Raw genomic sequence first — 45,158 nt, 5'->3', positions numbered from 1 at the left:
GCCCGCCGGCCTCAACCGACCTCACGCCTTCAGCGGCTTGACATCCATAGGAGCATCCGGGCGTACGGCGCGGAGTGCAGCCGCCCGACGGACGGCGCACGCGGCGATGGACATCTTCACCCACCCCGAGGACGGCGTCCAAGGAGACCGCATGTCACGATCAACCACCGACCAGCAGCGGACACGGCCCGGACTCCGCCTTCTCCGGGAACTGTGGGTGCAGGTGATCATCGCCGCGATCCTCGGCATCGCGGTGGGCCTGCTGTTCCCGGGCTTCGGCCGCGCGATGCAGCCGCTCAGCGACTGGTTCATCGCCCTCGTCAAGATGATCGTCGCGCCGGTCATCTTCTGCGTCGTCACCACGGGCATCGCCGCCATGGACAACGTGCGGCGCGTCGGGCGGATCGGCGTCAAGGCGATCGGCTACTTCGTCGTCTTCTCGCTCGTCTCCATGCTGATCGGGCTCGTGGTGGCCAATGTGTTCCGGCTGGGCGCCGGAATGCACATCGACCCGCACAGCCTGGACGCCGGCGCCGTACCGAAGACCTCCTCCGACGCCACCAGCTTCACCGCCTTCGTGTCCTCCATCATCCCGGACACGATGTTCAGCGCCTTCACCAGCGACAACATCGTCGCGACGCTGTTCATCTCGATCGTCTTCGGCTTCGCCCTGAACCTCGGCGGCGCGCGCGTCGAGCCGCTCGCCCGGGGCATCCAGAGCCTGTCCGACGTCGTCTTCCGCATCGTGTCGTGGATCATGAGGACCGCGCCGTTCGGCACGTTCGGCGCCCTCGCCGCCGTCGTCAGCACGTACGGGGTGTCCAGCCTGAAGCAGCTCGGCTACCTCATCCTCGTGTTCGCCGGGACGTGCGTCCTGTACATCGTCGTGGTCCTCGGCGGGATCATGCGGGCCTGCAAGCTGCGCCTCCTCCCGCTGATGCGCTACCTGAAGGACGAGCTGCTGATCGTGCTGAGCACCTGTTCGAGCGAGTCCGTGCTGCCGCAGGTGGTCGCCAAGCTCGAACGCCTCGGCGTCGGCCGTACGGTCGTCGGCATCACGATCCCGGCGGGATTCTCCTTCAACCTGGACGGCTCGGCCGTGTACCTCACGATGGGCTCGCTGTTCGTGGCGGAGGCCGTCGACGTGCACCTGTCCTGGCAGCAGCAACTCGTCATGGTCGGCATCATGATGCTGACCAGCAAGGGAACCGCGGGTGTCGCCGGCGGCGCGTTCGTCGTGCTGGCGAGCAGCATCACCGCCTTCGGGCACGTTCCCCTCGCCGCGCTCGCGCTCATCGTCGGCATCGACCGCATCCTCAATGAGGGCCGCGTGTTCATCAACGTGCTGGGCAACGCGGTGGCGGCCATCGTCGTCGGCAAGTGGGAGAACGACTTCGACGCCGAGCAGGCCACGGCCACGCTCGGCCACCGCGCGGCGCCGGTCGCGGGCGTCCCGTCCCCCGCCGGAGTGTCCGGTTCGCAGCCGGGCGGCCATGCCTGAGACGACCGCACCGGCCTTCAGCCGGGGCGATCGAGTGCCGTGCGTTGCGCCGGGCTCAACCGGTCCGGCCTGGCGGTCAGGGTGTACGTCCGGTCCGCGACGGCTCGCAGGACCAGCGGATCGGCGATGGCCGGCCGCCGCCGGATCGCGTCCAGGGCGGTGGCCACCCGGTCGGGGGCCCAGCCGAGCGCGGTGGCCAGCGCGTCCGCGGTGAGCGGCCGGCCGGCGTGCACGAGGGCGGCGAGCACGGTGAGCCCGTCGTAGACGCTGGGCTCGGCGAGGGCGCTGCCGCTCATCTGCTCACTGAGCCGGCCGAAGAACTGGCCCATCCTGCCGAGCCGGGCACCGGCGGCCGTGCCGGCGCCGAAGATCTCGACGCCTCGCCGCGCCGCCGCCGCGACCTCGCCGTGCGCGCCGGTGTCGGTCTGCCACGCCCGGAGCCAGACGTCCTCGTCGATGAGGTACCGCTCGCGGCGAGTGCCGGGGTCCGGCCGGCGGACGACCAGGTCCAGGGCTTCGAGAGAGCCGATGGACTTCGACACCGATGCGGGGCTGACCTGGAGCCGACGGACGAGATCGGCGGCCGTCAGGCCGCCGGCGTCGGCGGTGAGCAGGCAGACGAACACCCGGGCGGTCATGCCGGGCAGACCCGTCGCGGCCAGCAGCGTCGCCAGCCGGTCGACGAACGCGCGTACCTCCTCGGCCGGCCGCCCGTCGGCCGCCGGCCCGGCGGGCCGGGGCGGCTTGCGCCGGCGTGCGCGCCGGTCGGCGACCTCCTGCGCGCGGGCGGCCTGGTAGTCGCCGGGTGTGCCGTTGCGGGCGACCTCGCGGCTGACCGTGGAAGTCGGCCGGCCGAGCTGCCGGCCGATCTCGGCGTACCCGAGTCCGTCCTCCAGCAACACCGCGATCCGCCGGCGGTCCTCCTGGGTCAGTCTGCCTCCGGGCACCGGCACCCCTCCCTTGCGTTCATCAACAGTACTTGCAACGAATCGGCCGAGACAGTTGCATTCATTCACAGTTCTGTTGCAACGATTGCCATTTCAGCTGGGCATTCCACAGACATTCCGTTGACACCTTATGAAACGCAACGTAGCTTTTTCGCAGTCTGAAATGGAGGAGACCATGATGTACGTGATGGCCGTGTCGACCGTCTCGGATCAGGACGGATTCTGGAATGGCCTGAAGAGGGCACACGCCAAGCTCCCCGAGGGCGCCGCCTGGAAGGTGGCGGTCGCGAGCAAGGACGGGGCCAAGGCGGTGAACATCATCAGCCACGACTCCATCGACGGTGTCCGGGACTTCTTCGAGGCCCATGCCGGCGCCCACGCCACGACCGAGTTCTTCGAAGCGGACGCCCCGAACGCGGTCGGTCTCCCGCGGTGAGGTTCGACGCGCCACGTATTCACGCCCGGGTCGCCGAGCTGTTGGCGGAGTACGGGATCCCGAGCGCCGCGATCGGCGTACTCCACGACGGAGAGCTCGCCGAACTCGCCGTCGGCGTCAAAGACGTACGGACCGGTGAACCGGCGACGACGGACACCGTCTACCAGTGCGGCTCGATGACCAAGACCTGGACGGCGCTGGCCTTCCTGCAGCTCGCCGACGAGGGGAAGGTCGATCTGGACGCGCCGGTGCGGACCCATCTGCCGGGTTTCACGGTGGCCGATGCCGAGGCGAGCGCCACGATCACCCCTCGTCATCTGCTCTACCACACCGGCGGCGTCGAGGAGGCCTACGGCGACCCCGGCGAGGACGAGGACGTCTACGAGCGCATGGTCGCGAACATCGCCGACGCGCCCCAGGTCTTCCCGGTCGGCCACACCCACGGGTACAGCGCCGCGCTGGGTTACGCGATTCTCGCGCGCATCCTGGAGGTGCACGACGGCAAGCGCTGGGACGACCTCATGCGGGACCGGCTCTTCGATCCCATGGGCCTGAGCGACACGAACAGCCGGCACGAGCAGGTGGACCGAACCCGGGCCGCGACCGGGCACCTGATCCGTTCCCGGGAGGAGGGCCCCTTCGTCCCGCCGGTGGACCATCTGCCGCGCGCCTTCGGCCCCGGTGGCAACATCACCTCGACGACCCGCGAGGTGCTGGCGCTGGCGCACGTCCTCCTCAACGCGGGCACGGCGCCGAACGGAAAGCGGGTCATCTCGGCCGAAGGCATCGAGGAGATGATGCGGTCGCGGGTGCCCGTACCGGATCCGTACATGTTCGGGCCGGAATGGGCGCTCGGGCTCATCGTGTGCGACTGGCACGGCGAAACCGTCTACGCGAGCGACGGCAGCACGATCGGCGAGAACGCCCGGCTGAGAGTGCTGCCGAGCTCGAACACCGCCATCGTGATGCTGACCAACGGCGGTCCGCGCGAAAGCTTCTACCGCACGGTCTTCAACGAGATCCTGGCCGACCTCGGCACGGTCACCGTCCCGGACCCGCCGGCACCGGACGCGACGCTGAACCTCGACCCGTCCAGGTACGAGGGCGTGTACGAGCGGCCCGGCGCGCGGTACGAGGTGTCGGCCGAAGGCGGAAAGCCGTACCTGACCCTGGTCATCGACCCCGTGCAGGCGCAGATTCTCCGAAGACCCGACCGCGTCAGGTACGAGCTGCTCCCCGTGAGCGAGACGCACTTCCTGATGCGGCCGGCGGACTCCCTGGAGGACCCCCGGACGGTCGCGATCTACGACTTCGCGGACGGGACCGCCCGGTACCTGCACACGAACTGCCGGGTGCACCCGCGAACCGGACCACTGCGGTAGGCCGTCGGCATCCGGCTCACCGGCCGGTCCGGTGAGCCGGAACGCACTCGGCAGTCCCGTCCCGCTGGTGCCCATCGCCTTCGACCCGCCCGACCACACCCGCGCTGCGGGTCGTCCTGGAGGAGTGGCACCGGCGGATCCCCGAGTACCGGCTGGCCCCCGGCGCCCGGCCGCAGGTGGTCTGGCCGACGGGCGTCATCGGCATCAACAGCGTCCCGGTCGTGTTCCCGGCGGCGTCCTGAGCGTACGGGAAGGCCGCCGAACACCCTCCGGGCGCTACCGATGCACGGAGACCTCCGCCAGGCCGACGCGTCCGGTGCCGGGCAGGGTGATCCGTACGTAGCGGCCCTCGGTGTCCGTGTCGACCAGAGTCGGGCGCCGCGCCCTGCCGGTGACGTGAACGGTGGTGGCGTCGGCGAAGTCGGCGCCGCCGGAGATCTGGACGTCGAAGTCGGCCGTGGTCATGGAGGCGTCGTTCCAGATCTCCACCTGCCCGATGTGGCGGGAGGAGCCCAGGTCGACCTGCCACCAGGCCCCCGGCTCGGAGAGAGTGCGCGCGTCGGTGGTCGTGTCGCCGTCGTTCCCGAGTGCGGCGGCGGCCGTGCCGCTCGTGGAGGACTGGGTGGCGGTGCCGGGCCGGGCGAAGTCGGGGCGCAGCCGTTCGACCGGCTCTTGGCCGGGACGGGCGCCGGCCGCCGCGGCGACCCTGAGGGCCTCGGCGGGGAGGAGGTCGAGCCCGGTGTGGTTGTCCACCATGGTGGAACCCCGGCCGGACAGGGGCGGAGCGCCGGTGTCGGTCCAGTTGCCGCGGACGGTGTTCTCAATGCCGTACCCGGCCCAGTTGGACACCCACTTGTAGCCGACCCGGGTGATGACGTTGTTCTCGACGAGGATGTAGGAGGACTGCTCGTCGAGGTACACGCCGTTGCCGTCGCGTTCGGTGTTGCCGTACGCGGAGCGGTCGACGTAGTTGCCGCTGATCACGGTGGCGGGCTGGGCGCCCTGGGTGTAGATCGCGCTGCCGTCGTGCTGGCCGTACTCCACGAGCATCGCGTCGGTGATCCGGTTATTGGTGATCTTGTTGTCGCGCAGCACGGACTTCTGCGCCTCGGGCTGGTTCCAGCCCCAGCCGACCGAGATGCCGGAGTACGGCAGGTGGTCGAGGGAGTTGTGGTCGACCGTCAGCCCCGCCTCGTAGCCGGCCCAGATGCCCACCGCGTCGGTGTACTCGACGCCGACACGGCTGATCGTGTTGTACGCGACGGTGTTCTGCTCGCCCGCCAGCGCGGCCGGCGGATTCGGGTCGGTGTCGCCCGCGTAGACGGCGCCGGAGGACAGGTCGGTGAAGGTGGAGTGGATGACGGCCGAGTCCTTGGTGCCGGACTCGAAGATCAGCCCGGCGCCTCCGAGCCGGGTGAACACCGCGTGGTCCACCGCGACGTCACGGCCTCCGCGCACGGTGACGGCGGCGGCCGGCTTGGTGTAGTAGCGGCCGGCGTGGTCCACCGGGCCGGTGGCTCCGGTGAGCGTGAGGCCCGCCTGCGTACCCGCGTAGCCCTCGTCGGTGTCCGGCTGGTGGTAGGCGGCGTAGGAGAAGGTCAGCCCGGACAGCCGGACGTCGTGCGCGGCGTCGAGCACGACCAGGTGCTCGGCGCCCGGCGTGACGGCGGTGGCGCGGCGCATGTCCTGGCCGGGGCGCGGCAGGTAGGTGACGGTGCGCGCGTCCGGATCCCAGGCGAACTCCCCCGGCCGGTCGAGGAGTTCGACGGCGTTCTCGAAGTAGGAGACGCCCGTGTAACGGCTGGAGTCCACGGCCGTGGTGTCCCAGGCCGGTCCGGTGCGGCCGGTGCCACTCGAGGAGTTGGTCCAGCAGGGCTGGGCGAACGTCAGCAGATCGCCCGCCACCCCCGCGATCCGGCAGTGGTAGTTGCGCCACCGGACACGAATGACGGCCTCCGCGGCGGCCGGTCTCGCCCAGGAGGCGATGCCGGTGGCGGTGGCGCCGGTCATCCCGTTCTTGGTGGTGTGGCACACCGCGGCGGCGCAGGCCTCGCCGCGGGCCCGCACCGCGCGTACGCCGCTGACGAAGAGCTGACGCGGGGTGACGCCGTCGGGGACCTTGGCGGTCCAGCGGCCGTGGGCGGAGGCGCGCCAGCCGGTGATGGCCCGGGCGCCGGAGAGCACGGGCCGGGCGCCGGGCTCGGCCGTCCACGTCACCGGGTGACCGCCCTCGCCGGAGTCGGCCGCGCCGAGGGTGAGCGGCGTGCCCAGGGTGTAGGTGCCGCCCGCCAGGCGTACCTCGATGTCCCGGCCCATGCCCTCGGCGAGCACCTGGCGGACCTTCCGCTGGACGGTGGCCAGGGAGCAGGGGCGCGCCGGGGCGCAGGCCTCACCGCTGCCGCGGGGCGCGGCGTGGTAGAGCTTCGGGCCGGGCTCGGCGGTCGCGGGCCGCGCGACGGCTCCGGCCGCGAGCAGCATGCCCGCCACCGCGAGGATTCTCCTGCCTGTCTTCATGATGAGGTCCCATCGGGCCGTACGGGCGTCGGTGGTAGGGCCGTTCCTTCCGGAACGGACGGCGGGAGCCGGCCCGGGGTCCGGAGCCGGGGTGCCTGTCAACCACTCCGCGTGCTGAGGGCGAAGACGTGGATGGCGGGCGTCTTCCCCGCCGCCCACGCGGGGCCGGCGGGCAGGGTGATGGAGGCCGGTCGCTTGCCGGCGGCGACCGGGACGGCGAAGGAGAAGACGTTCGCCGTACGGCCGGCCTGCGCGCGTGCGAACCCGTTCACCTTCGTGCCGTGTACGGCGAGGACGACTCCGACCGGGGCGTCCGCGCTCCAGTCGGGCACCGTGATCGTGTAGGGCGTGGTCGTGCCGTCGGTGTAGGTGACCGTACCGGTGCCGGTCAGCCCGCCGGGCGGCGCGTACGTGGCGGTGGCCAGCACGCCGATCCGCGCGGGCCGTCCGCTCACCGGGATGACCTGGCCGTGGGCCACGGCGTTGTCGGGCTCGCCCGCAGCGGTGTCCGGCCAGGTGTAGCGGAAGCCGCCCGCGGTGAGGGTCCGGCCGGCCACGGCACCGGCGGACGCGAGATCCTGCCGGGAGAAACTGCTCATCGCGCCGTCCACGCCGCCGCGCTGCGGGTTCGCGTCGTCGGTCGTGCCGATGTTGTCGAACGCCTGAGCGAAGGTGGTGAACGGCACCGTCCCCACGGCGGTGGCGCGTGCGGTGAACCGCTCGGCGGTTCCCGCCCCCCGCCGGTAGGCGACGTCCGCGCTGACGCGGTAGTCGCCCGCCGCCGCGTGCCCGGTGGGCAGCGTCACGGGAACCGCGACGGTCCGTCCCGGGCCGATGCGGCCGGGTACCGCGCGCGGTCGCCCGTCCAGCCGCCCCTGGTCGGCCTGGCCGTCGGCGGTGACCCGCAGCGACACACGGTCGACCGTACGGTCCGAGTCGTTCGTGAGCGTCACCGTGGCGGTCGTGGGACGGTCCGGGGACAGCCGTGCCGGCGCCCGCACCCGTACCTGGAGCGCGCCCGCCCGCCGGGTGAGGAACTGGATCTCGGCGACGGCGCCCGTGGAGCCGGGCGGACCGGCGTAACGCAGCCACCGGTACCGGGAACCGTCGTCCACCGGCAGGGTCAGCCAGTCCATCGTGGGCGTCCACCGCACCCGCGCCAGATCGCGGCAGCCGGTGTCCGGGCCGGTGACACAGCCCTGGATCCGGCCGCCGACCAGGGCGGACAGATCCGCGGTCCGGTTGCTCCTGGGCAGCAGGCGTACCTCGCTGACCGAGGTGTCGCGTCCGGCCCCGAGGTCGATGCCGGCGGTCTGGCCGGTGAAGGCCGTGGCCGGGTCCCCGTCGAACGCGGCCGCCGCGTCGTCGGCACCGTACGGGGTGCCGTCCACCACGGTCGCGTCAGGGTCGCCGGTCTCGGGAACCCCGGGAGCGCTGCCGACCCGGTCGGCGGTCAGCTCGTAGTCGAGGTGGCCGCCGTCCCGCGGCCCGTTCCAGGCGCTCGAGGCCAGGATCTGCATCGGGCGCCTCAGGTAGTGGGCGAAGTAGGCCGCGGGCATGGCGTACGCGTTGTCGCCCCACTCCGCCATCTGCATCCCCTCGACCTGCGGCGAGGACGGGGGCGCGTACGCGCCGTACAGCGCCGCGTCATCCGGTATGTAGTTGCCGTTGCCGGTTCCCGGCGGGTCCTTGGGGACCACGTACAACCGGGAGTGCTCGTTGCTGACCAGCACCTGGTAGCCCTGCGCGAGGAACGTGGCCTCGTCGCCGAGCCAGGCCTGGATGCGTACGTCCTTGTCGACCGTCACCGAGGCGCCGCCGCCGGTCTGCGGCCACCAGCCCCAGATCTCCATGGTCCGGCCGTGGCGACGCACCAGGTCGTCGAGGTGGTTCTCATAGGCCAGGAAGACGTCCTCGGTCTTCGCATAGCCCCGGCTCTTGGCGTAGGCGGCGAGTTCCGGGCACCGGCTCTGCAGGTCGGCGTCCGGCGTCTCGTCGCCGCCCAGGTGCACGACCGGCGCGTCGAACACGGACAGGAACGCCTCGGTCAGACCGTCCAGCCAGGCCACGTTGGCCTGCTTGGTGATGTCCACGGTGAAGCCGGGGTCGATCCGGCCGGCGTGGATGATCTGGTTCATCGACGCGCAGTCCCACCGCAGGGGCGGGCGGTAGGCGGTGAGCGAGGTGGCGTGTCCCGGGATGTCCATCTCGGGGACGACGGCGACGTGGTACCGGCGGGCGTACGCCTCGATCCTCCGCACGTCCTCCGGGGTGTAGGACCGGGCGGCGGCCAGACCCGCGTAGCCGGGGAGCCGGAGCCGGAACGCCTCGCTGTCGGTGACGTGCCAGTGGAAGGTGTTCAGCTTCATCCAGGCCATCTGCCGGATGGTGTTCAACAGCGTGGCGACGGGCCAGTACTCACGCGCGGTGTCGATCATGAGGCCGCGCTCGGGCTGGGCCGGCCGCTCGCGGGCGGACCCGGCGGGGAGCGTGGCGTGGTCCTCGGCGGTCTTGAGGATCTGTTCGACGCTCTGCTCGCCGTAGAAGACGCCCGCCGCGCCGCCACCGCTGATCGTCACATCGCCGGTGCCGACCGTCAGTTCGTACGCCTCCGCGGAGTCTCCGGCGTGCTCGGTGAGGAAGACGTCGCCGTGGCCCGGGCGGTGGCCGGTGACCACGGGAAGCCGTTCGGCACCGGCCGCGGCCAGGTCGGCGGCGAAGGTCCGGGCGTCGTCCCGCAGGTCGGCGGCGTGCGCGGCGTCGACCACGACACGTGAACCCGGGCGGAGAGAGAACGTGCCCGCGCCGCCGTTCCAGGATCGCAGCGCCGGGACGACCGCCGGGGGCGGGGACGCCGCATCGGCGACCGCCGCGGCCGGGACGCCCGTCAGCCCGGCCAGTGTCACCAGCGCGACCAACAGATCGGACCTCTTACGCCACCATCGGCGTCGGCGGCTCGAAGACGTTGTCACAAGTGCTCCCGCCTGCTGCGCGTTTATGCGCGAATAGTGGCTGTTTCGAGGGAATTTGAGCACGCACCATCGTGACCGTCAACCGTCAGGGCCAAGTTCTTGCGGCCGTACAGAGGATTCCGACGGTGAGCCGGGGGAACGGTGGCCGGTTCTGCGCATTTGTGTTGACTCGGCCGATGTTCCGATCTAATTTGCGCATGATCGTCGAAATACATCCGATGTCTGGGCGGCTAGAGGCTGGTAATGACACGGACGTGCCGACGGATGATCACGCTGTTCACCGCCCTCCTCCTGGTCCTCGGCCTCTCCGCTCCGGAGGTACGCACGGCCTCCGCGGCCGGCGGCGCGCTCGGCCGGATGACCGGCTTCACCGTGGACGGGAACACGGTGACCTTCAGCTCGGGCGAGGCGAAGGTACGAGTGATCTTCTATGCCGATGACGTGTTCCGGATCTGGGCGGCACCGGACGGGCACTTCACCGACCCGAACGACGATCCGGCGAACCCGAACGCCGCCGACATGGTGGTCAAGCACGACTACCCGGGGGTGAACCCGCGCGTGAGCCGGACGGGCTCGGGCGTCCGGCTGACCACCGGCGCGGTGGTCCTCACGGTGGGCAGGGACCCCATGCTGTTCGCGGCCCGGCGTCCCGACGGGACACCGGTGTTCGCCGAGACGGCGCCGCTGTCGTGGTCGGACACCGCGACGACACAGACGCTGTCCACCCGGCCCGGTGAGCAGTTCTTCGGCGGCGGGGAGCAGAACGGCGGCTTCGTGCACACCGGCCGGACGATCCAGGTGGCGAACGACTTCGACTGGGACGAGGGCGGGCACCCGAACTCCCAGCCGTTCTACCTGTCCACCGCCGGGTACGGGGTGTTCCGGAACACCTTCGCCCCCGGGCAGTACGCCTTCACCGACCCGGTGCGCACCACCGAGTCCGAACGCCGCTTCGACGGCTACTACTTCATCGGCACGCCGAAACAGGTGATCGGCGACTACACGGCGCTGGTCGGACGGCCGTTCATGCCTCCGATGTACGGGCTGGAGATGGGCGACTCGGACCGCTACCTGCACAACGCCAACCGTGGGGAGCGGCACACCCTGGATGCGATCGACGTCGCCGACGGGTACGTCTCGGGGGACATCCCGCTGGGCTGGATGCTCGTCAACGACGGCTACGGCTGTGGGTATGAGGACCTGGCCGAGACCGGCGACCGGCTACGGGCGCGGAACAGAAATCTCTAACAGGATTGTCAACGATCTATTCGCCAAAGTGGTACGCCGCTTGGCGTGACGAGGTCGCTGGACGAATTCGCAGCTCACCGGCTCTGTCGCCGAACTCGACGCCGCCGGGAACGGCGTCCTTCTTCACCGCGGTTCGACCGTACGAGCAAGGGCGCGCGGCGGTCACACCAGTGGACGGCCCGTGCGGATGCGCCGGCGTACGTCCCACAGCAGCAGGTCGAAGGGGAACCGCCGGACCGGCGGAGGCTGCACGCGCACCACCGCCCGGACGGCGGCGATGAACCGGTCGAACCGCCGCTGGTCCCGGTCACTCCAGGAAAGACGCATCTCCTCGCGGAAGTCCGGGGGCAGGAACCCGGTCGTGACGAACCGGTTGAACCCCCCGAACGCCATACTGATCGGCCGGGGCAGGAACCGCAGGTCGGCGATTTCCAGCAGATATTCGCGGACCGGCTCGTCGATCGAGACCTGTTCCATCTCCTCGCGCCAGTAGTCCTCGAAGGCCTCCCGGTCGGCGGGCCAGGCCTCCGGCGGCACCTGCAGCGTCGTGCCCAGGGTCGCCGCCGCCTTGTAGAGCCGCTCCCGGTCGGCGGGCGCCGGCGGGCCGACGAACGCCCGGTAGGTGTCCTCGAACCCGCGGTAGAGGCACGCGGCGACCCAGAGTTGCAGGCCGGAGTCGAACGCGTTGTACCGCACCGGGCTGGACGGGCTCGAGCGCACCCGGGCGTGCGACCGGTTCACCGCCTTGCGGTAGGCCGCCTTCTCCTCCGGGCTGCCGAGCAGGGCCACGGCCAGGTAGCTGAAGGTCGTCCGGGACCGCTTGATCGGGTGACGGTGCAACCGCCCGCTCTCCACCTTGCTCTCGATCACGCCGTAGCCGACCCCTGGGCGGGCCAGCTGCATGATCACATTTGCGGCGCCCGCCATGAGGGCGGCGCCGACGATCACCTTCTTGTCCAGCGGATCCGGCTCGGTGGTCGCCATGGCATCTCCGGGGCAACATCTGACAACGCTTGTTATCAGATTCCTCGCCACGGGACGAGCTGTCAAGATGGCCGCATGGCCGCTGCGGAGATGCGCACCTACGGAGGAGTCAGCGGCGCCGACCGCAAGGCGGAGCGGCGGGCGCAGCTGATCGAGGCAGGCCTGGACCTGCTCGGCGGGGCCGAGGGCGACCAGCTCACCGTGCGCCGCGTCTGCCAGCGGGCCGGGCTGACCGCGCGCTACTTCTACGAGAGCTTCGCCGGCCGTGACGAGCTCGTGGCGGCCGTCCACGAGCACGTCGTGCAGACCGTCGCCGCCGCCGCGCTGTCGGCGGTGGAGGCCGCCGGGCCGGAGAGCGACGCGAAGATCCGCGCCGGGCTCGAGCACCTGGTCCGCGCCGTGGCCGGCGATCCGCGGCACGGGCGGGTGCTGTTCTCGGTCACGCTGACCGACCCCCTGCTCGCCCGGCGCCGGCTGGAGTCCTCCACGTTCTTCGCACGGCTGCTCAGCGGGAAGGCGCGGGAGGTCTACGGCATCGCGGACAGCCCGGAACTCGACCTCGCCGCCCAGTTCGTCGTCGGCGGCCTCGCGCAGACGCTGACCGCCTGGCTGTCCGGCACTCTCACGATGACCGAGGAGGAGCTCGTGGCCGAGTGCGCGAAGATCTTCATCGCCATCGCCGACCGCGAGGGCCCCGGCTGATCGGGCGGCCGTCCCTCATCGGCCGGGCGTGTCACCCTCGCCGGCGATGACCTGGGCAGCACGGTGGAGACGATGTGCAGGAGCGTCTCCTCCAGCAGCAGGTGGGCCTGGCGTCGCGTCGCGACGCGGTGCTCACCGGCGCGTGCGCCGCACGGCGGTGGCGTCGAAGTCGAGCACCCGCTCGCACCAGACGCCGGCTCCGAGCAGCCTCGCCTCGGCGTCTCTGGCCGCGACGAGCTGGACGCCCAGCGGAAGGTGCCCGGCCACGCCGGCCGGCAGCGCGAGCGACGGCAGGCCGCACAGGGTCCACGGGATCTGAAGCCGGGAGTCACCCGTGGTCTCGCGCGTGGGCGCGGGCTCGGGCGTCGCCGGGACGAGCAGGACGTCGAGGCCCTCCAGCGGCGCGCCGAGCCGTTCGGTGGCGTCCCGCCGCACCCGGTCGGCCTCCAGGTATGCGTGCGCGGGCGTGCTCAGCCCCCGTTCGATCAGCTCCCGGGCGCGCGGGCCGTAGCGCTCGGCGTGGTCGCGATAACGGCTCAGATGCCGGGTCGCGCATTCGGCGAACGTGAGGACGCGGTGCGCGGCGTGCACGGCGGCGAGGTCGACGCCGGTCGAGACGTCGTTCACCTCGGCGCCCTCGGCGGCGAGCGCGCGGACCACCTCGGCGAGGCTCGTCCTCACGGCGTCCCCGACCTGGTCGGTGAACGGGTCGCGCAGCACACCGACGCGAGGCGCCGCGACCGGCCGTGCCGCCCCGAAGCGGGCCGGAGCGTCGGCCATGGCGGACGCCACCGCGGCGGCGTCCGAGACGCACCGGGCGAGGACGCCGAGCGTGTCGATGCTCGGCGCCACCGCCCGGCTGCCCTCGGCCGGCGCCCACCCGGCCGCCGGTTTCAGCCCGACGATGCCGTTGTAGGCGGCGGGCCGTACCACGTCACCGGCGGTCTGGGTGTCCACGGTGGCGGTGCAGTCGCCGGTGGCGACGGCGACCGCGGATCCCGCGCTCGACCCGCCGGGCGTGCGGGCGGGGTCCCAGGGACTGATGGTGGGGGCCGGGTCGTTAAACGCCCACTCGGTGCACCGCGTCTTGCCCGCGATCACGGCTCCGGCGGCGCGCAGCCGGGCCACCGCCGGAGCGTCCGCGGCGGCCGGAGCGCCGTCGGTGAGCGGTGACCCGCACCGGGTGGGCATTCCGGCCACGTCGATGACGTCCTTGACCCCCAGCGCGAACCCGGCCAGCGGGCCGTCCGTTCCGGCGGCCGGCGGCCGTTCGGGTCGCCACGCCCAGGCGTGCAGATCGTCCACTGCCCTCTCCTCCTTCAGTGGCGGACGGATTCTTCTCGGGGGCGCCGCGCCCCGGCTTCCTTCCCGGGCGGTTCCGCGGCGCGTGCCTCCTCCGTACGGCTCGCTCCGGCGCGCAGCACCAGCACCACACCGGCGCCCGACACCGCCATCCCGGCGAAGACACTCCAACCGGCGCCCTGGCCGAGCAGCGGCATGCCGAGCAGGGCCGTCACCGGCGGAACCAGGTAGAGCAGGCTGGTGGCGGCGCCTCCGCCCCGCGTCCGCAGCAGGACGAACAGGAGCGTGAAGCTGCCGATCGAGTTCACCGTCGCGAGCCAGGCCAGCGAGCCGATGGCGGGCGCGGTCGGTGGAAGGCGCATGCCGCCGTGCAGCAGGGCGAGCGGAATGCCGGTGACCATCGCGCCGAAGAGCTGAATGGTGGTGCCCGTGCGCAGATCCGCCGTGAGGCCGACGGCCTTCTGGTAGAGCGTCCCCGCCGCGAAGGCCGCCAGCGCCAGTCCGACCAGCGCGTACCCGGCCGGCTCGCCACCGCCCGCGAGCTTCTCCGTCAGCGAGATGCCCACGCCGGCAAGGCCGAGCGCCAGCCCGAGCCACTGCGGTCCGGTCAGCCGCTCGCCGAAGAGCGGGACGGCGGCGGCGCCGACCACCAGCGGGCACGCACTGATGATCAACGAGGACAGGCCCGCCGGGACTCCCCTGCCGAGGGCCAGGTAGAGCGTGCCGAACTGAACCGTCTGCAGCAGGATCCCGATCGCCAGCAGGTGCAGCCAGGTGCGGGGCTCGGACGGCCAGGGCGCCCGGGCCGCCAGCGAGATCGCGGCGAGGACGGCGAAGCCGATCGTGAACCGCCATGCCAGCAGGCCCAGCGGCGGCCCGGCGTGGGCGCCGATCGTGCCGACCAGGTAGCCGCTGCTCCAGATCAGCACGAAGGCGACCGGGAGCGCCAGGCCGGCCATGGATCGGATCTTGGCAGTGATCACCGCGCACCCTCCTTGTAACAGGTTGAGGTGTTACAGGGAGAACCTACCCGGGCGGAGCGGCTTATGCGCGGCCGTCGCCGGCACGACCCGTAACGGTTCGAGGCGTATCATCGGACGATGGCGTCCGGAGACGGGAGCGCGCGCATCAGACGGCTGCGCTTCGACACCGGGGCGACGTGGCTCGACCTCGTCGCCACGGTCGGCGACGCCTACGGTGAGACGCCGGTGGAACGCCTGTACGACCTCGCGCGACTCCGCGAGTGGCTCGGCGCCGAGGGCCTCCTCCCGCGGCACGACCCCGGCGAGGACGACCTCCTACGCGCGCACGCGCTGCGCGAGGCGCTGCGGAGCCTGGCGCTCGCCACCGTACGGGGAAACGCGTGGCCGGCCGGTGACGTCGCCCGCGTCAACGAGTTCCTTCGCGCCGACGTGCCCCTCGAACTCCAGGCCGAGCCGGCCGGGCCGCGCGTGCGGCCACCGGCGACCGCACGGGAGTCGCTGGGCCGCGTCGCCCGGCAGGCGGCCGAGCACCTCACGGGCCCCGAGGCCGCGATGCTGGGCACCTGCCCCGACCACGACTGCGGAATGCTGTTCCTGGACCCGACCGGCCGCCGCGTCTGGTGCGCGGCCGAGATCTGCGGCGTCCGTCACCGCGTGCGCGAACACCGCCGCCGCCGCGCCGCCGGGTGACCGTACCCGCCGGCCGGCACCGCGCCGAGGGACGCGACGACAGCCGAGCCCCTCGGTCGCGATCGACCGCCGGCGATGAGATGACGCGGCCCGGCACCGGCGAGGCCGGTGCCGGGCGGTGGGTCAGCGGACCGCTTCCTCCAGCGGTTCGCCGTTGACGGTGACGTCCTTGAGGACGAGCCCTTCGACGTCCTCCACGATGTCCGTGCCGGTCCGCTTGTCGAACGTGCAGTGGGTGAGGGTGATGTCCCGGATCGGGTCGTCGGGGTATCCCCGCATCTCGAACACCTTGTTGGTGGTGCCGACGTGCAGGTTCTCGACGTTGATGCCGCTCACCGACGGGTTGTACGGGTGGCCGGGGCCCTCGTCGTAGTAGAAGTCGATCTGTATCGCGGCGTCCGCGATCTGGGTCACCTCGACGTCGCGCATGTGGACGTCGTGGATGTAGCCGCCGCGTACGGAGTTGGTCTTGAGCCGGAGGCCGTATCCGAGGTTCGGGCTGGTCATCCGCAGGTTCTGGGCGAAGACCCCGCTGATGCCACCGGTCTCCTCACTGCCCATCGTGACGCCGCCGTGGCCGTCGCGCATCTCGCAGTCCTCGACCAGGATGTTCCGGCTGGGCACGTTGACCCGGCGGCCGTCGGCGTTACGCCCGGACTTGATGGCGATGCAGTCGTCGCCGGTGTCGAACGTGCTGCCGGTGATGACCACGTCGGTGCACGACTCGGGGTCGCAGCCGTCGTTGTTGGGCCCGTGGCTGGAGACCGTGACGTTCCGTACGAGCACCCGCTGCGAGAGCACCGGGTGGATCTCCCACATCGGTGAATTGACGATGGTGACACCCTCGATGAGCACGTCGCGGCAGCGGTACGGCTGGACCATGTTCGGGCGGAGGTAGTGGCCGGGCCCGAAGACGCGCTCGCGCACCGGGACGCCGCGGTCGGCCATGTCCTGCAGCGCGTCCCAGTCGTCGCCCTGCGTCGGGATGCCCTCCGTCCAGCCGTAGCGCGTGTTGCCCGTCCAGGGCCACCAGGCGTTGTTGCCGGCCTGCCCGTCGAGCGTGCCCTCGCCCGTGATCGCGATGTTGCGGGCGCCGTACGCGTAGATGAAGGGCGAGTAGTTGTAGCACTCGATGCCCTGCCAGCGGGTGAAGACCGGGGGGTACTTCGCGGGATCCGTGCTGAACAGGATCGTGGCGCCCGCGCTCACGTGGAGGTCGATGAAGCTCTTCAGGTGGATCGGCCCGGTCAGGTACCGGCCGGGAGGCACGATCACGTGCCCGCCGCCGCGGCGGGCGCAGGCGGCGATCGCCGCCTGGAACGCCCGGCTGCAGTCGGTGACGCCGTCGCCCTTCGCGCCGAAGTCGGTGATCCGGAACTCATGGTGCGGGAACTTCGGCGCGCGCACCCGGCGACGGATCGCGTCAGCGGTCTTCCAGGGACTCTGCTGGGCGAAGGCGGGCCCGCCGACCGTCGCGGCCAGCAGCCCACCGCCCAGTATCGCCCCGCCCATCCCAATGAACCGGCGTCGTGGCCAGTTTTCGGTCATCGTGTCCTCCTGAGACGCAGGTTGACGGTCAAGATCATCGGATGGTCACGTTCGATGCCGCGGAAAGCTCGGCCCGAGCGGACGGGCCGTGGCCCGCCATCCGGTCGCCGCCGGACCCGCGCCGGAGCGCGCGGCGTGCGCGGACGGTGTCCGGGACACCGGTGGCAGCGGCGGCCGGCGCTGTCGCCGACCACCGTCGCAGGGTCGTTCTTCGGGGGTTCATGAGCCGGTGCCTCCGCCGGAAAACCTTTTCCTCAGAAAATCACATGGAGGGCCGTAGCCGTCAACCCGCTTCTTCCGATGACCGACCGCATGCGCAAGGCGAGCCCGCCGTGTGGTCCAATGCCGCCATGGACAGGGTGCGAACCGACGCGGGGGCGCGGCCGCCCCGAGCGACCATCATCGATGTCGCGCGGGAGGCCGCCGTATCGCCGGCAACCGTCTCACGAGTCCTGACCGGCACCAAGCCGGTCTCGGCCGACCTCGAACAACGGGTGCGCGCCGCGGTGAACCGGCTCGGGTACCGGCCGAATCCGGCGGCGCAAGGACTGCTGCGTGGCGCCACCCACGCGGTCGGCGTCGTCGTTCCGGACGTCGGCAACCCGTACTTCGCCGAGGTGCTCAAGGGGGTGACGAACGCCGCGGAGGAGTCGGATTTCCGCACCCTGGTCGCGGACACCGGCGAGAAGGGGGGCGCCGAGCACGACGCGGCACTCGAGCTGTCCCGATGGGCGGACGGCGTGGTGCTGTGCTCGCCACGGATGCCCCAGCGGGAGCTGGCGAAACTCGCGCAGGCCGTGCCTCACCTCGTCTGTGTGAACCGCGTGGGCCGCGGCGGCCAGGTGCCCGCGGTCGTGGTGGACTTCGAGGCGGGCATGGCCGCGATCTGCCGGCATCTGCGGGAGCTCGGCCACCGCCGGATCGCCTACCTTCGGGGCCCGGCGCGGGCGTGGTCGGAGCGGGCCAGGCAGCGGGCACTGCGCGCGGCGTCCGGCCCGGACTTCGAGGTGCTCCAGGTGCCGTGCGGCTCCAGCAGCGCCGACGGGCGCCGCGCCGCCGACGCCGCCCTCGCCACCAGGGCGACCGCCGTGATGGCGTTCAGCGACTACGTCGCTCTCGGCGTGCTCGCCCGGTTCGACGAGCTCGGGGTCTCGGTGCCCGGTGACGTCTCGCTCACCGGCTTCGACGACATCGCGCTGAGCGAGCTGTTGCGCCCCCGCCTCACCACGGTGAAGGTGAGCAAGCAGGACCTGGGCCGCCGGGCCTGGGAGCTGTTCGCCGCGAGCGGCGACGTGGGCGGCGGCGAGTCCGGCCGGGTCGTCACGGCGATCCCCGAGCTGATCACCCGCGACTCGACGGCCCCGCCGGCGACCGCCACCACCCCGCTGCCGAAGACCGCGAAGGCCTGACGGACCGGCACGCCTCCGCCGCACGACGGCCCCGGCCGGGGCGTGCGAGCGGACGCGCCGCCGCGCCGAGACGGTGCCGGATGACTGTTGACCGTGCGTTCGTCTCGGGCCTAATTTGAGGAAAACCTTTTCCCACGCACGGCCGGGATGCCGGCGGGCCACCCGGAGAGGACGGCAGATGTTCAGCCGGAGGACGGTACTCAAGCTCGGGGCGCTCGGCGTCGCGGCGACGCCGCTGGCCGCGCAGGGACGGGCGTCGGCCGCCGCCGCCGGCGGCGCGTCGGCGACGAGATCCGAGGTCGCCTACCTGTCGGGCACGGACAAGGACCACGTGGTCGACTGGCGTTTCATGCTGACCAGCGGGCGGAACTCCGGCAGATGGACCACCGTTCCCGTGCCGTCGAACTGGGAACCCCAGGGCTACGGGACCTACGACTACGGGGACTTCGTCGACGACCACCCGGACCAGCCGAACGAGCAGGGCGTGTACGAGCACACGTTCACGCCCCCCGCGGCCTGGCGCGGCAGGAAGGTGTTCATCGTCTTCGAGGGCAGCATGACGGACACCCGCGTGTGGATCAACGGGTCGGCCGTCGGGCCGGTGCACCAGGGCGGCTTCGTCCGCTTCACGTACGACGTCACCGACGTGCTCACCTTCGGTGGCCAGAACCGGCTGAAGGTGACCGTCGACAAGGAGTCCGCCAACGCCTCGATCAACGGCGCGGAGCGCAGGGGCGACTACTGGATCTTCGGCGGCATCTACCGGCCGGTCTACCTGCTGGCGCACCCCGCCGAGTTCATCGACCGGGTGGCCGTCGACGCGCAGGCCGACGGGTCGCTGTCCGTCGACGTCTTCCTGGGCGCCGTCGCCGAGGCCGACGGTCTCCGGGCGCAGGTCAGGTCCATGGACGGGAAGAAGGTCGGTCGCGCCTTCTCGGCGGACCTGCGCGCCGGCGCGGACCAGGCGACGCTCTCCACCCGGGTGGACGGCCCGCGACTGTGGACCGCGGAGACCCCGAACCTCTACCGGCTGGAAGTGACGCTGACCAAGGGCGAGGAGGTGCTGCACCTGGTCACCGAGCGGTTCGGCTTCCGCACCGTCGAAGTGCGCCCGGGCAAGGGCATCTTCCTCAACGGCAAGCGGATCATGCTCAAGGGCATCACCCGGCACGCCGAATGGCCGGACTCCGGCCGCACGACCAGCCCGACGATCAACCGCGACGACATTCTCCTGATGAAGGAGATGAACATCAACGCCGTCCGGCTGTCGCACTACCCGCAGGACCAGAACTTCTACGACTACGCCGACGAGCTCGGCCTGTACGTGCTCAACGAACTGCCCGGCTGGCACAACCCGTACGACACGCCGAGCGCGAAACGGATCGTCGAAGAGATGGTCGTCCGGGACGTCAACCATCCGTGCGTGATCTTCTGGGACAACGGCAACGAGGGCGGCTGGAACACCGCCGTGGACGGCGACTTCGCGACCTACGATCCGCAGCGGCGGACGGTGCTGCACCCGTCGAGCGAATCCTTCAACGGCATCAGGAGCACCCACTACCCGTCGTACGCGGACACGCAGGGCTACCTGGAGAACGAGCCGGGTTCGATCTACCTGCCGACGGAGTTCCTCCACTCCATGTACGACGGAGGCGGCGGCGCCGGGCTGGCGGACTACTGGAACCTCATGACGAGCCGGCCGAACTCCGGCGGAGGATTCATCTGGGCGCTCTTCGACAGCGGCGTCGTCCGTACCGACCAGGGCGGCCGGATCAACGTCGCGGCCGACCGCGCCCCGGACGGCGTCGTCGGGCCCTATCGCGAGAAGGAGGGCAGCTTCTCGGCGATCAGGGAGATCTGGTCACCGATCCTCGCCACCCTGCGCGGCTCCGACACCGGTCACAACCCGGCGGTCTTCGACATCGAGCTCACCAACAGGTACGACTTCACGAACCTCGGCGAGTGCCGGTTCGGCTGGAAACTGATCAGGTTCCGCGGGCCGTACGAGGACTCCACCGGGCACACCGTGGTGGCGAGCGGCACGGCGAAGGGCGTACGTGACGCCGGGCCGGGCGAGAGCGCGACGCTGACGCTCCGTCTCCCCTCCCCGACGGTGAGGCGGTCCGACGCCCTGGCCCTGACCGCGGTCGACCCCGCGGGCCGCGAGGTGTGCTCGTGGGTGTGGCCGACCACCCGGGCCGCGGACCTCAAGGACCGCATCGTGTCGGCGGGCACCGGCACCGTGACGGCGACGGAGACGCCAGACGCGATCACCATGACCGCCTCGGGAACCGAGGTCACGATCAGCAAGCGCACCGGCCTGCTGACCGGGGTCCGGAAGGACGGCTCCGCCCTGTCGCTCACCAACGGGCCCGTGGCGACCGCCGGGAACCCGGCGCTCTCGGGCATCACCCATCGTCAGGACGGCACCGCTCACGTCGTCCAGGCCGACTTCGCCGGCGATCTGTCGTACGTCACCTGGCGCATGCTGGCGAGCGGGTGGCTGCGGATGGAGTACCGGTACCGCGTGACCGATGACCGGGACTTCTCGGGTGTCTCATTCGACTATCCCGAGAACCAGGTGGGCGCCGTCAGATGGCTCGGGAAGGGGCCGTACCGCGTTTGGAAGAACCGGATGCAGGGCCCGGTCACCGACACCTGGTACAAGAAGTACAACGACACTTCGACCGGCGCCGACCTCTGGAGAGCCGATCACTGGAAGTACCCGGAGTTCAAGGGCTACCACGCCGCGACGTGCTGGGCGGTGCTGAACGCCCGCGAGGGCGACATCACGATGGTCGCGGAGGAGGACATGTTCCTCCGCCTGTACACGCCCCTGTTCGGGCCCAATCCCGGCCACGCGACGGCGGTCTTCCCGGGCGGGAACATCTCGTTCCTCGACGGCATCGCCCCCATCGGCGACAAGAACCATGAGCCGCCCCAGACCGGGCCTTCGGGGCAGCCGAACTCGGGGGCGGGAGACTACCGGCGAGCGGTCTGGTTCTCCTTCGAGCGCAAGACGGCGCAACTGGCGGTCGACGACGTCGGCGAGGTCGGCCTCAACAAGTCCGCGCAGATCACCGCCAGGTTCTCGAACGACGCCAAGGGGTCTCCCACCCGCGACGTCCGCCTCACGCTCGACGTGCCGCGCGGGTGGACGGTCAAGGCACGCACGCCGGATCGCTTCGGCCGGGTCGCCCCCGGCAAGACCGTCAAGACCACCTGGACCGTCACGCCGCCGGCCGGCAACTTCGGCAAGTTCTCCCTGAAGGCCGAGGCCGACTACGCCGACCAGGCGGCTCACCGGCGGCTCCAGGTCTGGAGCGAGCCGGCGGACGTTGTCGTGGCCAGCGGCCCCGAGCCGCCGGAGACGGTCGCCTGGTACAAGTTCGACGAGACCGCCGGGCGGACCGCGAGCGATTCGAGCGGCCGGCGTGACCGGGACATGACGGCGACGCTCGTCGGCGATGCCACCTGGGGCGCCGGCCGGATCGGCAACGCCGTACAGCTCGGCGGCACGGACTCCGGCGGTGGCCATATCCGGCTACCGCAGGGGGTCCTGGCCGGGGCGCGCGAGGCCACCGTCGCCTGCTGGGTCAAGCTGACGTCCTCGCCACGGTGGCTGCGGGTCTTCGACTTCGGCTTCGACCGGGTCACCTACATGTTCCTGACCCAGGGCACCAAGCTGCGTCCTCCGGAGCTCACCGACAACATGCTGATGTTCGCCATCACGATGAACGGCTCGGGCGCCGAGCAGCGCCTGCACGCACCGCCGTTGCCGACCGGCGAATGGAAGCACCTGGCGGTCACCCTGTCCGGCGCCAACGGCGGCGGCCGGCTGTACGTGGACGGTGTCCAGGTCGACGCCGACCCCGCCATGGACCTCGTCCCGATGTACCTGGGCGATACCACGCGCAACTACATCGGCCGGTCGCAGGTCGAGGGCGACCCTTACCTGCCCGGCGCCGTGGACGACTTCCGCGTCTACGGGCGTGCGCTGCCCGAAAGCCGGATCCGCGCGCTCTACGAGGGGTCGTAGCGACTTCTCGGATCGCGTATGAGCGCGGCCCTTTTCATGGGCGATGAACACTAAGGTCCAATTATCCGCCTGTGGCGGGCCGTGGCGCGGATGCATACCGACGATATACCGCCGACTCCTATTCTCCTCGCGAAACTCCACGCCGGCGAGATCAGAGGAGAGGCGCATGAAACTTGTCACCATGCTCACGGCGGCGGCGACCGCGGCGGTCGCCACCACCGGCCTGGCGGCCGAGAACGCCGAGGCGAGCGGCATTCAATACAAGGCCTGCCCGTCCGGGTACGTGTGCATCTATGAGTACGACTACACCTTCGTGTCCAAGTATTACACGTACGGTTCCCACAACCTGTCTTATATGTATGGCCTCCACCGCATCAAGAACAGCCAGACGGGCGGCGCCAAGGTAACGCTGTGCTACGGGTACAACGGCACGGACTGCACCGGTCCCACCATTCCCGCCGGAAAGATGTACGAGGAGAACCTGACGCCGATCAACTCGATCTACCTGTATCCCTAGGCTCGAAGCCCGCGCGGACAGGACCGCGCCGTCGGCGCCCCGTCCGCACGGGCTCGGCCCGGACTCGGTCACGTCGTGGTGGTCAACCTCACCGGTCCGATGAGACCGTTGTCCGTACGCTTCCGGCCGGCCGCGCCGGTCCCCGGGGCGACGCGTACCGCGTTGATCAGTGGGGTGGCGACCCGCACCGTGATCGTGTTGTCGCCCGGCCGCAGGTAGCGGCCGATGTCGATCCGGCTGAGGTCGAGATGGTCCTGGGGCGGTAGCGCGTGGCCGTTGACGGAGATCCGGGACGTGTCCACGACGGCACCGAGATCGAGGTGCACGTCCTGCCCCTTGTTCGCGAGCCGTACGTGGGTGGTGTAGGTACCCACTCCCGCCACGTCGGCCAGGTCCACCGGGTACCCCGCCGACTTGGTGATGTGCGTCCAGGCGGGCAGGTTTCCGGCGGAGTCGGCGGTGACCGCGACCGGCCCGATCCGGGTGTGCGCCGTGTCGTCGGGGCGGCCGGACGCACCCGGCGTCCAGCTGTCGACGGTCAGCTCCCAGTTCGTCAGCCCCTGGACGGCGGCCGTTCCGCCGGGCGCACGGGCCGCTGCGGCCGCGCCGCCGAACCGGCTCCCGCGGGCCACCGCGATGACGGTCGCGTCATGCGCGGCGAGCCGCACCGGCAGCGTCACCGCGTGCGAGCGGGTGGCGCGCTCGGCGAGCCGGGTGACCTGCCCGCTCCAGGTGTCGAGGCGGTACGCCGTGCCGTCGCCGGTCAGCCGTACGGTCTGGTCGGCGGCGGTGTCGGAGTCGTTGTAGAGGAAGTAGTAGTCGGCGTCGGCGGTGTGGCGGCGCACGTCCACGATCCGGCCGGACGGGGTGCCGACATGCGCGGCCGCCGCGGTCACGCCGAGAGAGGTCAGCGCCGCGGGGACGTCGTCCTGCGTCGCGGCCCGCGCGACGTGGTGCCGTCCGTCGCCGATGTAGGAGTACAGGGTCGCGATGTCCTTGCGCACCGCTGCCTCGTCGCCGGGGCCGTAGCCGGGGGTGGTGACGGCTGGCGGCCGGTCCGAGCCGACGATGACGATCGGCAGGCCCTTCCGCGCGAGGTCGAGGATCTTGTCCGCGGCGTCGCGCCGGTAGGTCTGCTGGTTGTTGAGCAGCAGCGCCCGGTAACCGGACCTGCCCGGGAACAGCTGCCCGCCGGTGTACTCGGCCGCGGGCTCCTTGAGGAACTCCGGGCTGATGTAGCCGTAGGTGTATCCGGCGGTCGCCATCGCGGACGTGTTCGGGATGACCGTTTCAGGCCGGTCGTTCGCCTGCCCGGACAGGCCGAGGTTCTGGTAGTAGACGCCCACGTCGAACTGCGGCGTGCCCTGCCGCAGCACGAGCGACAGCCGGGCGAGGTGGTCGTTGACCGCCTTCATTTCCGACCACTGCGGCATCCGCGGGCCCCATGCCTCCGCGAAGCTGGTGTTCCCGCCGTAGCTGAACCCCGGCCACCGCGTCTGCTCGCCGGAGCCGGCCGGCGACTCCAGGTACGGGAACCCGTGCCAGACGATCTGGTTGTCGCCCCCGGCCAGACCGTCGTAGAGCTCGGTGGAGAGGTTCTCCGCGACGGTCGTCCCCCACACCTTGCCGGAGATCGCGCAGCACTCGCTGGAGACCACGGGCGCCCCGCCCATGTACGCCCCGGAGGCGATCACCTTGAACTGCTGGTCCGCGTTGTGCCCGGAGAACTCCAGCCCCTCCCCCTCGGGGATGCCGATGTGCTCCGCGGCGTGCGCCGCGTCGATCGGGTCGCCGTACGGCTGCGCTCGCAGCGTCATGCCGTGGCTCTCCGTCCACTGTTGCAGGGCGGGCAGGTACCGGTCGGAGTACAGGTCGCTCCAGGTCTGCGCGTAGTCCCAGCGCGCCTTGTCACCGCTGCCGTCGGAGAAGTCGAAGGCGGCCGGGTACACGCCCTTGCGGTGGATCGCGTAGCCGGCCAGCGCCGGCAGGAACGTCGTCAGGGAGTAGCCCCGCAGCTTCTGGAACCGCTGAGCGAAGTCGGAGGTCCAGGTCTCGTTGTAGCCGAGTTCGAGGGAGTCCTCGAAGAAGGCGCCTCCGGAGGTCCGCGGGCCATCCGGGCCGCCCAGAACCGACCGGTCCCAGAAGTCGCCGGTGGCCTCGGCGCCGGACGCGCTCAGGTGGTCGAGGGCGTAGTCGGGTGACTTGGCGGCCGTCGTCGACTGCAGCCGCCCGTCGGCGGTCTGGTAGAAGTCCATCAGGACCCAGGGGTGACCGTTGCCGGCGGGGAACGTGTAGTGGAACCTGCCGCCGGCGTCGACCAGTTTCGTCACGTCGCGCGCTGACGCGCGGTCGAGCTTCTGCGGGCCGGTACCCCCGGGGACGCAGTCGGCGCTGCACTGGACGGCCACCACCGCCACGAGGGAGGACTTCGCCGTGTCCATGGCCTCCGCGCCCGCGGAATGCGCATGGGGGGCCGGGGTCACCACGGTCGGAGTCGCGCTGATCCCGTCCCGCCGGACCAGTTCCCCGGCCGGATGCGGGTGGGCCGGCGCGGGCTTGACCGTGATGCCGCTGCCGGGAGTCGCCGTCGCGGCACCGCGGGCGTGAGCGCGTTCGAGCGGGGTGTCGAACGTCAGCGTGCCGGGCTTTCCGCTGCCGCTGGACGCGACCTTGGTGAGCTTTCGCGTCTCCTGGCCGGATCCGAAGCCGATCACGACCGTGCCCCCCGGATCGAGGTTCATGTCGTTGGCGACCATCACGCTGGTGGCGCCCGCGGCGGCCGCCGCGTACAGGGTCGACTTCATGCTCTGCGTGCCGAGGCCGGTGACGGTGGCGACGTCCTGGTCCGCGCCGGAGCCGAAGACGATCTTGTCGCCGGTCCGCAGGCCGTCCGGCACGTCCGTGACCGATACGGCGGTCGCACCGGCGGCGGTGTCCGTCGCCACGGTCGTGCAGCCCGCCGAGGTGCCGACCCGTTTGATCGTGACGGTGTCGGCGTCCGCGCCCGAACCGAGCGTGATCCGGTCTCCGGCGGCCAGGCCGGCGATGTTCGAGAGCTGAACGTCCGTCGCACCGGACGGCATCGCCGCACAGGCGAGGGTGTCCACGGTCGGCGGGTTCGTGGTCGTCGGCGGGAGCGCCCCGTCGCGGGTACCGCCGGCCGCGGTGAACTCGGCGCCGTAGATCAGCTGCTGCTGTGCGGAGGGCTGGTTGAAGTTGTGCACCGAAGGCACGACCACCGGCCAGGACGGACCGAGGGCCATGTCCAGGATCACGCCGTCCTTGCGAGCGGCGTCGGCGATCACCTTGAGCTTGTGCTGCCACTTCGGCGAGCCGAAGCCGTTCTCGTCGAGGTAGCTGTCGCTGCCGAAGACCGGATCGGTGGTGGCACCCGGCACCGGGAACGCGGTGACCTCGACGCCACCGCCGCCGGCCCGGGCGATCTGGCCGATCTCCCGGCGTAGCTCGTCGTCACTGGTGTCGGCCCCCGGGAGCCACCACCGGTACTTCGGGCGCACCGCGGTCGGCGGATCGGCGAAGGTACCGGCGGTCAGCGCGGGCGCGGGATCGCCCGCCCGCGCCGACCCGCCTCGGTCCGGCGCGCCCGGGGAGGCCCCGGCGAGCGCCGATGGCGCCGCCAGGCCTCCCAGCAGGGCCGCCGTGACGAACGCGCGGAGGCTCAGGTTCGCTCTCCGTCTCGCTGTCCGTCCACGCATATGTCGTCTCCTATCGCCGCGGCCGTTGGTCTAGGGAAGGTGGGCGCAGTTGGTGTCGAGGTCCCAGAGGATGACCGACAGCGCGAACGGGCTGATCTGGTGTTCGCCGTGGGTGGCGTCCTCCAGCAGCTCCCAGTGGCCACCGGCGCCGTCGCCGCCGCCGATCACGGCGATCCGCTGCCGTACGGCGGCCTCGTAGCTGCGGTGCCCGACGCCGTTGAAGCAGCACTCGTCGAAGCGGTTGAGGATCTGCATCTGCCGGCGGTGCGGCCCGACCGAGCCGAGAGCGTAGATGTCGGGGAAGTCGGCGACGCCGTAGAAGCCGGGCTGCATGTCCTGACGCTGCTCCCAGTCGCCGCGGGTCGGGCTCGGCTTCGGCGATCCGGGGCGGACGAAGAACGGCAGGGAACCGGCCGTCGGGTACGAGCGGGTGATCCGGGGGTCCAGCGCCGGATAGACCGTGGTCGCCCATCCGCCGCCGGACAGCCCGACCATCTGCACCGACGACGGCCGGTACACCGCCTGCACGTGGTTCATCGCCACCGCGAGCGGCTCCAGGAAGAACGCCAGCGGCGAGAACTTCGCCGACTCCCACAGGCCCAGGTCGTTGTGGGACGGCTTCTGGATCACCGTCGGGTCGTTCGGGTCCTGCAGCGTCGTCGGGTTCCAGTGGTAGAACGGCATCGCGAACAGCAGCACGACGTAGCCGTGGTCGAGCAGCCCCTGAGCGGTGCGCTGCATGACGTCCAGCGGCTCTCCGTGGCCGTTGTGGTAGAAGGCGACCCGCCTGTGCGTCCGGCGGCGCGGCTCGAGCACGAACACCGTCGAGTACAGCCCGAACGGCATCCGGACGGTGAGCCGGTCGTACCGCCGTACGCCCTCGAACGCCGGCAGCTCCGCCGGAGTGCCCACGCCGCGCTGGACCTCGGGCCGGCCGGTCGGCAGCACGCCGGTGGACTTCCAGACCTGGGCGACGAGCCGGGGCCGCATCGCCTCGACGTCGGCCGCGGTGTGGATCGTCATCAGTTCCTCGACGTCGACGCCGACCACCACCTGCGGCAGCGTCTTGTACGCGGCGCTGTGCGCGGCCGCCACCTCGGCGTTGACCGGAGCCACCGGGCGCGCCGCCGGGTTCGGCCGGTCGCCGCCCCCGGTGCCGGCGGCGGCCGGGAGCGTCCAGCCGACGGAGGCGGACGCGGCGGCGGCGCCGAGCGTGCCCAGCATCGCTCTGCGGTTCACGGAGGTCATCGGTTCACCTTTCTCGGAGGGTCTGGAGCGCGTGCTTCGGGTTCCAGCCCAGGACGTAGGCCGGGTCGCGCAGCCGGGTCGCCTCGTCGCCGGTGAGCTGCCGCGAGCACGCGAGCCGGGAGCTCGTGTCGAGCGGCTTCCTGGCCAGGTCGGTGCTGTGGTACTCCCAGAACCGCAGTTGCCCGGCGGCCGCGCAGTCGTTCGGGCTGGTGATCTGCCAGCCGGTCCGCTTCACGTGCGCGCCCATCGCGGAGTCGATGAACACCACCTGACTGGTCGGGAACCGGCTCAGCTCGATCCGGCCGAGGTAGACGCTGTCGTCCGGCACGTCCGGCCCGCGGGTCAGCCGCACGTTCACGAACACGTTGCCGGGTCCGGTGTCGGTGTTGCGGACCTGGTTGTAGTAGCCCGCGTGCAGCGCCTTCAGCTCCGAGTCCCGCATGAACACTCCGCCGGTGCCCCAGACGAAGTCGACGTCGCCCTCGACGTAGCTGCCGGTCACGAACGCCTTCCCCTGCAGCCGCAGGCTGTCCTGGTAGCCGAGGATCCGCACCCGGGCGAGCACGATCCGGTCGCCGTTGCCGCGGAACGCCTCCGCCTGCGAGCCGTGGTACGGGGTCAGGTTCCGCACGGTGAGGTCGGACATCGCGAAGTCGTCGGCGTCGACCCCCATCGCGGCCCGCCAGCAGTTGAACCGGTCCGGGTCGGCCAGCACCCGGCGCGGGCAGTACGCCTGCTCGACCGGCACGTTGGCCATCGCGTAGTCGCCGTTCAGCAGGTTGTTGTTCGGATAGCCGACCGTGGTGCGTCCGGCGCCGGCGCCGCGGATGGTGATGTGCGGCTTCGTCTGCGGCACGTACACCATCTCGCGGTAGAAGCCCGGCGCGACGTCGATCCGTACCGGCCGGTCATTGCCCTCCGCCACGAAGTCGACCGCGCCCTGCACGGTGCAGAAGTCGGCGCCGCCGCGACCGTCGACGGTCAGCCGGGCGGTGCCGGGCTTCGGGTCGTGCCGGGTATGGAACGTCCAGGCCGTACGGGAGGCGATACCGGCGTTGCCGACGAAGAAACCGGGGTCGACGGTGACGTAGTAGACCTGGCCGGGCGGCAGCTTCGCGTGCGGGTAGACCGTGGCCGTACGCCCCTCGACGACCACCGGCTGGTACGCCCACCGATGCGTCTCGCCGAAGTCGGAGCGGGCGCCGCCGACGGTGCGCTGGTAGGTCGCCGGGTCCGCGAGGTCGATGGTGTCGACCACCGTGCCGTCGGCCCGGTGCACCTGGAGCCGGCCGCGCACGCCGAGCTCGGCCGGCCCGGCGAAGGTCAGCCGCAGCGGACCGTCGGTGCAGGTCGCCCGCTGAACGCCGTCCGGAGCGGGCCGGGGGTCCGCGTCGTCGCCGGGCCGGGCCGCGCGCCAGCCGGTCAGCCGTTCCATCACCGCGATGAGTCGGTCGGCGGCCTTGCGGTGCCCCTGGACGTTCGGATGCGTACCGCCGTTGTAGTCGCCCGCGCCCAGCCAGCCGGTGGTGTCGACGTACACGGTGTGCCGGTCGTGCAGCGCCCCGACGACGCCGGCGATGTCGGAGGCGTGGGTGCCGTCGAAGGGCCGCATCGCGAGGATCAGCGCGTGCGGGTTCGCCGCCCGGACCTGCCGCAGGTACGCCCGGTAGCGCGGCACGAACTGCTCGGCCGGATAGGGCGCGTCGTTGGCGCCGAAGTTGACGACCACGGCGCCGGGGTCGGACGGCGCCGCCGGGTAGCCCGACAGGTACCAGCCGAAGGACTCCGAAGCGGTACCGACGTTCCCGTGGCCGGGCTGGATGACGCCCTGCTTGCCGAAGCCGACCTGGTCGGTGTCGGCGTCGAAGGCCTTGCCGACCAGGTAGGCGTAGTCCTTCGTGCCGTCGGCGCAGTCGACTCCGAGCGTCGGGCACAGCGCCATCACGCCCTCGGTGACCGAGTCGCCGTAGAACTCCAGCCGGTGCTGCGCAGTGCGCGGCAGCGACACCAGCGTCGCCCCGGGCGCGAGCTCGATCTTCGACAGCACGATGCCGGACTGCAGCGGCATGATCCAGCGGTTCTCGTACTCGTCGACGTCCTTGACGACGATCTCCGCGGTGTGCGTCGTCGCCGGATCGAGGCCCTCGGCCAGCGGGATCCGGTCGCTGTCGACCTTCACCAGCGACGGCTCGCCGCGGTCGACGGAGACGTAGACCTGCGACGGCACGGTGATCCCCGCGGTCTGGAAGCGCGCGGCCAGCGTGTCGCCGGTGAACCGGAACCGCAACGACGAGCCGGAGTTCACGGTGATCGCCAGGTCGTCGTCCTTCGCCCAGCGGCCCTCGAACTCGATCCGCGGGTCATTCGGCCCGAACGTCGCCGGGCTCGATGCCGCGAAGGCCCTTGGTCCGCCGGGCACGACCGCGAGCGCCGTCGCGCACAGACTCACGACCATCAGGAACCGCAAGACGAGTCGCACGACGGCCTCCCTCGCACACGCCGACCCGGCCTTACCAGGGCGGGGGCGGCAGGAAATCCTTTTCCCGAGCAACGGTCGCGGGGCAACGCGGAGGCGTCAAGACCTTGACGCCGGATCTTCGCGGCGCTATGGGAGTCGCGTCCGTGTCCCGCGTCGAGGCGCTCTGTCGGCCGTGGCCGGGATCGGCCATCCGTTCAAACGATTGACGAGAGCCGGATGAACGGGTTACACACGTTGGGAAAACCTTTTCCTCCGCCCAGGACGGCGGCGGCAGGCGATGACGATCCGACGGCGGTGATCGACCGGCTCCACGACCCCACCCCTGCTCGATTCAGCCCCGTGACGGCCGACCCCGGCGAGACCCGCAGCACGGCGTACCGGGGACGGCCTCAGATCCCCCGATCCATGGAGGAGTGACGAACGTGAAAGGCAAGTTCGCACGACGACTGCTCGCCTCGGCGATCGCGGTCCTGCTGCTCGGCTGGGCGCCGCAAGCGGCGGTCGCCGGCCAGAAGGCGGGCACAGCGGCGGATGACTGCACCGACGGTGTCAACGTCCCCAACCGCTACAACAAGCCCTTCTGCGTGAAGAAGGACGAGATCTTCATCTTCGCGGCCAACTACAAGCCGTTCGAGGCGTCGGTCGACGATCAGCGCCAGGCCGGAGCGGTCTTCGACACGGTCATCGGCAACAAGCTGCGGCAGGCCTTTCCGAACCTCAAGATAAAGTACGCCACCTGGGATTATCCGGTGCGCTACGAGGATCTTCAGGCGGCCGGGGTCGTGCCCGACATCATCCTCGACAACCCGTACCAGCGCATCGCCCGGGACCTCAAACCGCGCGGCTGGGTTCAGGACATGACGCCCATGATCCAGCAGGGCGGACTGGACCTCAGCAAGCTCAACCAGGGCGCGGTCGAGCAGGTGAAGTCGCGGTCCGCCGGCAAGATGTACGGCGTTCCCGTCTTCGAGAACGACTACGTCCTCTACTACAACAAGAAGATCTTCGACAAGTTCGGGGTGAAGTACCCGAAGTCCGGGATGACCTACGACCAGGTCTACAGGCTGGCCAAGAAGCTGACCCGGCAGGTGGGGACCGACGCGTACAAGGGGTACATGCAGCACCCGGACACCTACCTGCAGTACAACCAGTCGGGGCTGTACCCGTTCGTGCCGACCGACAGCTGGACGCCGAAGCCCGAGGACGCGAAGGTGGACCTCACCACACCGGGGTGGGAAGAGCTCGGCGACAACCTCGACCGGTTCCTCACGATCCCGCACAACGGATTCACCACGGTCGACGACTTCCTCAAGGGAGACATGAGCCGTCCGGGCCATCTGGCGATGGCCGTGGACACGCTGAGCAGACTGCCCACCTACGCCGGCAGCAACGTGTTCATCAAGCCGGACGACGCGCCGGAGTACGACGAGTTGCGGAAGTCCATCGACGTCGGCGTGACCTCGATTCCGGTGCTCAAGAAGGGCTCGAAGGCGACGTACCAGCCCAACCAGACCGCGGCCTTCATCCCGCCGCAGTCCAGCCACCAGCAGGACGCGTTCAACATCGTGAAGTGGCTGGTGTCCGAGCAGGGGCAGACCGAGTTGTCGAGCCACGCCATCAAGGGAGTTCTGCAGACCCCGGCGGTCGAGGACAGCTTCGGTAAGGCCATTCCGGAGCTTTCCAAGGTCGACACGTCCGGCGTGTACTGGGGCTCGAACGCGGTGCTGAAGAACTACCAGAACACCAAGTACTGGGACATCCCGATGTACAAGGTGTTCCGTCAGCACGTGCTGACGGACGGCATGGACGTGAGTTCGGCCCTGTCCGTCGCGGAGAAGGAGGACATCCCCGCCTACATCAAGGCCCAGACCGACGCCGGTCTGGACTGGTAACACCGTCCAGATCCGTATCACTCCGGTGGCCGCGGCCCGCCCAAGAGAGACAGGGCACCGCGGTCACCGGCATGTCGCGGGACGATCCGGCGCCTACGACAGCGGCAAAAAACGGTCGTATCGCCGGGCGATCGTCCGGCAGGATCTTGGATCATGCATGCGGACGAGCTGCTGGCCGAGATCGAGCCGATGACCTATGGGGCGCGGTGCGCACGTCTCGCCACGCTCCCGGTGGGCCCCGCCGAGCGGGCTCGCCTGCTCGGCGAGCTGGGCGAACGCGGCGCCTATGAGCGCGCGGTGGGCCTGCTCATCGCGGCGGCCGCGCGTGACACGGCTTCGCTGGAGTACATCGCCGCCGCGGCCGGAGACGCCGACGCCGACGCCGACGTCACGGCCGCGGCGATCGGCCTGGTCGTCCGGCTCGGTGCCGCCGACGCGGCGGCGTTGACCGCGTTCGCCGGGGACGCTCCGGCGGAGTCGCGCGCGCTGCTGTACCGGGCCGTGCGCCGTTACCGTCGTACGGACCTCGCCGATGGCCTGATCGGGCCGGTCCGCGAGCGGTGGGGAGACCGGGAGGCCGCGGCGTTGCTGCCCGCCTGCGGTGCCGCGTCGGTGGACCGCCTGCTGCCGGAGCTCGCCTACGCCGCCGCCAACTGGAGCATGCTGGGCCATGTTCATCCTCGGTCAGTGCTCGACCAGGCCGAACGGGAGCTCGCCGAGCTCCCCAGGCAGCTCCGCCGGGCCTGGTGGATCTCGCGTGGCGCGGGCCTGGCCGAGACCGTGGATCACTTTCCGCTGCGGGTGATCGACCTGCTGGAGCGGCACTGGGAGCCGATCGGGCCGGGGAGCGCGCTCGTGCCCAAGCTTGCCCTGCTGATCGCCGCCGCTCCCGAGCGGATGTGCGACCTGTTGCTGCGCCCGGAGGTCCACCCGTCGCTGGGCCGGCTGCTCCGGACCAGAAGCGTGCGCGAACGGCTGGTCCGGCTGTTGCCCGAACCTCGGCTTGCCGAGCTGCTGAAGGCCGTGCGGGAGGACGACACCGCGCTGGTCCTGCTGCTCAAGACGTTCCCGCCCGCCCGCAGGGAGCCGGTCTTCGACGCGGCCATGGACGGGGTCGACCTCTCCGCCCGGGAGCTCGCTCCCGCGGTGCTCGACGTGCTGCCGCTGGCCCGGCGTGGCCGCGAGGCCCGCCGGATGCTGGGGTTGCGCAAGGTCGCCGACGACCCGTGGCGGACGCTCGAGGTCACCGCCTTCCTGCACTACGAACAGGCCGCCGAGACGCTGCGCGAGGTCACGCGGCGGGCCGACGCCGATGAGCGGGGACGCGGCTACGAGCTGCTCATCGGCTGTGCGGGACGCAGCCGCGACCCGGAGATCTTCGGCGACGCGCTCGCGTCGCTGGCAAGGCTGCGCAACGAGCAGGACCCGGTGCGGCAGAGGGCGTTGCGGGCGCTCACCGAAGTGCCGCCGGGCCTGTTGCGGGCCGGGCACGCCCCCGTGCTCGGCCGGTTCATCGAGGACGCCCTCGGCGCACGTGACCTGTCCCACTCGACCGTGCACGCGCTCTCCCGGCTCGTCACGCTGGCCTTCCGGCAGGGAGCCTCCCGCGGCGACCGTGACCTGACGGCCTTCGCGGTCGATGCGATCGGCACGCTCGCCGACCGTGGCAGCGGTGTCCTCGTCGGCCGTCTCGACGACTGCCTGCGCCGCGGTGACGAGTACGAACTGGTGCGCAGCCTCGCGCCCTGGCTGGAGCGCGACACCGCGAGGGACGAGTTCCGGCTCACCTTCGTCCTGGCGGAGGCGCTCGGCCGCCGAGGCCACGACGTGCCCGAGTTGCAGGCGGCCCTGGAGCGGGCCCTGCACGCCAAGCGCGACAGCGTGATCAACCGGGCGATCGGGTACTGGCTCCGTCCGCCGCGTACCCGGGCCGAACGCGTCGAGCACGTCATCGGGGTGGACCGTTCATCGGTGGTGCTGCCCGCGGTGTTCCACGTCCTCGCGACGGAGCGGACGGACCTCCTCCAGAGCGCGCTGTCCGGCGCCGTCCCGGGCGGCCGGTTCTGGCGCCACTCGATCATCTTCGTCCCGTACGTCCGGCGTCCGTGGCCGCGGCGGTGGACCGCCGCGCAGCGAGCGGCCTACCTGCGACTGCTGCACCGGGCCGCCACCGACCGCTCCGTGCCCGAGAGCGAACGCGCCCGGGCGGTGCGGCTGATCGGTGACGTGCCGTCCGCCTCGGCCGAGGAGCTGCGCGGCTACCTGCGCGCGAAGGAACCCCTCGTCCGGCGGGCGGCGCTGACCGCCGCCGCCTGGACCGCGGACCCGCGATCCGTGCTCGGCGAGCTGCTCGGTCACGCCACCGGCGATGACGCGCACGTCGCCGTCTACGCCGCCACGCGGGCGGCCAGGTTCACCCCGCCGAGCGTGCTGCCGGCGGCGCTCGCCCCCGTCCTCGCGGACGGAAAGATCACCGCCCGTAAGGAGGCCGTTCGGCTGATCGCCCACCATCGGGCACCCGACGCCGGGACCATCCTCGCGCGGGCCTGGGACCAGGAGGGACAGCACCGCGACGTCCGTACGACCATCGTCTCGGCCGCCCGGCGGCTCCTCGACCTGCCGGGCAGCGAGCGCATCCTGGCCGAGGCGGTCGGGGGTCCCCGGGACCTGGCCCGGCAGGTCCTCGGAGCCGCGCCGCTCACCGTCGAGCCGCGCCACCGCGCGCGGTACGCCGGTCTGATGGTGGACGCCGCACGCTCCGCCGACCCGACCGTACGGGGCGAGGCGCTCGGCCGGCTGCCCTCCTGGGCGTCCTGGTCGCCGGAGGCCGCCGGCACTCTCGCCGCGCAGTTCCGGGACCTCACCGAGACCGTCACCTGGCGGATCGCCCTCGACGGTCTCGTCACCTGCGCGATGAGCGGTGACGGGGGGACGGCGCCGCGCGATGCCGACGCGCGGGCGGAGCTGCGGGACACCGACGCGCGGGCGGAGCTGCGGGACGCGGTCGCGGCACTCGCCGCCGTCGATGAGCCCGCCGACGCCGAACCGGAACGCGACCTGCCCGCCGCGCAGCGCCTCGACGCCGCCGTCCACGCACTCGCCCGGGCGGCGCGAGCCGACCGCGACCACGCCGATCCGGTCCTCGCGGCGGTGGACGAGGTGCTGCCCGAACCACTGGGCGCACTGCTCGCCGCCTCCACTCTGCGCTGGGACCGGCCGGGAACCCTGGCCGCGTTGCTCGACCGGCCGATCGGCTCCGCCTTCGCGATCGCCGAGGTCGCCGGGGCGCTGGCGCGGCGACTCGGCGACGGCGGCCCCTTCGCGGGGACGTCCACCCGGTACGGGGTCGGGAGATTCCCGCACGCCGACGTGCCGGACCCCGCCGACGTGCTCCCCCACGCGACCGCCGCAGCCGAACGCGACGACCTCGCCGCCGGAGTCGCCGCCGTGGCGCTCACCCGTGCCTGCGGACCCCGCGCCGGATGGTCGGCGCCCTGGCGCGGGCTGTTGCGCCACCTCCGCGTCCACCCCCACCCGGACGTCGCCTACCTCGCCCGCCGGGTCCACACGAGCACCGAATAGCGCGACAAACAGGGTTCTCGGCGATAAACCCGTGACGTACGAACCCCTCCGGTCTCGGCCGCATCTACACAGCTATGCACATGAGGCGGAGAGAGTTCATACGCGCCGCAGGGCTCACGGCGCTCACGACGGCCGTCGGGGGCGCGTGCAAGCCCACCGGCACGAGTGCGACGTCACCGGGTCCACGCCGGGCGTCCTCCACGCCGAAGAACGCGGACTGGTCGGCGCTCAAGGAATCTCTGCAGGGCCGGCTCATCCGGCCGGATGACACCGCTTACGCGGCCGCACGCAAAAACTTCAATCCACGCTTCGACACGATCCGGCCGTCGGGAATCGCCTATTGCGAGAATCCGCACGACGTCGCGGAGTGCGTGAATTTCGTCCGGCGTCATGGCCTGCCGGTGGCGCCGCGGTGCGGAGGGCACAGCTACACCGGTGCCTCGCTCGTCGAGGGCCTGGTCATCGACGTGAGCCCGATGTCGTCGATCCGGGCCGACACCTCATCGGGCACCGCGCGGATCGGTGCCGGGGCGCGGCTGGTCGACGTCTACGACCGGCTCGCCGCCCAGGGCGTCGCGATACCGGCGGGCTCGTGCCCGACCGTCGGCATCTCCGGCCTGACCCTCGGCGGCGGCGTCGGCGTGGTCGCCCGCAAATACGGGATCCTCTCCGACCGGCTCCGCGCGATCGAACTGGTGACGGCGGACGGGCGGCGGCTCACCTGTGACGACCGGAACAACTCCGACCTGTTCTGGGCCTGCCGCGGAGGTGGCGGGGCCACTTTCGGCATCGCGACCGATTTCACCTTTGCCACGCATTCCACCTCCGACATCGTCGTTTTCTTCATCAACTGGCCGTGGTCGGTGGCCAAGTCGGTGATCGACGCATGGCAGCGTTGGGCGCCGTTCGCGCCGGACGAGCTCTGGTCGAATCTGCACGTTCTGGACGGCCAACGTCAGTCCAGCCCCACGGTCCAGGTCGGGGGCACCTACCTCGGCGCCCTGGAGGACGCCGAACGGCTGATCGAGACCTTGAAGTCCCGCATCGGCGCGGAGCCCTCCTCCCAGGTGATCGAGCCGACCACGTACGGGCACGCGATGATGATCGAGGCCGGTTGCACGACGCTCACCGCAGACCAGTGCCATCTGCCGGGCGGCCTTCCCGGGCAGACGTCCACAGGCAGGGAGACCCGCGAACCCGAGTATGCGGCCTCGCACATTTTCACCCGCCCGATAACGGCGGCGGGCATCGACGCGATCCTGTCCGCGGTCCGGGCACGCGGCGGCCTGGCAGGCGGTGGCCAGGGCGGGATCGCCTTCGACGCGCTGGGCGGCGCCGTGAACCGAGTACGCGCGGACGCCACGGCGTTCGTCCACCGTGACGGCCTCTTCAACGGGCAGTTCACCACGACGTGGGATACGACGGCGCCGAGCGCCGCGACCCGGGCGCAGCAGGCCTGGCTGCGCGCGTTCCACACGGCGATGAAACCGTACGCGAGCGGACAGGCGTATCAGAACTACGCCGACGCCGGGCTCACGAACTGGAAACAGGCCTACTTCGGCGACAACTACCCACGACTGCTCACGGTGAAGAACCGATACGACCCCGACCGTCTCTTCCGCTCTCCCCAGACGGTCGGCGCGTCCGCCTGACGAAGTACCTGCCGACCCCGCGAGGTCACAGCTCGACGTGGTGGCGTCCGGTCGGCACTCTGGCGGAGCGGGTCCGGCCGTTTCCGGTGACCACCTCCACATTCGCGGGGCCGGTGGCGGTGATGTCGAAGGAGGCGCCCTTCTCCGAGACCACGAAGGCGCGTACGGCGACCCGGCCGCCCTCGCTGCGGAAGAGCGGCCGTCCGTCCCTGGTCACGGTCGTCGTGCGGGGGCCGGCGGTGACCGCGTAGCGGTGCCCGCGCAGGACCAGGTTCGACACCGAGTTGGTGCCCGGGAGCGTCAGGCTGCCGAACATCAGCGCCTCCGGATCGCCCCACGGCTCGTCCGACAGCAGCTCGTGAATGGTCTGGACGGCCATCGCGTTGCTCCACGAGTAGGTGCGCCACGCGGTGTCGACGGCCGAGTCCATGATCGACTGATCGGGCTCCGGGTCGAACGACTCGGGGAACCACCCGTCGCGGTCGTAGGCGTTCAGGTACATGGCGGTGCTCCGCGCCGCGAGCTCACCGGCCTCCCGGTCGAAGCCGTACCGTTTGAGCCCCTCGTAGACGGTGAAGTTCATCGGCGGCCACGCCGCGCCCTTCCACTCCTCCGGTGCCCCCTTGTCGTCGTAGTTCTTGAAGAACTTGAAGTGCTCCGACCGCGGATGCACCGGGCCGCCCGAGCAGTACTTCGGGTCGTTGCGCGCGACGCTGGGGATGACGTACTCGCCCCAGAACTCCTCCGGGTCGAGCAGGTGGTCCTCGACGAGCACGCGGGCGCGCTCCGGTGTCGCAAGCCCGGCGAGCAGCGGGTAGAAGACCGTCGGTGTCACGACCTCGTTCCAGCCGCCGTCCAGGTAACGGCTCAGGTAGAGCCCGCGCTCCTCGTTCCAGAGCTTGGCGTTGACACCGGTCTTGATCCGCTCGTGGATCGCCTCGAACCGGGTCGCGTCGGCGGTCTTGCCCTGCAGGCGCGCCATCTTGGCCAGGAGCTCCGCCATCAGCGCGTAGTAGGCGTTCAGGGCGACGTCGGTCAGGTTGGTGTTCGGGCGCGGGTCGCCGCTTCCGCCCTTCTTCGGAACCTTCTGGTAGTCGGCGTAGACGGGGCTGTCGTCCAGCCCCAGATGGTTGCCGCGCCCGCTGATCCGGTCACCGAAGTAGGGCGACTCGAGCAGGCCGTCGCCGTCGGCGTCCCACTCCGGCAGCAGGTCGAAGAACGCGACCAGCTGGGGATACGCGGTGGCGACCAGGTCCCGGTCCCCGAGCCTGGTGTACAGCCGCCACACCGCGTACGCGTGCATGGGACCGGAGTTCTGCTGGTCGTAGCGCGGCCCGTTGATCTTCACCTGGTTGGGCGGTGGCGGAGCGGCGAAGATGTCGCGTTCGTGCTGCATGGCGAGATCGGCGCTCACCGACGTGGCCTCGATCGCGTCGAAGGCGGAGTCCCAGCCGGTGAACAGCCCGCCGGCGCCGCTCCAGCCCCACATCACGAAGTTACGCAGGGTCGTGCGGTCGTAGTTGGTGTTGAGCGACAGCGCGTCCCGTACGGCGTCGGCGACGCGCCCGACCGGCCCGGATCCGGTGAGGTAGCCGCGGGTGACCCGCGCCTGGGCGGCGTCGAGCCGGGCCGTCGTCCTGCGCCGCGGAGCGGGCTTGAGCGTGACCGGCTCGTCGCCGCAGGTCGCGGTGAAAGTGATCGTCTGGCCCTTGGCCAGGTCGTAGCGCAGCGCCGCGACGGCGGTGCCGGCCGCACCGGACCCGCCGGTCTCACCGGCGACCATGTCGCCGACCGACGCGTAGAGCGTCGTACGCTCGGCCGGCTCGTCCGGCGCGAGCGCGAAGTGGCCGGTACGCGACGGGTTCGCCAGGCCGGGCTCGGTGCCGAGCACGCATCCGTTCGCCACCTGGAACTTCGGGGTCTCGGTCCACGGCGCCGCGACCTCGAGCACGATCGACAGGTCCGCGTCGAGCGCCGTCACCGCCGCGACGACGCCGCGACCGCCGTCGGTCCGGGCGTAGCGGACGCGGATGCTCCGCTTCTGGTCCTGGGCCGTCGCGTACTTCTGCTCCAGCTGCGGGAGCGTCGCCTTGGCGTCCGTGACCTCCTCCGCGGTGTACCAGTCGGGGTGGGCGATCACCTCGCGCAGCGCGTCGAGGTGCGCCGGCATGACCTTGCGGTCGTCCGAGCTGACCACGACCTGCTTGTAGACGCCGTCGGGCGCCGAGGGGCCGAACCGCCACAGGTTGTTGGTCATCTTCTCCCGGATGAGGGTGCTCGCGGCCGTCAGCAGGCCCACCCGGACCGCGAACCGGGCCTCGTCGCGGGTGACGAACAGCGCGCCGCTCCAGTCCTGGTCCTTCACCCCGGGCATGGCGAACGGGCGGGCGAGCGTCGGGTACGGAATCGCACCGGCCCCGCCCGTACGGCCCGCGGCGGCCGGTGCGTCATCGGCCGGAGTCGCGGCGCGGGCCGCCGGTCCGAACGACCCCGCGGCCAGTCCGCCGAGCCCGGCCAGTCCGGTGCCGGCCAGGAACCGCCGGCGTGCCATACCTGTCATCGCGGAGCCTTTCGCATCGCTTCGTCAACGCTCGTGAATCGGCCGCCGGCCCGGGGGGCCGGACCGGTCAGGTGGTGCTGCGGAGGCCGCCGGCCCGGGGGCCGGGTCGGTCAGGTGGTGCTGGGGAGGCCGCCGGGTGGGGCCGGGCGGCAGGGGACGTCGTGGCCGGCGGCCTGGGCCGGGTCGCGGTGCAGGTGACCGGGGCGTCCGCCGGGGCGCAGCGGGCCCTCGAAGAAGAAGCCGGTCAGCTCCCCGTGGACCTCGACGATGTCGTGCTCCTCGCCGGCCGGGGTGCACAGCAGGTCCCCCGGCCCGACGAGGTAGGTGCGCGGGCCGCTGGTCACGGTGGCCCGGCCGGTGATGATCAGCCAGTACTCGTCGCAGTCGTGGTGGTGGCGGTCGAACCGCCCGCCGGCGGCCGGCACCCGGAAGGGGCCGGCCGCGGTCAGGTCGGACCACGCGGGGCGGTCCCGGCTCCAGGTGTCGCCGTGGGCCGTCCTGATCAGGGTCACCGGCCCGCCTGCGCCCATTCCGGGACGGTGCCGGCCTCGTGCAGGCAGAAGTCCGGGGCGCTCTCCAGCGCCTTCTCCTCACCTCCCGGCGTGTAGGTGACGATCAGGCGCAGCGGGCGCCACGTGGTGTTGTGGGTGGAGTGGTAGGCGCCCTTGGGGATGTGGACGGTGTCGCCCTCGCGGATGGTGAACGGCTCACCGTCGTCCACCATCTGCGTGGCCTCGCCGGAGACGACATAGATGATCTCTTCGGCGCCGGGATGGTTGTGCCGCTCGTGGCCGCGGCCGGGGTTGATGATCACCTCGCCGAAGGTGCTGCCCGCGCCGGGCACGCGAGACGGGGTGACGAACCACTTGATCGACCCCCAGTCGAAGGACATGGTGGTGACGTCGCCGGGAGTGACGTGCATGAACGGTCCTCTCAGATCTGCAGGGACTTGAAGGCGGACACCTGGGCGGTGATGGCCTGTTCGGTCGGCAGCCGTTCGACCGAGGAGGCGCCGAAGAAGCCGGCCACGCCCGTGGTGTGCTCCAGGACGTACGCGGCGTCGGCGGGCTCGGCGATGGGGCCGCCGTGGCACAGCACGATGACGTCCGGGCGGACGGCCACCGCCGCGTCGCGCATCGCCTGGACGCGCTCGGCCGCCTCGTCCAGGCCGATCGCGGTGCTCGCGCCGATGGTGCCCTTGGTGGTCAGGCCCATGTGCGGGACCAGCACGTCGGCGCCGGCCGCGGCCATCGCCTCGGCCTGGACGGTGTCGAAGACGTAGGGCGCGGTCAGCAGTTCCCGCTCGGCGGCGAGCCGGATCATGTCGATCTCCAGCTCGAAGCCCATCCCCGTCTCCTCCAGGTTCTGCCGGAACACCCCGTCGATCAGGCCGACCGTGGGGAAGTTCTGCACCCCGGAAAAGCCCGTCTCGGCGAGCCGGTCCAGGAACCGCGGCATCAGCCGGAAGGGGTCGGTGCCGCACACGCCGGCCAGGACGGGGGTGTCGCGCACCACCGGCAGCACCTCGCCCGCCATGTCCAGGACGATCTGGTTGGCGTCGCCGTACGGCATCAGCCCGGCCAGCGAGCCCCGGCCGGCCATCCGGTAGCGGCCCGAGTTGTAGATGATGATCAGATCGGCGCCGCCGGCCTCGGCGCACTTGGCCGACAGGCCGGTGCCGGCCCCGGCGCCGATGATCGGGGCGCCTGCCGCGACCGTGGCGCGGAGGCGGTCCAGTGCGGTGGTGCGATTCACGCGGTCCCTTCCTGATCCTTGATCATTCGGTCCAGTCGTTCGGCCATGGCCCGGCCGAACTCCGGGTCGTTGATGTGCAGGTCGAGGTCGGCCAGTTCCACCGGCGAACCGGCCACGCCCTTGGCCAGCTCGGCGAAGCACTCCGCGTCCGCCTCGGGCCGGCGGAACGCGGCGCCCTCGGCGTCCAGCGCGGACACTCCCCGGCGCGGCAGGTACAGCGCGACCGGGCCGCGCGCCGCCGTCAGCTTGCCGGCGATCCGCCGGCCCAGCTCGGCCATCTCCTCGGTAGTGGTGCGCATGAGCGTCACCGTCGGGTTGTGGACGTACAGGTCGCGGCCCTCGAAGCGGTCCGGCACGGTGTCGCGGGGGCCGAAGTTGACCATGTCCAGGGCCCCCGGCGCGACCACCTGCGGAACGCCGTGCGCGCCTGCGGCGGTCAGCCGGTCCGGGCCCGCCGACAGCACCCCGCCGACCAGGTCGTCGGCGAGTTCGGTGGTGGTCAGGTCGAGCACCCCGGCCAGCATCCCGCTCTCGGCCAGCCCCTCCAGCGCCCGGCCGCCCGCTCCGGTGGCGTGGAAGACCAGCACCTCGTAGCCGAGCTCCTCCAGCCGGGCCCGCGCCGCCTCGACGGCGGGCGTGGTGACGCCGAACATGGACGCGGCGACCAGCGGACGCTCGTCGGTGCCTCCGGGGACGGGCGTCGTGCTGGACGACACGGCGGCCATGCCGGCGACGGCCGCCGCAGCGTTGCCGAGGATCCGCCGCGACACCCGGTTGACCCCGGCGATGTCCACGACGCTGTACATCAGCGTGACGTCCTTGGCCCCGACGTACGGCGAGACGTCGCCCGACGCCATGGTCGACACCAGCAGCTTCGGCACGCCGACGGGCAGTTCCCGCATCGCGCGGGCGGCGATGGCCGAGCCGCCGCTGCCGCCGACGGCCAGGACGCCGTCGACGCGGCCCCCGGCGTACAGCTCGGTGAGCACCGCGGCGGCGCCTTCGGACATGGTCGCGACGGCGGCCCCGCGGTCACCGGCCGCGCGCAGCGCCTCCAGGTCGGCCCCGGCGGCCCGCGCCACCGCGAGGTTGGTCACGTCCGGGACGATGCCGTCCGGCTCCCCGGTGCCGGCGTCGACGACGACCGGCCGGCAACCGTGATCCCGCAGCCGGTCGCGCAGCCAGGCGTACTCCCGGCCCTTGGTGTCCAGGGTGCCGATGAGAACGATCGTGGTCACCTCAGCCGTCCTTCCCACCGGTGGCGGCGGCCCGCTCCGCGAAGACTCCCTTGGCCACGTTCGCCGCGTTGATGGCGCGCGGGAAGCCGACGTACTGGACGCAGTGGATGATCACCTCGACGATCTCGTCCTCGGTGAGGCCGACGTTGAGCCCGGCCTTGATGTGCCCTTTGAGCTGGGGCGTGCAGTCGCCCATGCCGACCAGCGCGGCGATCGAGGCGATCTGCCGCTGCCGCAGGTCCAGGCCGGGACGAGAGTAGATCTCGCCGAAGTTGAAGTCGATGCCGTAGCGCCCGAGAGCGGCCCCGGGGCCGCTCAGCGCGGCCAGGAGCCGGTCGGCCGCGCCCTCTCCGTACACCTCGTCGTAGCGGTGCCGACCCCGCTGCGAACCAGAACCGTCCATTCGTTCCCTCCCGCTGGGCTTTCAGATGGAGTGTCCGCCGTCCTGCGGCAGAATGACACCGGTCAGGTACGCGGCCGAGGGCAGGCACAGGAAGACGATGGTCTCGGCGAGGTCCTCGGGACGGCCGAGGGTGCGCGTGGGGATCTGGGCGAGCAGCGCCTCCCGGACCTCGGGGGTGTCACGGGCGCGGCCCGGAGTGTGCTGCGCGCCCGGGGCGACGCAGTTCACCGTGATCCCCTCCTCGGCCAGTTCGATGGCCAGCGCCTTGGTCAGCCCGACCACCCCGGCCTTGGCCGCCGCGTAGCCGGTGGCGTTGCGGACGAGCCGCCCGCCTCGCAGCGCGGCGATCGAGGCGATGCTGACGATCCGGGCGCCGTCCCGGCCCCGCATGGCCGGCAGCGCCGCACGCGTCATGTTGAACACGGTGGTCAGGTTGTTGTCGACCATCCGCTGCCATTCCTGCGGCGTCATCTCGGCGAACGGCCGCACCATGCCGCCGCCGGCGCCGTTGACCAGGATGTCGATGCCGCCCCAGGCGTCCCGGACCTGGCCGGCCGCCCGCTGGACATCGTCGAAGTCGGTGAGGTCGGTGTCCAGTTCGAGGGCCTCACGCCCCAGCTCCCGCACCGTCTTGCCGAACCGGGTCAGCCCCTCCTGCGCCAGGTCGACCCCGGCCACGTCGCAGCCCTCCTGAGCCAGAGCCCGGCTGATGACCTGGCCGAGCGCACCGCCCGCGCCGGTGACGACCGCCTTCTTCCCGGCGAGCCGCATGGTCGATCCCCTTTCGTCGATGTGTGTCATGGCACGTGCCTCACTTGAGGGCGCCCGACGTCATGCCCTGGATGAAGTGCCGTTGCAGCACCAGGTAGACGACGATGATCGGGACGCTGGCCAGGGTGACCCCGGCCGCGATCATCGACCGGTCCACGCTGTACTCGCCGATGAAGAACATGATCCCGGTGGACACCGGGCGCAGGTTCTCGTCCTGCCCGTACAGCAGCGGGATCAGGAACATGTTCCAGGTGAACATGAACTGCAGTACCACCATGGTGATCAGCCCCGGCCGCGCGAGGGGCAGCATGATCCGGCTGAACACCCGCCACTCCCCCGCGCCGTCCAGCCGGGCCGCGTTGCCGATCTCGTCGGGCAGTTCGCGGAAGAACGAGCGCATCAGGAAGGTCCCGAAGGCCAGGCCGAGCGCGATGCTCGGCACGATGACGCCCCAGTAGCTGCCGAGCAGGTTGAGGTCGCGCACCAGGTAGTACTGCGGCACCATGATCGACTGGAACGGGATCATGATGCCCAGCAGGAACACGCCGAGCAGGTACTTCTCGCCGGGCAGCCGCCGGGTGCCGAGCGCGTAGCCCGCCAGGCAGGACAGCACGGTCACGCCGGGCACCACGAACGCGCAGTACAGCACGGTGTTGCCGAGGTACTTGCCGAACCGGCCGGTGGTCCA

Annotated in this window: 30 protein-coding genes (1 of these 30 running past the window's edge); 12 read left to right on the top strand and 18 right to left on the bottom strand. The window is 71.3% G+C overall.

Going from position 1 to position 45,158, the window contains the following annotated elements; all coding sequences use genetic code 11:
* Positions 1 to 151: 151 nt before the first annotated feature.
* A complete protein-coding gene (locus ABEA10_RS10680) occupies positions 152 to 1,501 on the top strand; it encodes a cation:dicarboxylate symporter family transporter (RefSeq protein ID WP_345460990.1) in 1,350 nt (449 codons plus the stop codon).
* Positions 1,502 to 1,518: 17 nt separating this feature from the next.
* Here the strand turns inward: ABEA10_RS10680 and ABEA10_RS10675 are convergent, their stop codons facing one another.
* Entirely contained in the window at positions 1,519 to 2,448 is a 930-nt protein-coding gene (locus ABEA10_RS10675) for a GbsR/MarR family transcriptional regulator (RefSeq protein WP_345460987.1), read from the bottom strand.
* A 175-nt stretch (positions 2,449 to 2,623) separates the two neighbouring features.
* On the opposite strand from ABEA10_RS10675, the gene ABEA10_RS10670 reads away from it, so the two are divergent.
* Both ABEA10_RS10670 and ABEA10_RS10665 read left to right on the top strand, forming a co-directional pair.
* A complete protein-coding gene (locus ABEA10_RS10670; protein ID WP_345460984.1) occupies positions 2,624 to 2,884 on the top strand; it encodes a hypothetical protein in 261 nt (86 codons plus the stop codon).
* A complete protein-coding gene (locus ABEA10_RS10665; RefSeq protein WP_345460981.1) occupies positions 2,881 to 4,266 on the top strand; it encodes a serine hydrolase domain-containing protein in 1,386 nt (461 codons plus the stop codon). The genes ABEA10_RS10670 and ABEA10_RS10665 overlap by 4 nt, the downstream gene beginning before the upstream one ends.
* Before the next feature lie 276 nt (positions 4,267 to 4,542).
* On the opposite strand, the gene ABEA10_RS10660 is transcribed toward ABEA10_RS10665, so the two are convergent.
* Positions 4,543 to 6,780, bottom strand: a complete 2,238-nt coding sequence (locus ABEA10_RS10660; protein WP_345460978.1) for a galactose-binding domain-containing protein — start codon at positions 6,778 to 6,780, stop codon at positions 4,543 to 4,545.
* A gap of 98 nt (positions 6,781 to 6,878) precedes the next feature.
* Entirely contained in the window at positions 6,879 to 9,698 is a 2,820-nt protein-coding gene (locus tag ABEA10_RS10655) for a family 20 glycosylhydrolase (RefSeq protein WP_345460975.1), read from the bottom strand.
* Between the two features lie 318 nt (positions 9,699 to 10,016).
* Between ABEA10_RS10655 and ABEA10_RS10650 the strand changes: the two genes are divergently transcribed.
* The gene (locus ABEA10_RS10650; RefSeq protein ID WP_345460972.1) at positions 10,017 to 11,000 is read left to right on the top strand and encodes a glycoside hydrolase family 31 protein; all 984 of its coding nucleotides are present in this window, start codon (positions 10,017 to 10,019) and stop codon (positions 10,998 to 11,000) included.
* A gap of 162 nt (positions 11,001 to 11,162) precedes the next feature.
* On the opposite strand, the gene ABEA10_RS10645 is transcribed toward ABEA10_RS10650, so the two are convergent.
* Positions 11,163 to 11,984, bottom strand: coding sequence for an oxygenase MpaB family protein (locus ABEA10_RS10645; protein ID WP_345460969.1), 822 nt, complete (start codon positions 11,982 to 11,984; stop codon positions 11,163 to 11,165).
* Between the two features lie 75 nt (positions 11,985 to 12,059).
* Between ABEA10_RS10645 and ABEA10_RS10640 the strand changes: the two genes are divergently transcribed.
* The gene (locus ABEA10_RS10640) at positions 12,060 to 12,686 is read left to right on the top strand and encodes a TetR/AcrR family transcriptional regulator (RefSeq protein WP_345460966.1); all 627 of its coding nucleotides are present in this window, start codon (positions 12,060 to 12,062) and stop codon (positions 12,684 to 12,686) included.
* Positions 12,687 to 12,818: 132 nt separating this feature from the next.
* Here the strand turns inward: ABEA10_RS10640 and ABEA10_RS10635 are convergent, their stop codons facing one another.
* Both ABEA10_RS10635 and ABEA10_RS10630 read right to left on the bottom strand, forming a co-directional pair.
* Complete coding sequence (locus ABEA10_RS10635; protein WP_345460964.1) at positions 12,819 to 13,991, bottom strand: amidase; 1,173 nt, start codon at positions 13,989 to 13,991, stop codon at positions 12,819 to 12,821.
* A gap of 14 nt (positions 13,992 to 14,005) precedes the next feature.
* Complete coding sequence (locus ABEA10_RS10630) at positions 14,006 to 14,971, bottom strand: DMT family transporter (RefSeq protein ID WP_345460961.1); 966 nt, start codon at positions 14,969 to 14,971, stop codon at positions 14,006 to 14,008.
* Positions 14,972 to 15,088: 117 nt separating this feature from the next.
* On the opposite strand from ABEA10_RS10630, the gene ABEA10_RS10625 reads away from it, so the two are divergent.
* The gene (locus ABEA10_RS10625; RefSeq protein ID WP_345460958.1) at positions 15,089 to 15,661 is read left to right on the top strand and encodes a CGNR zinc finger domain-containing protein; all 573 of its coding nucleotides are present in this window, start codon (positions 15,089 to 15,091) and stop codon (positions 15,659 to 15,661) included.
* 123 nt (positions 15,662 to 15,784) lie between these two features.
* Here the strand turns inward: ABEA10_RS10625 and ABEA10_RS10620 are convergent, their stop codons facing one another.
* Entirely contained in the window at positions 15,785 to 17,209 is a 1,425-nt protein-coding gene (locus ABEA10_RS10620) for a glycoside hydrolase family 28 protein (protein ID WP_345460955.1), read from the bottom strand.
* 350 nt (positions 17,210 to 17,559) lie between these two features.
* On the opposite strand from ABEA10_RS10620, the gene ABEA10_RS10615 reads away from it, so the two are divergent.
* The 3 genes from ABEA10_RS10615 (at position 17,560) to ABEA10_RS10605 (ending at position 23,174) form a co-directional block, all read left to right on the top strand.
* Complete coding sequence (locus ABEA10_RS10615) at positions 17,560 to 18,618, top strand: LacI family DNA-binding transcriptional regulator (RefSeq protein WP_345460952.1); 1,059 nt, start codon at positions 17,560 to 17,562, stop codon at positions 18,616 to 18,618.
* A gap of 178 nt (positions 18,619 to 18,796) precedes the next feature.
* Positions 18,797 to 22,657, top strand: coding sequence for a glycoside hydrolase family 2 TIM barrel-domain containing protein (locus ABEA10_RS10610; RefSeq protein WP_345460949.1), 3,861 nt, complete (start codon positions 18,797 to 18,799; stop codon positions 22,655 to 22,657).
* A 166-nt stretch (positions 22,658 to 22,823) separates the two neighbouring features.
* Entirely contained in the window at positions 22,824 to 23,174 is a 351-nt protein-coding gene (locus ABEA10_RS10605) for a hypothetical protein (protein ID WP_345460946.1), read from the top strand.
* A gap of 68 nt (positions 23,175 to 23,242) precedes the next feature.
* On the opposite strand, the gene ABEA10_RS10600 is transcribed toward ABEA10_RS10605, so the two are convergent.
* From ABEA10_RS10600 to ABEA10_RS10590, 3 genes are read right to left on the bottom strand one after another with little or no spacing between them, the layout of a single operon-like run.
* A complete protein-coding gene (locus ABEA10_RS10600) occupies positions 23,243 to 26,890 on the bottom strand; it encodes a glycosyl hydrolase (RefSeq protein ID WP_345460943.1) in 3,648 nt (1,215 codons plus the stop codon).
* Between the two features lie 30 nt (positions 26,891 to 26,920).
* Complete coding sequence (locus ABEA10_RS10595) at positions 26,921 to 28,138, bottom strand: hypothetical protein (protein ID WP_345460940.1); 1,218 nt, start codon at positions 28,136 to 28,138, stop codon at positions 26,921 to 26,923.
* Positions 28,139 to 28,142: 4 nt separating this feature from the next.
* A complete protein-coding gene (locus tag ABEA10_RS10590) occupies positions 28,143 to 30,617 on the bottom strand; it encodes a pectinesterase family protein (protein WP_345460937.1) in 2,475 nt (824 codons plus the stop codon).
* 422 nt (positions 30,618 to 31,039) lie between these two features.
* On the opposite strand from ABEA10_RS10590, the gene ABEA10_RS10585 reads away from it, so the two are divergent.
* The 3 genes from ABEA10_RS10585 (at position 31,040) to ABEA10_RS10575 (ending at position 37,743) form a co-directional block, all read left to right on the top strand.
* Entirely contained in the window at positions 31,040 to 32,509 is a 1,470-nt protein-coding gene (locus ABEA10_RS10585) for an ABC transporter substrate-binding protein (RefSeq protein ID WP_345460934.1), read from the top strand.
* 153 nt (positions 32,510 to 32,662) lie between these two features.
* The gene (locus ABEA10_RS10580; RefSeq protein ID WP_345460931.1) at positions 32,663 to 36,091 is read left to right on the top strand and encodes a hypothetical protein; all 3,429 of its coding nucleotides are present in this window, start codon (positions 32,663 to 32,665) and stop codon (positions 36,089 to 36,091) included.
* Positions 36,092 to 36,171: 80 nt separating this feature from the next.
* Positions 36,172 to 37,743: an FAD-binding oxidoreductase gene (locus tag ABEA10_RS10575; RefSeq protein ID WP_345460928.1), complete on the top strand. Its 1,572-nt coding sequence runs from the start codon at positions 36,172 to 36,174 to the stop codon at positions 37,741 to 37,743.
* A 25-nt stretch (positions 37,744 to 37,768) separates the two neighbouring features.
* On the opposite strand, the gene ABEA10_RS10570 is transcribed toward ABEA10_RS10575, so the two are convergent.
* The 8 genes from ABEA10_RS10570 to ABEA10_RS10535 all read right to left on the bottom strand — a co-directional run.
* The gene (locus ABEA10_RS10570) at positions 37,769 to 40,303 is read right to left on the bottom strand and encodes an amylo-alpha-1,6-glucosidase (protein ID WP_345460924.1); all 2,535 of its coding nucleotides are present in this window, start codon (positions 40,301 to 40,303) and stop codon (positions 37,769 to 37,771) included.
* Positions 40,304 to 40,413: 110 nt separating this feature from the next.
* A complete protein-coding gene (locus tag ABEA10_RS10565; protein WP_345460921.1) occupies positions 40,414 to 40,815 on the bottom strand; it encodes a cupin domain-containing protein in 402 nt (133 codons plus the stop codon).
* Entirely contained in the window at positions 40,812 to 41,225 is a 414-nt protein-coding gene (locus ABEA10_RS10560) for a cupin domain-containing protein (RefSeq protein WP_345460918.1), read from the bottom strand. Before ABEA10_RS10560 ends, ABEA10_RS10565 begins: the two co-directional genes overlap by 4 nt.
* Positions 41,226 to 41,236: 11 nt before the next feature.
* Positions 41,237 to 42,058, bottom strand: coding sequence for a phosphoenolpyruvate hydrolase family protein (locus ABEA10_RS10555; protein ID WP_345460915.1), 822 nt, complete (start codon positions 42,056 to 42,058; stop codon positions 41,237 to 41,239).
* A complete protein-coding gene (locus ABEA10_RS10550) occupies positions 42,055 to 43,296 on the bottom strand; it encodes a Tm-1-like ATP-binding domain-containing protein (protein ID WP_345460912.1) in 1,242 nt (413 codons plus the stop codon). The genes ABEA10_RS10555 and ABEA10_RS10550 overlap by 4 nt, the downstream gene beginning before the upstream one ends.
* A gap of 1 nt (position 43,297) precedes the next feature.
* Entirely contained in the window at positions 43,298 to 43,699 is a 402-nt protein-coding gene (locus tag ABEA10_RS10545; RefSeq protein ID WP_345460909.1) for a carboxymuconolactone decarboxylase family protein, read from the bottom strand.
* Positions 43,700 to 43,720: 21 nt separating this feature from the next.
* The gene (locus tag ABEA10_RS10540) at positions 43,721 to 44,500 is read right to left on the bottom strand and encodes an SDR family NAD(P)-dependent oxidoreductase (RefSeq protein WP_345460906.1); all 780 of its coding nucleotides are present in this window, start codon (positions 44,498 to 44,500) and stop codon (positions 43,721 to 43,723) included.
* A gap of 10 nt (positions 44,501 to 44,510) precedes the next feature.
* Positions 44,511 to 45,158 carry the 3' portion of a carbohydrate ABC transporter permease gene (locus tag ABEA10_RS10535; protein ID WP_345460903.1) on the bottom strand. It continues 165 nt past the right edge of the window, so only the last 648 of its 813 coding nucleotides appear in the window; the start codon falls outside the window, past its right edge; the stop codon is at positions 44,511 to 44,513.

Origin of the sequence: Actinoallomurus oryzae (assembly GCF_039541955.1) — a bacterium.
Lineage (GTDB): Bacteria > Actinomycetota > Actinomycetes > Streptosporangiales > Streptosporangiaceae > Actinoallomurus > Actinoallomurus oryzae.
Note: the sequence above shows the minus strand (reverse complement) of the source record. Positions and strands in the feature narration are given on the sequence as shown.

Coding starts and splice junctions, on each gene's coding strand:
- ABEA10_RS10680 (WP_345460990.1), top strand. CDS start 152: ATGTCACGATCAACCACCGACCAGCAGCGGACACGGCCCGGACTCCGC.
- ABEA10_RS10670 (WP_345460984.1), top strand. CDS start 2,624: ATGATGTACGTGATGGCCGTGTCGACCGTCTCGGATCAGGACGGATTC.
- ABEA10_RS10660 (WP_345460978.1), bottom strand. CDS start 6,780: ATGAAGACAGGCAGGAGAATCCTCGCGGTGGCGGGCATGCTGCTCGCG.
- ABEA10_RS10650 (WP_345460972.1), top strand. CDS start 10,017: ATGATCACGCTGTTCACCGCCCTCCTCCTGGTCCTCGGCCTCTCCGCT.
- ABEA10_RS10645 (WP_345460969.1), bottom strand. CDS start 11,984: ATGGCGACCACCGAGCCGGATCCGCTGGACAAGAAGGTGATCGTCGGC.
- ABEA10_RS10640 (WP_345460966.1), top strand. CDS start 12,060: ATGGCCGCTGCGGAGATGCGCACCTACGGAGGAGTCAGCGGCGCCGAC.
- ABEA10_RS10625 (WP_345460958.1), top strand. CDS start 15,089: ATGGCGTCCGGAGACGGGAGCGCGCGCATCAGACGGCTGCGCTTCGAC.
- ABEA10_RS10620 (WP_345460955.1), bottom strand. CDS start 17,209: ATGACCGAAAACTGGCCACGACGCCGGTTCATTGGGATGGGCGGGGCG.
- ABEA10_RS10615 (WP_345460952.1), top strand. CDS start 17,560: ATGGACAGGGTGCGAACCGACGCGGGGGCGCGGCCGCCCCGAGCGACC.
- ABEA10_RS10610 (WP_345460949.1), top strand. CDS start 18,797: ATGTTCAGCCGGAGGACGGTACTCAAGCTCGGGGCGCTCGGCGTCGCG.
- ABEA10_RS10605 (WP_345460946.1), top strand. CDS start 22,824: ATGAAACTTGTCACCATGCTCACGGCGGCGGCGACCGCGGCGGTCGCC.
- ABEA10_RS10600 (WP_345460943.1), bottom strand. CDS start 26,890: ATGCGTGGACGGACAGCGAGACGGAGAGCGAACCTGAGCCTCCGCGCG.
- ABEA10_RS10595 (WP_345460940.1), bottom strand. CDS start 28,138: ATGACCTCCGTGAACCGCAGAGCGATGCTGGGCACGCTCGGCGCCGCC.
- ABEA10_RS10580 (WP_345460931.1), top strand. CDS start 32,663: ATGCATGCGGACGAGCTGCTGGCCGAGATCGAGCCGATGACCTATGGG.
- ABEA10_RS10575 (WP_345460928.1), top strand. CDS start 36,172: ATGAGGCGGAGAGAGTTCATACGCGCCGCAGGGCTCACGGCGCTCACG.
- ABEA10_RS10570 (WP_345460924.1), bottom strand. CDS start 40,303: ATGACAGGTATGGCACGCCGGCGGTTCCTGGCCGGCACCGGACTGGCC.
- ABEA10_RS10560 (WP_345460918.1), bottom strand. CDS start 41,225: ATGCACGTCACTCCCGGCGACGTCACCACCATGTCCTTCGACTGGGGG.
- ABEA10_RS10545 (WP_345460909.1), bottom strand. CDS start 43,699: ATGGACGGTTCTGGTTCGCAGCGGGGTCGGCACCGCTACGACGAGGTG.
- ABEA10_RS10540 (WP_345460906.1), bottom strand. CDS start 44,500: ATGACACACATCGACGAAAGGGGATCGACCATGCGGCTCGCCGGGAAG.